Annotated in this window: 38 protein-coding genes, 1 tRNA gene and 1 other RNA gene; 32 read left to right on the forward strand and 8 right to left on the reverse strand. The window is 73.7% G+C overall.

Translation table 11 applies throughout. The features are described from left to right. Positions 1 to 33: 33 nt before the first annotated feature. Entirely contained in the window at positions 34 to 1,140 is a 1,107-nt protein-coding gene (gene prfB, locus ABZ261_RS27585; protein WP_356863739.1) for a peptide chain release factor 2, read from the forward strand. 309 nt (positions 1,141 to 1,449) lie between these two features. Beyond that, positions 1,450 to 2,397 carry a hypothetical protein gene (locus ABZ261_RS27590; protein WP_356863741.1) on the forward strand — a complete coding sequence of 316 codons (948 nt, stop codon included), beginning with the start codon at positions 1,450 to 1,452 and terminating at the stop codon, positions 2,395 to 2,397. 102 nt (positions 2,398 to 2,499) lie between these two features. On the opposite strand, the gene ABZ261_RS27595 is transcribed toward ABZ261_RS27590, so the two are convergent. After that, complete coding sequence (locus ABZ261_RS27595; protein ID WP_356863743.1) at positions 2,500 to 2,700, reverse strand: hypothetical protein; 201 nt, start codon at positions 2,698 to 2,700, stop codon at positions 2,500 to 2,502. Between the two features lie 246 nt (positions 2,701 to 2,946). Between ABZ261_RS27595 and ftsE the strand changes: the two genes are divergently transcribed. From ftsE to ssrA, 5 genes are all read left to right on the forward strand, one after another. Then, positions 2,947 to 3,636 carry a cell division ATP-binding protein FtsE gene (ftsE, locus tag ABZ261_RS27600; RefSeq protein ID WP_055707746.1) on the forward strand — a complete coding sequence of 230 codons (690 nt, stop codon included), beginning with the start codon at positions 2,947 to 2,949 and terminating at the stop codon, positions 3,634 to 3,636. Positions 3,637 to 3,672: 36 nt separating this feature from the next. Next, entirely contained in the window at positions 3,673 to 4,590 is a 918-nt protein-coding gene (gene ftsX, locus ABZ261_RS27605) for a permease-like cell division protein FtsX (RefSeq protein ID WP_356863745.1), read from the forward strand. A 68-nt stretch (positions 4,591 to 4,658) separates the two neighbouring features. Beyond that, on the forward strand, positions 4,659 to 5,840 hold the full coding sequence (locus ABZ261_RS27610) for a S41 family peptidase (RefSeq protein ID WP_356863747.1): 1,182 nt from the start codon (positions 4,659 to 4,661) through the stop codon (positions 5,838 to 5,840). Between the two features lie 46 nt (positions 5,841 to 5,886). After that, positions 5,887 to 6,366 carry an SsrA-binding protein SmpB gene (smpB, locus tag ABZ261_RS27615; RefSeq protein WP_356863749.1) on the forward strand — a complete coding sequence of 160 codons (480 nt, stop codon included), beginning with the start codon at positions 5,887 to 5,889 and terminating at the stop codon, positions 6,364 to 6,366. An 87-nt stretch (positions 6,367 to 6,453) separates the two neighbouring features. Next, positions 6,454 to 6,822, forward strand: a transfer-messenger RNA (tmRNA) gene (ssrA, locus tag ABZ261_RS27620). Positions 6,823 to 6,967: 145 nt separating this feature from the next. Here the strand turns inward: ssrA and ABZ261_RS27625 are convergent. Then, a complete protein-coding gene (locus ABZ261_RS27625; protein WP_356863751.1) occupies positions 6,968 to 7,303 on the reverse strand; it encodes a hypothetical protein in 336 nt (111 codons plus the stop codon). A 224-nt stretch (positions 7,304 to 7,527) separates the two neighbouring features. Here ABZ261_RS27625 and ABZ261_RS27630 point away from each other — a divergent pair, with 224 nt between their 5' ends. The 8 genes from ABZ261_RS27630 to ABZ261_RS27665 all read left to right on the forward strand — a co-directional run bounded on the left by ABZ261_RS27630 (position 7,528) and on the right by ABZ261_RS27665 (position 17,530). After that, the gene (locus ABZ261_RS27630) at positions 7,528 to 8,901 is read left to right on the forward strand and encodes a nitrate/nitrite transporter (protein WP_356863752.1); all 1,374 of its coding nucleotides are present in this window, start codon (positions 7,528 to 7,530) and stop codon (positions 8,899 to 8,901) included. An 85-nt stretch (positions 8,902 to 8,986) separates the two neighbouring features. After that, the gene (locus tag ABZ261_RS27635; protein ID WP_356863754.1) at positions 8,987 to 10,138 is read left to right on the forward strand and encodes a uroporphyrinogen-III synthase; all 1,152 of its coding nucleotides are present in this window, start codon (positions 8,987 to 8,989) and stop codon (positions 10,136 to 10,138) included. 210 nt (positions 10,139 to 10,348) lie between these two features. Continuing rightward, the gene (locus ABZ261_RS27640) at positions 10,349 to 10,945 is read left to right on the forward strand and encodes an ABATE domain-containing protein (RefSeq protein WP_356863756.1); all 597 of its coding nucleotides are present in this window, start codon (positions 10,349 to 10,351) and stop codon (positions 10,943 to 10,945) included. A 248-nt stretch (positions 10,946 to 11,193) separates the two neighbouring features. Next, positions 11,194 to 11,778: a sigma-70 family RNA polymerase sigma factor gene (locus tag ABZ261_RS27645; protein WP_078492847.1), complete on the forward strand. Its 585-nt coding sequence runs from the start codon at positions 11,194 to 11,196 to the stop codon at positions 11,776 to 11,778. Between the two features lie 62 nt (positions 11,779 to 11,840). After that, entirely contained in the window at positions 11,841 to 12,608 is a 768-nt protein-coding gene (locus ABZ261_RS27650; protein WP_356863758.1) for a zf-HC2 domain-containing protein, read from the forward strand. 220 nt (positions 12,609 to 12,828) lie between these two features. Beyond that, the gene (locus ABZ261_RS27655; RefSeq protein ID WP_356863760.1) at positions 12,829 to 15,177 is read left to right on the forward strand and encodes a UvrD-helicase domain-containing protein; all 2,349 of its coding nucleotides are present in this window, start codon (positions 12,829 to 12,831) and stop codon (positions 15,175 to 15,177) included. A gap of 331 nt (positions 15,178 to 15,508) precedes the next feature. Continuing rightward, positions 15,509 to 16,924: an NAD-dependent malic enzyme gene (locus tag ABZ261_RS27660; protein WP_356863762.1), complete on the forward strand. Its 1,416-nt coding sequence runs from the start codon at positions 15,509 to 15,511 to the stop codon at positions 16,922 to 16,924. A 324-nt stretch (positions 16,925 to 17,248) separates the two neighbouring features. After that, positions 17,249 to 17,530 (forward strand): HU family DNA-binding protein, encoded by a 282-nt coding sequence (locus ABZ261_RS27665; protein ID WP_356863764.1) that lies wholly within the window; start codon positions 17,249 to 17,251, stop codon positions 17,528 to 17,530. 203 nt (positions 17,531 to 17,733) lie between these two features. Here the strand turns inward: ABZ261_RS27665 and murA are convergent, their stop codons facing one another. Continuing rightward, the gene (gene murA, locus ABZ261_RS27670; RefSeq protein WP_356863766.1) at positions 17,734 to 19,074 is read right to left on the reverse strand and encodes a UDP-N-acetylglucosamine 1-carboxyvinyltransferase; all 1,341 of its coding nucleotides are present in this window, start codon (positions 19,072 to 19,074) and stop codon (positions 17,734 to 17,736) included. Positions 19,075 to 19,342: 268 nt separating this feature from the next. Between murA and ABZ261_RS27675 the strand changes: the two genes are divergently transcribed. The 7 genes from ABZ261_RS27675 to ABZ261_RS27705 all read left to right on the forward strand — a co-directional run bounded on the left by ABZ261_RS27675 (position 19,343) and on the right by ABZ261_RS27705 (position 29,695). Next, the gene (locus ABZ261_RS27675; RefSeq protein ID WP_356863768.1) at positions 19,343 to 19,915 is read left to right on the forward strand and encodes a YqgE/AlgH family protein; all 573 of its coding nucleotides are present in this window, start codon (positions 19,343 to 19,345) and stop codon (positions 19,913 to 19,915) included. Positions 19,916 to 19,943: 28 nt separating this feature from the next. Continuing rightward, the gene (locus ABZ261_RS27680; protein WP_031159440.1) at positions 19,944 to 20,225 is read left to right on the forward strand and encodes a DUF3039 domain-containing protein; all 282 of its coding nucleotides are present in this window, start codon (positions 19,944 to 19,946) and stop codon (positions 20,223 to 20,225) included. A 198-nt stretch (positions 20,226 to 20,423) separates the two neighbouring features. Further along, positions 20,424 to 22,061 carry a beta-N-acetylhexosaminidase gene (locus ABZ261_RS27685; protein ID WP_356863804.1) on the forward strand — a complete coding sequence of 546 codons (1,638 nt, stop codon included), beginning with the start codon at positions 20,424 to 20,426 and terminating at the stop codon, positions 22,059 to 22,061. Between the two features lie 224 nt (positions 22,062 to 22,285). After that, positions 22,286 to 23,179, forward strand: a complete 894-nt coding sequence (locus tag ABZ261_RS27690; protein ID WP_356863770.1) for an FAD binding domain-containing protein — start codon at positions 22,286 to 22,288, stop codon at positions 23,177 to 23,179. Further along, positions 23,176 to 25,791: a 2Fe-2S iron-sulfur cluster-binding protein gene (locus ABZ261_RS27695; protein WP_356863771.1), complete on the forward strand. Its 2,616-nt coding sequence runs from the start codon at positions 23,176 to 23,178 to the stop codon at positions 25,789 to 25,791. Before ABZ261_RS27690 ends, ABZ261_RS27695 begins: the two co-directional genes overlap by 4 nt. Beyond that, the gene (locus ABZ261_RS27700) at positions 25,788 to 28,097 is read left to right on the forward strand and encodes a molybdopterin cofactor-binding domain-containing protein (RefSeq protein WP_356863773.1); all 2,310 of its coding nucleotides are present in this window, start codon (positions 25,788 to 25,790) and stop codon (positions 28,095 to 28,097) included. Before ABZ261_RS27695 ends, ABZ261_RS27700 begins: the two co-directional genes overlap by 4 nt. A gap of 440 nt (positions 28,098 to 28,537) precedes the next feature. Beyond that, positions 28,538 to 29,695 (forward strand): SUKH-4 family immunity protein, encoded by a 1,158-nt coding sequence (locus tag ABZ261_RS27705; protein WP_356863775.1) that lies wholly within the window; start codon positions 28,538 to 28,540, stop codon positions 29,693 to 29,695. 287 nt (positions 29,696 to 29,982) lie between these two features. Here ABZ261_RS27705 and ABZ261_RS27710 read toward each other — a convergent pair. Further along, positions 29,983 to 30,057 (reverse strand) — tRNA-Cys (locus tag ABZ261_RS27710). A 206-nt stretch (positions 30,058 to 30,263) separates the two neighbouring features. Here ABZ261_RS27710 and ABZ261_RS27715 point away from each other — a divergent pair. The 4 genes from ABZ261_RS27715 to ABZ261_RS27730 all read left to right on the forward strand — a co-directional run bounded on the left by ABZ261_RS27715 (position 30,264) and on the right by ABZ261_RS27730 (position 35,928). Continuing rightward, positions 30,264 to 31,724, forward strand: coding sequence for an MFS transporter (locus ABZ261_RS27715; RefSeq protein WP_356863777.1), 1,461 nt, complete (start codon positions 30,264 to 30,266; stop codon positions 31,722 to 31,724). A gap of 314 nt (positions 31,725 to 32,038) precedes the next feature. After that, complete coding sequence (locus ABZ261_RS27720; RefSeq protein ID WP_356863779.1) at positions 32,039 to 33,829, forward strand: DEAD/DEAH box helicase; 1,791 nt, start codon at positions 32,039 to 32,041, stop codon at positions 33,827 to 33,829. A 406-nt stretch (positions 33,830 to 34,235) separates the two neighbouring features. Beyond that, on the forward strand, positions 34,236 to 34,877 hold the full coding sequence (locus tag ABZ261_RS27725; RefSeq protein WP_356863781.1) for a helix-turn-helix domain-containing protein: 642 nt from the start codon (positions 34,236 to 34,238) through the stop codon (positions 34,875 to 34,877). A gap of 259 nt (positions 34,878 to 35,136) precedes the next feature. Next, positions 35,137 to 35,928 carry a S16 family serine protease gene (locus ABZ261_RS27730; RefSeq protein ID WP_356863783.1) on the forward strand — a complete coding sequence of 264 codons (792 nt, stop codon included), beginning with the start codon at positions 35,137 to 35,139 and terminating at the stop codon, positions 35,926 to 35,928. A gap of 57 nt (positions 35,929 to 35,985) precedes the next feature. Here the strand turns inward: ABZ261_RS27730 and ABZ261_RS27735 are convergent, their stop codons facing one another. Beyond that, positions 35,986 to 36,480, reverse strand: a complete 495-nt coding sequence (locus ABZ261_RS27735) for an Lrp/AsnC family transcriptional regulator (RefSeq protein ID WP_356863785.1) — start codon at positions 36,478 to 36,480, stop codon at positions 35,986 to 35,988. Positions 36,481 to 36,602: 122 nt separating this feature from the next. Here ABZ261_RS27735 and hppD point away from each other — a divergent pair, with 122 nt between their 5' ends. Beyond that, the gene (hppD, locus tag ABZ261_RS27740; RefSeq protein WP_356863787.1) at positions 36,603 to 37,751 is read left to right on the forward strand and encodes a 4-hydroxyphenylpyruvate dioxygenase; all 1,149 of its coding nucleotides are present in this window, start codon (positions 36,603 to 36,605) and stop codon (positions 37,749 to 37,751) included. A 112-nt stretch (positions 37,752 to 37,863) separates the two neighbouring features. Here hppD and ABZ261_RS27745 read toward each other — a convergent pair whose 3' ends face one another. Then, the gene (locus ABZ261_RS27745) at positions 37,864 to 39,321 is read right to left on the reverse strand and encodes a tetratricopeptide repeat protein (protein ID WP_356863789.1); all 1,458 of its coding nucleotides are present in this window, start codon (positions 39,319 to 39,321) and stop codon (positions 37,864 to 37,866) included. Between the two features lie 92 nt (positions 39,322 to 39,413). Between ABZ261_RS27745 and ABZ261_RS27750 the strand changes: the two genes are divergently transcribed. The 3 genes from ABZ261_RS27750 (at position 39,414) to ABZ261_RS27760 (ending at position 43,494) form a co-directional block, all read left to right on the forward strand. Further along, the gene (locus tag ABZ261_RS27750; RefSeq protein WP_356863791.1) at positions 39,414 to 40,820 is read left to right on the forward strand and encodes an FAD-linked oxidase C-terminal domain-containing protein; all 1,407 of its coding nucleotides are present in this window, start codon (positions 39,414 to 39,416) and stop codon (positions 40,818 to 40,820) included. A gap of 358 nt (positions 40,821 to 41,178) precedes the next feature. After that, on the forward strand, positions 41,179 to 42,753 hold the full coding sequence (locus ABZ261_RS27755; RefSeq protein ID WP_356863793.1) for an RDD family protein: 1,575 nt from the start codon (positions 41,179 to 41,181) through the stop codon (positions 42,751 to 42,753). Between the two features lie 72 nt (positions 42,754 to 42,825). Continuing rightward, positions 42,826 to 43,494: an RDD family protein gene (locus ABZ261_RS27760; RefSeq protein WP_356863794.1), complete on the forward strand. Its 669-nt coding sequence runs from the start codon at positions 42,826 to 42,828 to the stop codon at positions 43,492 to 43,494. Positions 43,495 to 43,575: 81 nt separating this feature from the next. Here the strand turns inward: ABZ261_RS27760 and ABZ261_RS27765 are convergent, their stop codons facing one another. After that, entirely contained in the window at positions 43,576 to 43,809 is a 234-nt protein-coding gene (locus tag ABZ261_RS27765; protein ID WP_356863796.1) for a hypothetical protein, read from the reverse strand. Positions 43,810 to 44,184: 375 nt separating this feature from the next. Here ABZ261_RS27765 and ABZ261_RS27770 point away from each other — a divergent pair, with 375 nt between their 5' ends. Both ABZ261_RS27770 and ABZ261_RS27775 read left to right on the forward strand, forming a co-directional pair. Continuing rightward, positions 44,185 to 46,542, forward strand: coding sequence for an immune inhibitor A domain-containing protein (locus ABZ261_RS27770; RefSeq protein WP_356863798.1), 2,358 nt, complete (start codon positions 44,185 to 44,187; stop codon positions 46,540 to 46,542). A 121-nt stretch (positions 46,543 to 46,663) separates the two neighbouring features. Further along, positions 46,664 to 46,987 (forward strand): hypothetical protein, encoded by a 324-nt coding sequence (locus ABZ261_RS27775; protein WP_356863800.1) that lies wholly within the window; start codon positions 46,664 to 46,666, stop codon positions 46,985 to 46,987. 59 nt (positions 46,988 to 47,046) lie between these two features. On the opposite strand, the gene ABZ261_RS27780 is transcribed toward ABZ261_RS27775, so the two are convergent. After that, on the reverse strand, positions 47,047 to 47,366 hold a 320-nt coding region (locus ABZ261_RS27780; protein WP_356863802.1), incomplete at its 5' end, for an isochorismatase family protein.

Raw genomic sequence — 47,366 nt, forward strand, 5'->3', positions numbered from 1 at the left:
CCAGCCGCCCGGCGGAGCCGTTACGCTTTAGGCGTGGCAGTCGTCGATGTATCCGAAGAGCTGAAGTCCCTCTCCTCGACCATGGAGTCGATCGAGGCCGTCCTGGACCTCGACAAGATGAGGGCAGATATCGCCGTGCTCGAGGAGCAGGCGGCGGCCCCGTCCCTGTGGGACAACCCGGACGAGGCGCAGAAGATCACCAGCAAGCTGTCCCACCTCCAGGCCGAGGTCAGGAAGGCCGAGGCGCTGCGCGGCCGGATCGACGACCTCGCGGTCCTCTTCGAGATGGCCGAGGAGGAGAACGACCCGGACACCCGCGCCGAGGCCGAGTTCGAGCTGGCCGCGGTGAAGAAGGCGCTGGACGAGATGGAGGTCCGCACCCTCCTGTCCGGCGAGTACGACTCCCGCGAGGCGCTGGTCAACATCCGCGCCGAGGCCGGTGGCGTCGACGCCGCCGACTTCGCCGAGAAGCTCCAGCGCATGTACCTGCGCTGGGCCGAGCAGCGCGGTTACAAGACCGAACTCATCGAGACGTCGTACGCCGAAGAGGCCGGCATCAAGTCGACCACCTTCGCCGTGCAGGCGCCCTACGCCTACGGCACGCTCTCCGTCGAGCAGGGCACGCACCGCCTCGTGCGCATCTCCCCCTTCGACAACCAGGGGCGCCGCCAGACCTCGTTCGCGGGCGTCGAGGTGCTGCCCGTGGTCGAGCAGTCCGACCACGTCGAGATCGACGAGTCCGACCTGCGGATCGACGTCTACCGCTCCTCCGGCCCCGGCGGCCAGGGCGTCAACACGACCGACTCCGCGGTCCGCATCACGCACCTCCCCACCGGCATCGTGGTCTCCTGCCAGAACGAGCGGTCGCAGATCCAGAACAAGGCCACCGCGATGAACGTCCTCCAGGCCAAGCTGCTGGAGCGGCGGCGGCAGGAGGAGCAGGCCAAGATGGACGCCCTCAAGGGCGACGGCGGCAACTCCTGGGGCAACCAGATGCGTTCGTACGTGCTGCACCCGTACCAGATGGTCAAGGACCTGCGCACCGAGTACGAGGTGGGCAACCCCGAGGCCGTGTTCAACGGCGAGATCGACGGGTTCCTGGAGGCCGGTATTCGCTGGCGCAAGCAGCAGGAGAAGTAACTCCGGAAGTGACTTTGTCGACATGCCAACTGCCGCCCGTGAGGCGGCAGTTGTCTTTTGTCTAGGTTTTACGTCACACTCACAGCTTCCATCTCCCCGCAAAGGTCGCCCTGTCGGACATTGCCCCCGCAACGCCCTTGACGTTGCTTTGAAAACTCGGAAGGGTGAGGCGGCGGCATGCGTACTCGCGGGGCGCATGTGAACCGGGGGGATGAGATGACGCGGACTTCGTCACCGGCTGCCTCCGTCGATCACGGCCTGCCCCACACGCCGCCTCAATGACGATCAGCTACTGGGGGTAGCAACCACATGACGAAGAAGACGCGGGTCCGGGTCGCGCGGATAGCCGCCGGCGCCGTGATCGCGGCCGGTGCTTCGCTGACGGCCGCCGGCGCTGCTTCCGCCCTCGACCTGAAGGTCCAGGCGGGCCCGATCGGTATCGGTGTGAGCACGGACAGCGGCAACGCCCCGGGCTCGACCGAGGGGACGACCCAGGGCACCACGGGCACCACGACGGAGGGCGCCGATCAGGGTGCCACTGTCGGCGTGACCGAGGGCAACACCCAGGGCACGACCCAGGGCACCACTCAGGGCACGACCCAGGGCACCACTCAGGGCACGACTCAGGGGACGACCCAGGGCACCACTCAGGGGACGACCCAGGGCACCACTCAGGGGACGACCCAGGGCACCACCCAGGGCACCACTCAGGGCACCACTCAGGGCACGACCCAGGGCACGACTCAGGGGACGACCCAGGGCACCACCCAGGGGACGACCCAGGGCACCACCAACGGCGGCGGCAACGGCAACGGCGGCGGCAACGGCAACGGTGGTGGCAACGGCAACGGTGGTGGCAACGGCACCACGGGCGGCAACGGCGGCGGCAACGGCACCACCGGTGGCGGCGGCAACGGCAACGGCGGCGGTGACAGCACCACCGGCGGCAACGGCGGCGATGACAGCACCACCGGCGGATCCACCACCGGCGGTTCCGTCGACGGCGGCGGCACCACCGGCGGCAACAACACCACCCCCGAGGGCGGCAACGACAACCTGCCCCAGGCCGAGGGCGCCTCGGCGCTGACGGACACCGGCTCCGACACCACGGTGCAGGGCGGTGACAAGCAGCTCGCCGAGACCGGCGCGGGCCAGACCGCGTTCCTGCTCGTCGGCGCCGCGACGATGATCGCCGGCGGTATCGGCTTCCGTGTCCTGCCGCGCCTGGTGAGCGGCCGGGGCGGCGCCACCGCCTGACCGTAGCGTCACGGTCACGCAGCGCACGCGCGGCAGACGAGAAAGGGCCCGGAGCTCGGCGCTCCGGGCCCTTATGCTGCTCGGGCGGGCTTCCTCACCCGGTCACGCGGTCTGGTGCGCCAGCAGCGCCACCGCGGCGATCAGCACCGCCAGCAGCGCGATCAGCGCCATCGGGCTCAGCCCGTTCAGGCCCCCGAAGAAGCCCTCCTGCTGCAGTCGCTCGCGGTTGGCACGGCACACCGGGCACCGGCCCTCGCTCACGGGCGCCGCGCAGTTCGCGCACACCAACCGGTCGTACGTCATGCGCTCGCCCTCCTTGCACCGGCCATCACACGTACAACGCACACGGGAACGCGAACGTTCCCCTTCCGTTCCCCTCCACTGTGCCAGGTTCCCGCGGGGCGTGCGCGCGCCCTCCCGGAAGGCGCCGCCGGCAGGGAGCGGTACAAAAACGCACAAGTCTTGCCCAACCTCAACCCGCGACTGCACTTGCACACCCGGTTCGCGTATGGTCACGCTCATCTACCCCCGGCGACCCGTGGTGCATCCGTGATCCGATTCGACAACGTCTCCAAGGTCTACCCCAAGCAGACCCGCCCCGCGCTCAGGGATGTCTCCCTGGAGGTGGAGAAGGGCGAGTTCGTCTTCCTCGTGGGGTCTTCCGGCTCCGGAAAGTCCACCTTCCTGCGGCTCATCCTGCGCGAGGAGCGGTGCAGCCACGGCCAGGTGCACGTGCTGGGCAAGGACCTCGCGCGCCTGTCCAACTGGAAGGTGCCGCAGATGCGCCGCCAGCTGGGCACGGTGTTCCAGGACTTCCGGCTGCTGCCGAACAAGACGGTCGCGGAGAACGTGGCCTTCGCGCAGGAGGTCATCGGCAAGTCCCGCGGCGAGATCCGCAAGTCCGTGCCGCAGGTGCTCGACCTCGTCGGGCTCGGCGGCAAGGAGGACCGGATGCCCGGCGAGCTGTCCGGCGGCGAGCAGCAGCGCGTCGCCATCGCGCGCGCGTTCGTCAACCGGCCCAAGCTGCTCATCGCCGACGAGCCCACCGGCAACCTCGACCCGCAGACCTCCGTCGGCATCATGAAGCTGCTCGACCGCATCAACCGCACGGGCACCACCGTCATCATGGCGACGCACGACCAGAACATCGTGGACCAGATGCGCAAGCGCGTCATCGAGCTGGAGAAGGGCCGCCTCGTCCGCGACCAGGCCCGCGGCGTCTACGGCTACCAGCACTGACCGCACCCAGTTCCCGAAAGGCCTGAAGAACCCGCCATGCGCGCCCAGTTCGTCCTGTCGGAGATCGGTGTCGGTCTCCGCCGCAATCTGACGATGACCTTCGCCGTCATCGTCTCCGTCGCCCTGTCCCTGGCCCTGTTCGGCGGCTCGCTGCTGATGAACGACCAGGTCAGCACCATGAAGGGCTACTGGTACGACAAGGTCAACGTCTCGATCTTCCTCTGCAACAAGCACGACGCGGAGAACGACGTGCACTGCGCCAAGGGCGCGGTCACCGAGGACCAGAAGAAGCAGATCCGCGCGGACCTGCAGAAGCTCGCGGTCGTCGAGAAGGTCACCCACGAGTCGCAGGACGAGGCCTACAAGCACTACAAGGAGCAGTTCGGCAACTCCCCGCTGGCCGGTTCGCTGACGCCGGACCAGATGCAGGAGTCGTACCGGATCAAGCTCAAGGACCCGCAGAAGTACCAGGTGATCGCGACCGCGTTCAGCGGGCGGGACGGCGTGCAGTCCGTGCAGGACCAGAAGGGCATCCTGGACAACCTCTTCCAGTTGCTCAACCTGATGAACCGGGCCGCGCTCGGCGTGATGGCGCTGATGCTGCTCGTCGCGCTGCTGCTGATCGTCAACACGGTGCGGGTGTCGGCGTTCAGCCGCCGGCGCGAGACCGGCATCATGCGCCTGGTCGGCGCCTCGGGCTTCTACATCCAGGCGCCGTTCATCGCCGAGGCCGCCGTCGCGGGTCTCATCGGCGGCAGCCTCGCCTGTGTCTTCCTCGTGGTCGGCCGGTACTTCACCATCGACCACGGCATGGCCCTGTCCGACAAGCTGACGCTCATCAACTTCGTCGGCTGGGACGCGGTGTTGACCAAGCTGCCGCTCATCCTCGCCACCAGCGTCCTGATGCCGTCGCTTGCGGCGTTCTTCGCGTTGCGCAAGTACCTGAAGGTGTGACGCATGCCAAGGGGGCCGTACGGACTTCCGGCCGTACGGCCCCTTCGCGTTGTCCTAGACTCACCGCCATGTCCGGCCGTGACCTGTTCTGTCAGCCCCCCCGCCGCATGCGGCGGGGGGCAGCCCTGACCCTGGTCTTCGCCGGCGTGCTGATGACCGGCGCCGCCACCGGCTCCTTCCCGGAGCCCGAGGGGCCGCCGCGCCGGGCCGCCGCCGGCCCGGTGGGCCCCGCCGCCCGGCACTCGGCCGTGGAGCGGGCCGCCGCCGAGGCGCTGGCCGCCGGCAAGTCCCCGACGGAGGCCGCCGAACGGGCCGTCAGCCGCAGCGGGGACCGGTGGGCCGCGATCTACTCCGAGGGCGAGTACGAGGAGTTCCGGGAGGCCCTCGCCGGGCGCTACACCGGCGTCGGACTGTGGGCGCGGCGGGACCCGGACGGCCGGATCGCGGTGACGAGGGTGCAGCCCGGCTCGCCCGCCGCCGACGCCGGGATCCGCGCCGGGGACCGGCTGCGCAGCGTCGACGGCAGCGCCGTCGACGGGCGTCCGGTGACCGAGGTGGTCTCCCTGCTGCGCGGGGACGCCGAGGGCGCCACGGCCGGTACGACGGTCACCCTCGGCCTGCGGCGCGGCGGGCGCGAGTGGACCGAGACCCTGCACCGGGCCCGGCTGTCCACCGACTCCGTCACCGTGCGGCGGCTGCGCGGCGGGGTCACCGTCCTCAGGATCGCCGCGTTCACCGAGGGTTCCGCCCGCACGGTCCGCAAGGCCCTGCGGACCGCCCCCCGCGACGGCAGGACGGTCCTCGACCTGCGGGGCAACTCCGGCGGCCTGGTCGGCGAGGCGGTCGACACCGCCTCCGCGTTCCTGGACGGCGGGCTGGTCGCCACCTACGACGTCGACGGCGCCCAGCGCGTCCTGCACGCCGACCCGGGCGGCGACACCACCCGGCCGCTGGTCGTCCTCGTCGACGGCGGCACCATGAGCGCGGCCGAGCTCCTCGCCGGCGCCCTGCAGGACCGGGGCCGCGCGGTCGTGATCGGCTCCCGCACCTTCGGCAAGGGATCCGTCCAGATGCCGACCGAGCTGCCCGACGGCTCGGTGGCCGAGCTGACCGTCGGCCACTACCGCACCCCCTCCGGGCACGCGGTCGACGGCCGCGGCATCACCCCCGACCTGGAAGCGGGGCCCGAGGCCCTGCAGCGGGCCGAGACGGTCCTCACCGGTGTGGGCGCCCCCTCCCGGCAGCGGTAAACGGCTGTACGGGCACCCCCTGCCTGGTGCGAAAATGGTCGGCACTATGGCTAAGGAAAAAGGGCGCAAGCTGATCGCGCAGAACAAGAAGGCGCGGCACGACTACCACATCCTCGACACCTACGAGGCCGGCCTGGTCCTCATGGGCACCGAGGTGAAGTCACTGCGTCAGGGGCGTGCCTCGCTGGTCGACGGCTTCGTGCAGCTCGACGGCCACGAGGCGTGGCTGCACAACGTGCACGTGCCCGAGTACAGCCAGGGCACCTGGACCAACCACAGCGCGCGGCGCAAGCGGAAGCTGCTGCTGCACCGCGCGGAGATCGACAAGCTGGAGTCCAAGTCCCAGGAGACGGGACACACCATCGTGCCCCTCGCCCTGTACTTCAAGGACGGCCGGGCCAAGATCGAGATCGCGCTGGCGAAGGGCAAGAAGGAGTACGACAAGCGCCAGACCCTGCGCGAGAAGCAGGACCGGCGCGAGGCGGACCGCGCGATGGCCGCGGCGCGCCGGCGGCAGCGGGGCTGAGCCGCAATACGCTGGCACGGGCCCGCGTGGCTCCCGTATGATGGCACCTGCACCTCACAGCGGGTGCGCACCTTGAGAACACAACATGGGGATGATCGGTTTCGACAGCGGCTGTCGAAGCAGGGGAAGCGTGTCGAGGAAGCGGCCATGATCTCGTAAACCACAGGCCGAAAAAAATAATCGCCAACACCAAGCGCGATTCCTTCGCCCTCGCTGCCTAAGTAGCGACTCGCGAAGTGTCAGCCCGGGGCTGTTCCCGACCCGGATCCTGGCATCAGCTAGGGAACTAAACCTCGATCCCGGTCACGGGGTGAAGAGGGAAATCACACAGTGACTGAGCCCGTCGGAGACTTGTCCGCGTGATCTCCGGGGCCGAGAAAAGCGAAGCGGACTGCACACGGAGAAGCCCTGATTCCGCACCGTTGGACGCGGGTTCGATTCCCGCCATCTCCACCACGCCCCGCCGAGGGCGCCCCATGTGGGCGAAGGCCCCGTCGCTTCGTGCGACGGGGCCTTCGTCGTCCCGGCGGCCCGCCGCCCCGCCCCCGCCCCCGCCCACCGTCGCGCCCGGCCGCAGCCCGGCCGGGCGGCCCGGGGGCGGTCACTCCGGGTGGGCCGCCGCCTCCTTCTGCAACTGGACCGCCGCGAGCAGGCTCAGCGTCGGCTCCGCCCGGCGCAGCTCCCGCACCGCGGCGACCGAGGTGATGTCCCCGGTGAAGCCGGCGTCGGCCAGCCGGGAGCGCACCCAGCGGGCACGGAGCGCGCTACTCGTGGCGGCGGCGGTGGAGGCGACGAGCGCGGCGGCGCGTTCCAGCCCCGGGCGCTCCTCGGCCGACGCCTCGGCCAGCGCCCGGCGCAGAGCCGCCGCGACCACGTCCGAGTCCCGGATGACCAGCACGGCGTCGTGCCTGCTGTTGCGTTGCCAGAAAGTCCACATGCGGATCATGGTCGGGGCCGCGCGCCGCGCACCGCAGCCCGTTTGAGGGTTTCCAGAGCCTCGGCCGTCCGTCCGCGCCGCCGCCTCACCGGCCGCGCCGCTCCCGAGTGAGAGCAACGTTCCCTTCCGGTCACCCGCAGTCACAGGGCGGAAACCCGGCCTCCCTACCTTCGGGCGCAGTCAGTGGCAGCCGGACCGAGCAGCCGGAGCACCGTGGAGGCGCGATGACACCCCCAGCCCCAACCCGTCGCAGTGGCCGCTGGATCGAGCGCTGGGACCCGGAGGACGAGGCGTTCTGGCGGGCGACCGGGGAGCGGATCGCCCGCCGGAACCTGTGGTTCTCCGTGCTCTGCGAACACATCGGGTTCTCCGTCTGGACCATGTGGTCGGTGCTGGTGCTGTTCATGGGCCCGGAGTACGGCCTCACCCCCGCCGACAAGTTCCTGCTGACCTCGGTGGTCACGCTGGTCGGCGCGGTCGTCCGGGTGCCGTACACCTTCGCCGTCGCCGTGTTCGGCGGACGGAACTGGACGGTCGTCTCGGCCGGTCTGCTGCTCGTCCCGGCCGTCGCCGCGTTCCTGGTGATGGAGCCGGGCACCTCCTTCTCCACCTTCCTCCTGGTGGGGCTGCTGGCCGGCGTCGGCGGCGGCAACTTCGCCTCCTCCATGACCAACATCAACGCCTTCTTCCCGCTGCGCCGCAAGGGCTGGGCGCTCGGTCTCAACGCCGGCGGCGGCAACATCGGCGTGCCCGTCATCCAGCTCGCCGCGCTCGCCGTGATCGGCGCGGGCGGCGGCCCCCGCCTGCTGCTCGGCGTCTACATCCCGCTGATCGTCGTGGCCGCCGCCTGCGCCGCGCTGTTCATGGACAACCTGGCCACCGTCAGGAACGACACCGGCGCGGCCAGGGACGCCGCCAGGCAGGCCCACACCTGGATCATGGCGCTCCTCTACATCGGCACCTTCGGCTCCTTCATCGGCTACAGCTTCGCCTTCGGCCAGGTGCTGACGAACCAGTTCGGCCGGACCCCGCTGCAGGCGGCGTACCTCACCTTCATCGGCCCCCTGCTCGGCTCCCTGGTCCGCCCCGTCGGCGGCCGGCTCGCCGACCGCTACGGCGGCGCCCGCATCACCCTGTGGAACTACGTCGCCATGGCCGCCGCCACCGCCGTCCTGGCCGCGGCCAGCATGCGGAAGTCGCTGCCGCTGTTCGTGTGCGTCTTCGTCGTCCTGTTCGTGCTCAGCGGTCTCGGCAACGGGTCGGCGTTCAAGATGATCCCCGGCATCTTCCAGGCCCGGGCCCTGGCCCAGGGGCTGACGGGCGAGGCGGCCGTCGCCCAGGGACGGCGGCTGTCCGGTGCGTCCATGGGCCTGATCGGGGCGGTCGGCGCGCTCGGCGGCGTCGGCATCAACCTCGCCTTCCGCCAGTCCTTCCTCTCCTACGGCTCCGGCACCGGCGCGTTCGTCGCCTTCCTCGCCTACTACGGTGTCTGCTTCGCGGTCACCTGGGCCGTGTACCTCCGCCGGCCCGCCGGGCGGGTTCCGGCCGCGGCCGCCGCCTCGGAGGCGGAGGCCCGGCTCGGTTACGCGGAGGTGTGACGTAACACCGGTGACATCGAGCCGAACCGAGCCTGTCACGCACCGTTGGCAGGCTCGACCGGCGTGCCGGTCAGCTAGGAGAGCCATGTACGACGAAGAGCAGCCATCCGAGCACGGGCCCCTCGCCGGGTTCACCGTGGGCGTCACCGCCGCGCGCCGGGCCGAGGAACTGGGGGTCCTGCTCCAGCGGCGCGGCGCCACCGTCCTGCACGCCCCCGCCCTGCGGATCGTGCCGCTCGCCGACGACGGCGAACTCCTCGCCGCCACCCGGCAGATCGTCGAGCAGGTGCCGGACACGGTCGTGGCCACCACCGCCATCGGCTTCCGCGGCTGGGTGGAGGCCGCCGACGGCTGGGGCCTGGGCGAGCAGCTCCTCGGCCGGCTGCGCGGCGCCCGGCTGCTGGCGCGCGGCCCGAAGGTCAAGGGCGCCATCCGGGCGGCCGGCCTCACCGAGGAGTGGTCCCCCTCCTCGGAATCCCTCGCGGAGGTCCTCGACCGCCTGCTGGCGGAGGGCGTCGAGGGCCGGCGCGTCGCCGTGCAGCTCCACGGCGAACCCCTGCCCGGGTTCGTGGAGTCGCTGCGCGCCGCCGGGGCGGAGGTGGTCCCGGTCCCGGTGTACCGCTGGGAGCCCCCCGAGGACATCGGCCCCCTCGACCGGCTCCTGGACGCCGCCGTCACCCGCGGCGTGGACGCGCTCACCTTCACCAGCGCCCCCGCCGCGGCGTCCCTCCTCTCCCGCGCGGAGGACCGCGGCCTGCTGGACGAGCTGCTGTCGGCGCTGGCCCACGACGTCCTCCCGGCCTGCGTGGGCCCGGTCACCGCCCTGCCCCTCCAGGCCCGCGGCGTGGACACGGTCCAGCCCGAACGCTTCCGCCTCGGCCCGCTGGTGCAGCTGCTGTGCCGGGAACTCCCGGCCCGTGCCCGCGTGTTGCCGGTCGCCGGGCACCGGGTGGAGATCCGCGGCCACGCCGTCCTCGTCGACGGCGAGCTCAAGCCGGTGCCGCCCGCCGGCATGTCCCTCCTGCGGGCCCTGTCCCGCCGCCCCGGCTGGGTGGTGGCCCGCGCCGACCTGCTGCGGGCCCTGCCCGGCGCGGGCCGCGACGAACACGCCGTCGAGACGGCGATGGCCCGCCTGCGTACGGCCCTCGGCGCGCCCAAGCTGATCCAGACGGTGGTGAAGCGCGGCTACCGGCTGGCGCTGGACCCGGCGGCGGACGCGAAGTACGCGGACGCGTAGTCGTCCGGGGCGCCGCACCGCACCGCGGTGCGTCCTCCTCCGGCGACGGCGACGACGGCGACGCCGGCGGCTGCGGCTGCGGGCCTGCGCGCGTGGCGGACGCGTGGGTACGGGGGGTTCCGGCGCACCTCCCGGGCGGGCACTGTGGGGGAGGGACGAACGGCCCCCCCGCACGCTTCCGCACGGTTCCTGCCCAGGCGGTGACTGGCAATGGCACGTGGCGCACCCCCGTACGAGCCGCGGTTCGTCGCCGGGCGGGCGTGCCTGGACCTGCTCGCCACCGCGCATCCGGCCGAACGGCTGGACGGGCCGGGGGCGTTGTGCGCGTGGATCGCGGCAGCGGGGATCGTGCCCGCCGGCACCCGCCTCGCCCACGCCGACGCCTCCTGGCCGCCCCGGTTCCGGGAACTGCGGCGGGACGTCGGGGTGCTGGTGCGCGGCACGCCCACCGGTTCCCCGGCGTACGAGCGGGCGTACGAGCGGGCGCTCGGGCGGGTCAACGACGCCGCCCGGGCCGCGCCCCCGGCCCCGCACGCCGTGCGCACGGCGGACGGCGGCCTGGCACGGGAGCTGGCCGCGCCGCCCACCTGCGCCGCGCTGCTCGCCCTGCTCGCCCGGGACGCCGTGGAACTGCTCACCGACCCGGTGGCGCGAGCCGCCGTGCGGGAGTGCGAGGGGGAGGACTGCCCCCTCGTGTACCTCGACACCTCCCGCGGGCGGCGCCGGCGCTGGTGCTCCAGCGAGGTGTGCGGGAACCGGGAGCGGGTGGCCCGGCACCGGCGGCGGACCGCGCTCCCGAGGGCCTGAAGGGTGCTCAGAGGCCCTGTCCGCGACGTGATTTCCGTAACACGGAGTTTGGTTGGCCCCTACACGGGTAACGCGCGGCGCTCCCGGCGATGTGTCGGGAATGTAAAGATCACGCGGGGGGAATGCGCACCCATGTCCCTCTCGTCACGTCACTCCCGAGAAATCTGTCACTCCGGTTTGAACGCCGGGCCGCCCCTGTCCGTACGGGTGGGCGAGCGACCGACTGGGGGAACCCCCGGACACCGGAGGTGGGCGTGCGCAAGGATGCGGCCGTGGCCAATGAACGTGGAACGAGGGCCCGACATCGCATGTCTTCACAGCCCTCGGAGCCGGATGAGGAGCTGATGCGTGCGCTGTATCGAGAGCACGCAGGACCCCTGCTCGCGTATGTCCTGAGGCTGGTGGCCGGTGACCGGCAACGCGCCGAGGACGTCGTGCAGGAGACGCTCATCCGTGCCTGGAAGAACGCCGGTCAGCTCAATCGGGCGACCGGTTCGGTACGCCCCTGGCTGGTGACGGTCGCACGCCGCATCGTCATCGACGGCCACCGCAGCCGGCAGGCCCGGCCGCAGGAGGTCGATCCGTCGCCGCTGGAGGTCATCCCCGCGGAGGACGAGATCGACAAGGCGCTGTGGCTGATGACGCTGTCGGACGCGCTCGACGACCTGACCCCGGCCCACCGGGAGGTGCTCGTCGAGACGTACTTCAAGGGGCGTACGGTCAACGAGGCCGCCCAGACGCTGGGCATACCGAGCGGCACGGTCCGTTCCCGGGTGTTCTACGCCCTGCGGTCGATGAAGCTGGCGCTGGAGGAGCGGGGGGTGACGGCGTGATGAGCAACGGATACGGGGGAATTCAAGGATTCGGACCGGATGGTCCGGGTATGTCTGGGCCCATGAACCCCAGTCAGGGATCCACGGTGCCGAGCGAGCACGAGACCGTCGGCGCCTACGCCCTCGGCATCCTCGACGACGCCGAGGCGACCGCCTTCGAGGCCCATCTCGCCGGCTGCGAGTGGTGCGCCCAGCAACTGGACGACCTGGCCGGGATGGAGCCGATGCTGGCCGCGCTCGCGGACCTGCCGGGCTCCGGCAGCACCCCGGCGATCGGCGAGTCGCTGTCCGCCAGGCCCGGTCCGCGGCTGGTGGAGAAGCTGGTCGACGAGGTCGCCGAGCGGCGTGCCCTGAAGCGCCGGCGCAGCTTCTACATGATCGCGGCGGCGGCCGCGCTGATCATCGCCGGGCCGCTGGCCGCGGTGGCGGTGAACGGCGGCTCGGACGGCGGCAGGCAGGTCACGGCGACGCCGGCGCAGACGACGTTCGAGACGATGACCGACAAGAAGTCGGCCACCGATCCGTCGTCCGACGTCAGCGCCACCGTCGGCATGGCGCAGAAGGACTGGGGCACCCAGGCCGTCCTGGAGCTGAAGAACGTCAAGGGGCCGCTGAAGTGCTCCCTGGTGCTCGTCGCGAAGAACGGCCAGCGCGTGACCATGTCCTCGTGGTCCGTGCCCGACTGGGGGTACGGCATCCCGGGCGCGAAGACCGAGCGGGCGAAGAAGCCGCTGTACATCGGGGGCGCCGCGGCCTTCCAGCGCAACGAGATCGACCACTTCGAGATCGTGACGTTCGAGGGGAAGAAGCTGGTCCAGGTCGACGCGTGACCCCTGCGGCGGCCCTCGGCCGCGACCGGGCGCCGTGGGCGCGGCGGGCCCTCCCCGGGCGCCGCGTCCCCGGGCCCCGCGCGCACCCTCCGGCGGGCGCGGGGGCTTCGTGACCGGCCGCGCGGGTCCCCCCGCCGCCGGGCGAGCCGGCGCCCCCGTGGCTTTGCAGGTCCCCTTCGCGTACGGTTGACGGCTGCCCAGCACGTCAGAAGGGGGCCCGGTGGCCGTTCAGGTTCAGCAGTCCGCGGTCGGTCCGGTGCGCGACGCGCACGACTCCGTCCGCGACCGGGAGATCAGCGTCGAGCAGGAGCACCTGGACCGGGTGTACCGGCGGCTGGAGGAGAAGATCCACGAGGCCGAGTTCCTGATGCGGGACGCGGCCGAGCGCGGCCAGGTCGGCACCCCGGGCGCGCTCGCCGAGCGGGACGCCCAGGTCTTCCGGGCCGGCATCCACCTCAACCGGCTGAACAACGAGTTCGAGGACTTCCTCTTCGGGCGGATCGACCTGCTGCCCGGCAAGGACGGCAAGAAGGGGCCCGACGGGGCCTACACGGCGGTGGAGCCCGCGGACGGCGCGGTGCGGCCCGACAACACCGCCGACATCGCCGAGACGCTGCACATCGGCCGGATCGGCGTCCTGGACGCGGACTACGCGCCGCTGGTCATCGACTGGCGCGCGCCCGCCGCCGCGCCGTTCTACCGGGCCACCCCCGTGGAGCCGGGACGGGTGGTGCGGCGCCGGGTCATCCGGTCCAGGGGACGCCGGGTGCTGGGCGTCGAGGACGACCTGATGCGTCCGGAGCTGACCGCCCGCCTCGACGGCCGTGAGCTGCCCGTCGTCGGCGACGGCGCCCTCATGGCCGCCCTCGGCCAGGCCCGCGGCCACACCATGCGGGACATCGTCTCCTCCATCCAGGCCGAACAGGACCTCGTCATCCGCGCGCCCGCCGCCTCCGTCACCTACGTGGAGGGCGGACCCGGCACCGGCAAGACCGCCGTCGCCCTGCACCGGGCGGCGTACCTGCTCTACCAGGACCGGCGCCGGTACGCGGGCGGCATCCTGATCGTCTCCCCGACCCCGCTGCTCGTCGCCTACACCGAGGGTGTGCTGCCCTCCCTGGGCGAGGAGGGCCAGGTCGCGATCCGGGCGATCGGCTCGCTGGTCGACGGCGTGGAGGCCACGCTGTACGACTCCCCGGCCGTGGCCCGCGCCAAGGGCTCGTACCGGATGCTGAAGGTGCTGCGGAAGGCCGCCCGGGGCGCCCTGGAGCTGGGGCCCGCCGCCCCGGCCGGCGAGGACGCCGGCCGGGAGAGCACCCAGGGGCCGCCGTCCCGCCTCCGCGTCGTCGCCTTCGGGCGCCGGCTCGAACTGGAGGCCGACGAGCTGGAACGCGTCCGCCGGGCCGCCCTCGGCGGCACCGCGCCCGTCAACCTGCTGCGCCCGCGCGCCCGCAGGCTGCTCCTGGACGCCCTGTGGGCCCGGTCCGGCGCCGGCGCCCGGCACACCGACCCCCAGCTGGCCGCGGAACTGCGGGCCTCCTTCGACGAGGACGTCAGCGGCGAGGACGGCTTCCTCGCGTTCCTCGACGCCTGGTGGCCCGAACTGACCCCGAAGGCCGTGCTCGCCGCCATGGCCGACGAGAAGCGCCTCGGCCGCTGGGCCCGGCGCATCCTCACCCCCGGCGAGGTCCGCAAGGTCGCCCGCTCGCTCAGACGCGACGGCTTCTCCGTGCACGACATCGCCCTGCTCGACGAGCTCCAGGCGATCCTCGGCGCCCCCGCCCGGCCGCGCAGGAAGCGCGAGCTGGACCCGCTGGACCAGCTCACCGGCCTGGAGGAACTGATGCCGGTGCGCGAGGAGTCCCAGCGGGAGCGCGCCGAGCGCCTCGCGCAGGAGCGCACCGAGTACGCGCACGTCATCGTGGACGAGGCGCAGGACCTCACGCCGATGCAGTGGCGCATGGTCGGCCGCCGCGGCCGGCACGCCACCTGGACGGTCGTCGGCGATCCGGCGCAGTCCTCGTGGTCCGACCCGGACGAGGCGGCCGAGGCCCGCGACGAGGCCCTCGGCACCCGGCCCCGGCGCCGCTTCCGGCTCACCGTGAACTACCGCAACCCGGCCGAGATCGCCGAACTGGCCGCGAAGGTGCTGGCGCTCGCCATGCCCGGCTCCGAGGCGCCCAGCGCCGTGCGGTCCACCGGCGTCGAACCGCGTTTCACGGTCGTGGGGGAGTCGATGGCGCGGACCGTGCGGGCCGAGGCCGAGCGGCTGCTGGACCTGGTGGACGGCACGGTCGGCGTCGTGGTCGCCATGAACCGGCGCGAGGAGGCCCGGCGCTGGCTGGCCGGTCTCGGCGACCGGGTGGTGGCGCTGGGCAGCCTGGAGGCCAAGGGCCTGGAGTACGACGCGACGGTCGTCGTCTCGCCCGCGGAGATCGCCGACGAGTCCCCGGCCGGCCTGCGGGTGCTGTACGTGGCGCTGACCCGGGCCACCCAGCAGCTCACGGTGGTGTCCGGGGAGCGCGACGAGCCGGACGGGGCGGGCGTGCCGGACCTGCTCAGGGACTGACCCGCGCACGGACTGACCCGCGCACGATCGGCCGAAACCCGGCGCAGCGGGAATGGTCCCCGGCAGGCGTTTGTTAGCCTTGACGTGGCACCGGCCCGATCCAAGCCCCCGGGCCCAACCTTCGTCGCTACGAGCGACCACTTGCCGCGAGGCGAGCATGGCGGGTCGGTGTCATGAACGTGCGGGAGGCCCACGTCACGGGGTGACGTGGGCCTCCTTCTTTGCCCGAACAGCACGTCCGTCGCCCACGGCGACTACCACGTACTGAGTGGTAGGTGCGACGATCGGACGGCACGATCCCGCGACACGGTGAAAGCAGAGGAAGTCGGCCATGGCAACGGCGCCCAGCGTCTCCTACTCGATGACGATCCGGCTGGAGGTGCCCGCGAGCGGAACCGCCGTCTCGCAGCTCACCACCGCCGTGGAGTCCTCCGGAGGCTCGGTGACCGGCCTCGACGTCACCGCGTCCGGTCACGAGAAGCTCCGCATCGACGTCACCATCGCGGCCACCTCAACGGCCCACGCCGAGGAGATCGTCGAGAAGCTGCGCGGCATCGAGGGCGTCACGCTGGGCAAGGTCTCGGACCGTACGTTCCTCATGCACCTCGGCGGCAAGATCGAGATGGCGTCGAAGCACCCCATCCGCAACCGTGACGACCTGTCCATGGTCTACACGCCGGGTGTCGCCCGCGTCTGCATGGCCATCGCCGAGAACCCCGAGGACGCCCGCCGCCTCACCATCAAGCGCAACTCCGTTGCGGTCGTGACGGACGGCTCCGCCGTGCTCGGCCTCGGCAACATCGGCCCGAAGGCCGCGCTGCCCGTCATGGAGGGCAAGGCGGCCCTCTTCAAGCGCTTCGCCGGCATCGACGCCTGGCCGATCTGCCTGGACACCCAGGACACCGACGCGATCGTGGAGATCGTCAAGGCGATCGCCCCCGGCTTCGCCGGCATCAACCTCGAGGACATCTCCGCGCCGCGCTGCTTCGAGATCGAGGCCCGCCTGCGCGAGGCCCTCGACATCCCCGTCTTCCACGACGACCAGCACGGCACCGCGATCGTCGTCCTGGCCGCCCTGACCAACGCCCTGCGCGTCACGGGCAAGGCCATCGAGAACATCCGGGTCGTCATGTCCGGCGCCGGCGCGGCCGGCACGGCCATCCTGAAGCTGCTGATCGCCGCGGGCCTGAAGAACGCCGTCGTCGCCGACATCCACGGCGTGGTGCACGCCGGCCGCGAGGACCTCGTGGACGCCCCGGCCGGCTCGGCGCTGCGCTGGATCGCCGACAACACCAACCCCGAGAACCTCACCGGCACCCTGAAGGAGGCCGTGCGCGGCGCCGACGTCTTCATCGGCGTCTCCGCCCCGAACGTCCTCGACGGCGCCGACGTGGCCGCCATGGCCGACGACGCCATCGTGTTCGCGCTCGCGAACCCCGACCCCGAGGTGGACCCCGCGGTCGCCCGCCAGACGGCGGCCGTCGTCGCCACCGGCCGCTCCGACTTCCCCAACCAGATCAACAACGTGCTGGTCTTCCCGGGTGTCTTCCGCGGCCTGCTGGACGCCCAGTCCCGCACCGTCAACACCGAGATGATGCTCGCCGCCGCGAAGGCCCTCGCCGACGTGGTGACCGAGGACGAGCTGAACCCGAACTACATCGTCCCCAGCGTCTTCAACGACAAGGTCGCGGGCGCGGTCGCCGGGGCGGTCCGCGAGGCCGCCAGGGCGGCCGGCGCGACGGCCTGAGGCGCGGCGCGCCGCACGGTGCGAGGGGGCTGTGAGCATCGCCACGGCGGCCCCCGCACCGGCGCGTCGTGAAACCACCGGATGCCGGGGGCGCTCTAGGGTGACGGCCGAGCAGGCGCTTCTCGTGTGACTCCCCAGGGTGTTCTCACGACTCCTACGGGTGCTGGATTGGCTTTCCCGCCGCAGGTAGGGGCAGGATGCTCCCCCAGGGACCACGTCCAGGGGGCACCCCCAGGGGCGCGAGCGCATCGGCATCGCAGTGCCTCGGGCGGCTTTCCGCCGCGTGGCACACCCCAACGGCAAGAAAGACACGGGAGTAACAACATGAACCGCAGTGAGCTGGTGGCCGCGCTGGCCGACCGCGCCGAGGTGACCCGCAAGGACGCCGACGCCGTGCTGGCCGCGTTCGCCGAGACCGTCGGCGAGATCGTCGCCAAGGGCGACGAGAAGGTCACCATCCCCGGCTTCCTCACCTTCGAGCGCACCCACCGTGCCGCTCGCACCGCGCGCAACCCGCAGACCGGCGAGCCCATCAGCATCCCCGCCGGCTACAGCGTGAAGGTCACCGCGGGCTCCAAGCTCAAGGAAGCCGCCAAGGGCAAGTAAGCGGCAGGCGCTCGGCTTCGAGCGCCGTCCCCTGCGAGCGCCGCGGGTGGCTGCCGGCCCGCTGTGGCCGGCCGCGCAGTTCCCCGCGCCGCTCGCGGGACGAGTCCCAGCCGGAGACGCCGAAAAGGGCGGCCCCCCTCCAGTCGAGGGGGGCCGCCCTTTCGCCGTGTGCGGCCCGCCGTGCGGGGGCCCGCCGCGCGTGTCTAGCCGAGCGCCTTGCCCGGCAGTTCGACCTTGGCGCCGAGCTCCACGAGCTTCTCCATGAAGTTCTCGTAGCCGCGGTTGATGAGGTCGATGCCGTGGACGCGCGAGGTGCCCTCGGCCGCCAGGGCCGCGATGAGGTACGAGAAGCCGCCGCGCAGGTCGGGGATGACCAGGTCGGCGCCCTGCAGCCGGGTCGGGCCCGACACCACCGCGGAGTGCAGGAAGTTGCGCTGGCCGAACCGGCAGTCGGAGCCGCCGAGGCACTCGCGGTAGAGCTGGATGTGCGCGCCCATCTGGTTCAGCGCGGAGGTGAAGCCGAGGCGGGACTCGTACACCGTCTCGTGGATGATGGACAGGCCGGTGGCCTGCGTGAGGGCCACCACCAGCGGCTGCTGCCAGTCCGTCTGGAAGCCGGGGTGCACGTCCGTCTCCAGGGCGATGGACTTCAACTGGCCGCCGGGGTGCCAGAAACGGATGCCCTCGTCGCCGATCTCGAAGGCGCCGCCCACCTTCCGGTAGGTGTTCAGGAACGTCATCATCGAGCGCTGCTGGGCGCCGCGGACGAGGATGTTGCCGTTGGTCGCCAGCGCCGCCGACGCCCACGACGCGGCCTCCAGGCGGTCGGGGAGGGCCGCGTGGGTGTAGCCGCCGAGCTTGTCCACACCGGTGATGCGGATCGTCCGGTCGGTGTCCATCGCGATGATCGCGCCCATCTTCTGCAGCACGCAGATGAGGTCCTCGATCTCCGGCTCGACGGCCGCGTTGGACAACTCCGTGACGCCCTCGGCGAGCACGGCCGTCAGCAGCACCTGCTCGGTCGCGCCGACGGACGGGTACGGCAGCCGGATCTTCGTGCCCCGCAGGCCCTTCGGGGCCTCCAGGTACTGTCCGTCCGCCCGCTTCTCGATGGTCGCGCCGAACTGCCGCAGCACGTCGAAGTGGAAGTCGATGGGCCGGCCGCCGATGTCGCAGCCGCCCAGGCCCGGGATGAACGCGTGGCCGAGACGGTGCAGCAGCGGGCCGCAGAAGAGGATCGGGATGCGGCTGGAACCCGCGTGGGCGTCGATGTCGGCCACGTTGGCGCTCTCGACGCGGGTGGGGTCGAGGACCAGTTCGCCGGGCTCCTCGCCCGGACGGACCGTCACCCCGTGCAGTTGGAGCAGGCCGCGTACGACCCGCACGTCACGGATGTCCGGAACATTGCGCAGTCGGCTCGGCTCGCCGCCCAGCAGGGCGGCGACCATGGCCTTCGGCACGAGGTTCTTCGCACCGCGGACACGGATCTCGCCCTCCAGCGGGGTTCCGCCGTGGACAAGCAGGACATCGTCGTTGACGGTCATGAATCTCGCGTTCCGATGAAGTTGGTCAGGGGCCGGCCGATCACTGTGCGCAGGGGCCGGGAAGACAGGGTAATCGCCGATCACCCCCCGCCCGTAAGCCCGAGGACCGCCCAGTCGGGTCATAGCTGTGTCACAACACGAACCGTTCCCCACCGGGCACGCGCGGTCACCGGCCCGGAGCGTGCGCCGGGGGCGCGTCCGTACGCCCTGAGCTGCGTCCCGGCGATCGGCTCCCCACACCGGGGCAAAGTGCGGGATCATGTCTGGCATGACCGAGGTGTCCTCGCTCACAGGGCGGCTGCTCGTGGCCACCCCCGCCCTGGCGGACCCGAACTTCGACCGTGCGGTGGTGCTCCTCCTCGACCACGACGAGGAGGGCTCCCTCGGCGTCGTCCTCAACCGTCCCACCCCGGTGGACGTGGGCGACATCCTGGAGGGCTGGGCCGACCTCGCCGGCGAGCCCGGCGTCGTCTTCCAGGGCGGCCCCGTCTCGCTGGACTCGGCGCTCGGCGTCGCGGTCATCCCCGGCGGTGCGAACGGCGACGGCGCCCCCCTCGGCTGGCGGCGGGTGCACGGCGCGATCGGGCTGGTCGACCTGGAGGCGCCGCCGGAGCTCCTCGCCTCCGCCGTCGGCTCGCTGAGGATCTTCGCCGGGTACGCCGGATGGGGCCCGGGCCAGCTGGAGGACGAGCTGGCGGAGGGCGCCTGGTACGTCGTCGAGTCCGAGCCCGGCGACGTGTCGTCCCCGGCCCCGGAGAGACTCTGGCGCGAGGTGCTGCGCCGGCAGCGCAACGAGCTGGCGATGGTGGCCACGTATCCGGACGACCCGTCGCTCAACTGATGCGTGTGAGCTTCAGTACCCTGGGCGTATGAGCACTCTTGAGCCCGAGCGCGGGACTGGGACGGGGACCCTCGTAGAGCCGACACCGCAGGTGTCCCACGGCGACGGCGACCACGAGCGCTTCGCCCACTACGTCCAGAAGGACAAGATCATGGCGAGCGCCCTCGACGGCACCCCCGTCGTGGCGCTGTGCGGCAAGGTCTGGGTGCCGGGCCGTGACCCGAAGAAGTACCCCGTGTGCCCGATGTGCAAGGAGATCTACGAGTCCATGGGCAGCGGCGGCGACGACAAGGGCGGCGACAAGAAGTAGGCCCCGCCCCCCCCATGAGCGGTGAGGTCCCCGGGAGGTGCGCCAGGCGCCTCCCGGGGATTTGCGCGTTCTCCGGCCGCCATATGGTCCAGACCTCTTGTCGTGGTGTCGGGCGGTCCCTAGCCTGCGAGGCGTTCTGCACGTCGAGACCGCCGCCGCGGGCCGCGCGGCGCACTGCTGGGTGAGGGGCTGAACGTGGTGGAACTGATTCCGGCGCCGCGCGCCGTCGAGGGACCGGCGGGCGCCGCCGTGCCGCTCGGCCGCGGCACCACCCTGTGGGCCGGCCCGGGCACGGACCGCACCGAACGCTGGCTGCGCGCGACGCTCGGCGCGGCCCTGGGGCTGCCGCTGCGCCCCGGACCGCGGGACGCCCGCGACGGGGTGCGGCTGCTGGTCGACGACGCCCTGGAGCCGGAGGGGTACCGGCTGGACGCGGCCGCCGGACGGGGCGTGGAGATCCGCGGCGGCGGACCCGCCGGCGTGTTCTGGGGCGCGCAGACCCTGCGCCAACTGCTCGGCCCGGACGCCTTCCGCCGCGCCCCCGTACGGCCCGACGCCGCGCCCGAGGTCCCCGGGCAGGTCGTCGAGGACGCCCCCCGGTTCGCCTGGCGCGGCCTCCTCCTCGACGTGGCACGGCACTTCATGCCCAAGGACGGCGTGCTGCGCTACCTGGACCTGATGGCCGCGCACAAACTCAACGTGCTCCACCTGCACCTGACGGACGACCAGGGCTGGCGCATCGAGATCGAGCGGTATCCCGGGCTGACCGAGGTCGCCTCCTGGCGGGCACGGACGAAAATCGGACACCGGGCCTCCCCGCTGTGGGACGACAGGCCGCACGGGGGCCACTACACCCGGGACGACATCCGGGAGATCGTCGCCTACGCCGCCGAACGGCACATCAGCGTCGTCCCGGAGATCGACGTGCCGGGCCACTCGCAGGCCGCCATCGCCGCGTACCCCGAACTCGGCAACACCGACGTCGTGGACACCGCCGCCCTCTCCGTCTGGGACACCTGGGGCGTCTCCGCCAACGTGCTGGCCCCCACCGACACCACCCTGCGCTTCTACGAAGGGGTCCTGGAGGAGGTTCTGGAGCTGTTCCCCGCGGACGCCGCCGCGTTCTCGCGGTTCGTGCACATCGGCGGCGACGAGTGCCCCAAGGAGCAGTGGGCCGCTTCCCCGGCCGCCCAGAGCCGCATCGCCGAACTGGGCCTCGCCGGCGAGGACGGGCTCCAGGCGTGGTTCATCGGCCACTTCGACGCCTGGCTCGCCGCGCGCGGACGCCGGCTCATCGGCTGGGACGAGATCCTGGAGGGCGGACTCGCCCCGGGCGCGGCGGTCTCCTCCTGGCGCGGCTACGCGGGCGGGGCCGCCGCCGCGCGGGCCGGCCACGACGTGGTCATGTGCCCGGAGCAGTACGTGTACCTGGACCACCGGCAGGCCCCCGGCGAGGACGAGCCGGTGCCGATCGGCTTCGTCCGCACGCTGGAGGACGTCTACCGGTTCGAGCCGGTGCCGGCCGGACTCACCGAGCAGGAGGCCCGGCACGTGCTCGGCACTCAGGCCAACATCTGGACCGAAGTGCTGGAGGACGCCGCCCGCGTCGACTACCAGGCCTTCCCCCGGCTCGCGGCCTTCGCCGAGGTGGCCTGGAGCCGGCTGCCCGCCCCCGCGGAACGGGACTTCGCGGACTTCGAGCGCCGGATGACCGCCCACTACCGGCGACTTGACGCCCTCGGCGTCGGCTACCGGCCGCCCACCGGGCCCCGGCCCTGGCAGCGGCGCCCCGGCGTGCTCGGCCGCCCGATCGAGGGGCCGCCCCCGATCAGGTAACGGAGCAATACCGGCGGCGCCACCGAAGAGTGGCAATCCGCGCGCACCGGTGAAGCCGTGCCGAACCGGGTCATCTCCCCGATGGAGTGGGCGAATGCCTCCTGGCCGACCCGTGCGTCCGGGCGCTGCGAAGATGTGCCAGAGTTGCCTCGTCCGCCCTGTCAGCACGTACCGTACGGCAGCACAGGCGGGACCAGGTGGGGCAGCGGGAAGGGGCAGCCGGTTTGACCACGCACGCACCGCAGGCGGCGCAGGCCGTCACGCTGCCCACGACGCTGGACGAGGCCGTGGCGGCCCTCACCGCCATGCCCGCCGCCGTGCCCGTGGCCGGCGGCACCGACCTGATGGCCGCCGTCAACTCCGGCCAGCTCAGGCCCGCCGCCCTGGTGGGCCTCGGCCGCATCAGCGAGATCCGCGGCTGGCAGTACCAGGACGGCCACGCGCTGCTCGGCGCGGGCCTCACGCACGCGCGCATGGGCCGCCCCGACTTCGCGGCCCTGATCCCCGCGCTCGCCGCCGCCGCGCGCGCCGCGGGCCCGCCGCACATCCGCAACGCGGGCACCCTGGGCGGCAACATCGCCACGGCCGCCCCCACCGGGGACGCCCTGCCGGTGCTGGCCGCCCTGGAAGCGACGCTGATCATCGCGGGCCCGGGCGGAGCCCGCCGGGAGATCCCGGTGTCGCACCTGCTGGCCGGCGTGGAGATGCTGCGCGGCGGGGAACTCATCGGCTACGTGCGCGTGCCGCTGCTGCACGCCCCGCAGGTCTTCCTGAAGGCGACCGGCCGCACCGGCCCGGGCCGCGCGACGGCGTCCGTCGCCCTGGTCCTGGACCCCGCACGGCGCGGGGTGCGCTGCGCCGTCGGCGCCATAGCGCCGATGCCGCTGCGCCCCCTGGACGCCGAGCAGTGGGTCGCCCGGCTCATCGACTGGGACAACGACCGCGCCCTCGTCCCGGAGGCCCTGCACGCCTTCGGCGAGTACGTCGCCGCGGCCTGCATCCCCGACCCGGTCCCCGAACCCGACGGCTCGGTGACCCCGCTTCCGCCCGCCGTACTGCACCTGCGGCGCACCGTCGCCGCGCTGGCCCGACGAGCACTGGGGAGGGCGCTGTCGTGACCGACGACCAGCACGGAGAGGGCACGGCCCAGGGCGGCGGCCGCTGGGACCCGCTGCCCCAGGGCGACTACGACGACGGAGCGACCGCGTTCGTCCAGCTGCCCGAGGGCGGCATCGACGCCCTGCTGGCCGGCGACAGCCCGCTGGCCGCGCCCGGCCACGGCTACGTGCCGCCGCGGATCACCGCCACGCACACCGACGGCGCCGCGGACGCCTGGTCCGCGCCCGACGGCGGCGGCCGGTGGCCCGACCCGAACACCGCGCCGGCGCCCGGCCAGTCCGCGGACGACCGGTACGCGTACCAGCCCGGCACCCAGCACTGGACGTTCCAGGAGCCCCCGGCCCCGGCCGCGCCGGGACACGACGTCACCGGGCAGTGGTCCATCCCGGTCGCCGGGGGCGAGATCCCGGAGGAGTCAGGGGAGTTCACCACGTCCTCCCTGGTCGAGCAGTGGGGCGGCACCCCGCCGGCCACCCTGCCCGGCGGTGCGCCCGCCCCCTGGGCGACCGACGGCGCCGGCGGCCCGTGGGGCGGGCCCCCGGCCCAGCCGGGCGCCCCCGCGCCCGAGGGGTACGTCCCGCAGGACGGATACGGGCAGGCCCCCGCCGGGCCCGCGGAGCACGACCGGACCGCATCCGGGTGGCCGGAGCCGGGCCACGGGGGCGAGTTCACACACGCCGGTCACCCGGGCGAGTTCACCGGGACCGGTCACGCGGGCGGGTTCCCGCAGGCCGGTCACCCGGGCGAGTTCACCGAGGCCGGTCACGCGGGCGGGTTCCCGCAGACCGGTCGTGCGGGCGAGTACGCCGACGCCGGTCACGCGGGCGAGTTCACCGGGGGCGGTCACACCGGGGGCGGCCACGGGGCCGCGCATCTGGACGCCGGGCACGCGGACGGTGTGCACGCGGACGGCGGGTATGCGGACGGCGGGCACGCGGACGCCGGGCACGCCGGGACCGGGCACGGCGACGCGGGGCACGCGGACGCCGGACAGGCCGCGCAGGCCGGCACCGGTCACGCAGGCGGTGCGGACGCGGAGGCCGCAGAGGCCGGACACGCAGAGGCCGGACACGCAGAGGCCGGACACGCAGAGGCCGGACACGCAGAGGCCGGACACGCAGAGGCCGGACACGCAGAGGCCGGACACGCCGAGGCCGGGCACACGGGGGCCGGGCAGGGCGACGCGGGGCACGCGGACGCCGGACAGGCCGCGCAGGCCGGCACCGGTCACGCCGAAGACGGGGACGCCGACGCCGGGCAGGCCGGGCACGCGGACGCGGACGCCGGGCACGCGGGAGCCGTTCACGCCGAGGGGGCCGGGTACGCCGACACCGGGTACTCCGGCGGCGGTGATGCGGACGCCGGGCGGGCCGGGACCGAGGACGCCGGGAGCGAGCCCGGAGCCGTCCACGCCGACGCCGGGCACGCCCGGAGCGAGGACCGTGCCGGTGCGGAGCCGGCCGGGGACGCACACGACCCCGGAGGGGCCGCCGAGCGGGCCGCTGACGGCCCGGCAGGCCAGGAGCAGGCCGGGGAGCCGGGCGCCGCGCCGCAGGCCGCGACGGAGGCCGCCACGGCCCCTGCGGAGGCGTCCGCCGGGCCGGGCGAGGCGGACGAGGCGTCGGCGGTGCCCGAAAGCCCCGCCGACGCGCCCACGGCCGACACGCCGACGGCCGACGCGCCCGCGTCCGGCACATCGGCGGCCGACGCGCCCGCGGCGGAGCACCCCTCCGCGCCCGACGGCGACGGCGCTCCCGAGGACTCCGCCGGGGAGACGGCCCCCGAGGGTGCGCCCGACGGGGCCGGGGACCCGGAGGCGGCCGTGCCCTCCGCGCCGTACGACGACCACCCCCTGGCCTCCTACGTCCTGCGCGTCAACGGCGCCGACCGTCCGGTCACCGACGCCTGGATCGGCGAGTCGCTGCTGTACGTGCTGCGCGAGCGGCTGGGCCTCGCCGGCGCCAAGGACGGCTGCTCGCAGGGCGAGTGCGGCGCCTGCAACGTGCAGGTCGACGGCCGCCTGGTGGCCTCCTGCCTGGTTCCGGCGGCCACCACGGCCGGCAGCGAGGTGCGCACCGTCGAGGGCCTGGCCGCCGACGGGCGGCCCTCCGACGTCCAGCGGGCGCTCGCCCGGTGCGGCGCCGTGCAGTGCGGCTTCTGCGTGCCCGGCATGGCGATGACCGTGCACGACCTGCTGGAGGGCAACCCGGCCCCGACCGAACTGGAGACCCGGCAGGCCCTGTGCGGCAACCTGTGCCGCTGCTCCGGCTACCGGGGCGTCCTGGACGCCGTCAAGGAGGTCGTCGCCGAGCGCGAGGCCTCCCGTGCCGGCCCGGAGACGGACGCGGACGAGGCCCGCATCCCGCACCAGGCGGGCCCCGGCGCCGGCGGCGTCCACCCGTCGGCGTTCGAGGCCCCGGGGGCGTTCGACACCCCCCGGACGCAGCAGGCGTTCCAGGCGGCCCCCGACGGTCACGACGGTTACGGGGACACCCCGAGCGGCCCCTACGGCGACGCCCCGGGCTCCTACCCGGACGCGCGGGACCCGTACGGCACACCGCCGGGAGCGCAGGACGGACAGCACTACGGCCAGGACGGAGGCCAGGCGTGAGCAACGAAGCCGGCACCGCGACCACCGCGGCGGAACCCGCCCCCGCGGCCGAGCCGTTGCCGCACGGGCTCGGCGCCTCGCTGCCGCACGCCGACGCCCGCGCCAAGACCGAGGGCACCTTCCCGTACGCGGCCGACCTGTGGGCGGAGGGCCTGCTGTGGGCGGCCGTGCTGCGCTCCCCGCACGCGCACGCGCGGATCGTGTCCATCGACACCACCCACGCGCGCGAGATGCCCGGAGTCCGCGCGGTCATCACCCACGAGGACGTGCCCGGCACCCCCCGCCACGGACGCGGGACGCCCGACCGGCCGGTGTTCGCCTCCGAGGTCGTACGGCATCACGGCGAGCCCATCGCCGCCGTCGCCGCCGACCACCCGGACACCGCGCGGATGGCCGCCGCGGCCGTGATCGTCGAGTACGAGCTGCTCGACCCCGTCACCGACCCCGAACAAGCCTTCGAGGCCGAGCCGTTGCACCCCGACGGCAACCTGATCCGGCACATCCCGCTGCACCACGGCGACCCCCAGGCGGTCGGCGAGGTGGTGGTCGAGGGCCTGTACCGCATCGGCCGCCAGGACCCGGCCCCCATCGGCGCCGAGGCCGGCCTCGCCGTGCCGCGGCCCGACGGCGGAGTGGAGCTGTACCTGGCCTCCACCGACCCGCACACCGACCGCAACACCGCAGCCGCCTGCTACGGCCTACCCCCCGAACGGGTGAAGATCGTCGTCACCGGGGTGCCCGGCGCCACGGCGGACCGCGAGGACCAGGGCTTCCAGCTCCCGCTCGGCCTGCTCGCGCTCAGGACCGGCTGCCCGGTGAAACTCACCGCCACGCGCGAGGAGTCCTTCCTCGGCCACGCCCACCGCCACCCCACCCTGCTGCGCTACCGCCACCACGCCGACGCGGAGGGCAAGCTGGTCAAGGTCGAGGCGCAGATCCTGCTGGACGCGGGCGCGTACGCCGACACCTCCTCCGACGCCCTCGCCGCCGCCGTCTCCTTCGCGTGCGGCCCGTACGTCGTCCCGAACGCCTTCATCGAGGGCTGGGCCGTCCGCACCAACAACCCGCCCTCCGGGCACGTGCGCGGCGAGGGCGCCATGCAGGTGTGCGCCGCCTACGAGGCCCAGATGGACAAGCTGGCCAAGAAGCTGGGCCTGGACCCGGCCGAGCTGCGGCTGCGCAACGTGCTCGCGACCGGCGACGTCCTCCCGATCGGCCAGACGGTGACCTGCCCGGCGCCGGTCGCCGAACTCCTGCAGGCGGTACGCGACCACCCGCTGCCCGCGCTGCCCAAGGACACCCCCGAGGAGGAGTGGCTGCTGCCCGGCGGCCCCGAGGGCGCGGGCGAGCCGGGCGCGGTGCGCCGGGGCGTCGGCTACGGCCTGGGCATGGTGCACATGCTCGGCGCGGAGGGCGCCGACGAGGTGTCCACGGCGACCGTCAAGGTCCACGACGGCATCGCGACCGTGCTGTGCGCGGCCGTGGAGACCGGCCAGGGCTTCACCACCCTCGCCCGGCAGATCGTCCAGGAGACCCTCGGCGTCGAGGAGGTCCACGTGGCCCCCGTGGACACCGACCAGCCCCCGGCCGGCGCGGGCTGCCGCGGCCGGCACACCTGGGTGTCGGGCGGCGCGGTGGAGCGGGCCGCGAAGATGGTCCGCACGCAGCTCCTGCAGCCCCTGGCCCACAAGTTCGGCATGTCCACCGAGCTGCTGCAGATCACCGACGGGAAGATCACGTCGTACGACGGCGTGCTGTCCACGACCGTCTCCGAGGCGCTGGAGGGCAAGGAGCTGTGGGCCACGGCCCAGTGCCGCCCGCACCCCACCGAGCCGCTGAACGCCGCCGGCCAGGGCGACGCCTTCGTCGGCCTCGCCTTCTGCGCGATCCGCGCGGTCGTGGACGTGGACATCGAGCTGGGCTCGGTGCGGGTGGTGGAGCTGGCGGTGGCCCAGGACGTGGGCCGGGTGCTGAACCCGGCCCAGCTGACGGCCCGGATCGAGGCGGGCGTGACGCAGGGCGTGGGGATCGCCCTCACCGAGAACCTCCGCACCCCGCGCGGCCTGGTCCGCCACCCCGACCTGACCGGCTACGCCCTCCCGACCGCCCTCGACGCCCCCGACATCCGGATCGTCAAACTGGTCGAGGAGCGTGACGTGGTGGCCCCCTTCGGCGCCAAGTCGGTCAGCGCGGTCCCGGTGGTGACGGCCCCGGCGGCGATCGCCTCCGCCGTCCGCGCCGCCACCGGCCGCCCGGTCAACCGCCTCCCGATCCGCCCGCAGGCGGCGGTGGTGACGGACCGGTGACCACGCCGGGCGCGACGCCGGGCCGGTGACCACGTGGGGCGCGGCGCCGGGCCGTTGACCGAGCCGGCCGTCGCGCCGGGCCGGCGACCGAGCCGGCGGCTGCGCCGGGCCGGTGAGCACGCCGGTCGCGGCGCCGGCCGGGATCCGCTGCGGCCGGGGCACGGCGTGGTCCCGCGCGCCGGGGCGACGGCCGGCGCCGGGCAGGGTCCGCAGCGGCCGCCGCCCGCCGCTGCCGTCCGGGCCTGTCCCGCCCCCCCCGGCCGACCGTGCCGGAAATATCGCGGACGCGGGCAACGCGCCCCGCCCGATCGACGTCCTTCCCGGTGCGGGCCGTTGTCAGTGGGGCGGCGTAGTGTGCCGGTCAGTGGGGGCACCTGCCCGAGGGGTGCGGACGACGGTGTGGGCACGCCGTCCCGCACGGGGAAGATCGCGGGGGAGCGATGAGCACGACCGACGCCGGAGCACCGGCGATCACGCTGACCGAGGCGGAAGTGGACCACTACGTCACGCACGCGCCGACGCGCGGCCTGCTCACCGGCCCCGGACTGCCCGCGGACACCGGTCTCCTCACCTTCTCGCCGCTGCGCGCGCACGGCCTGCGCACGCTTGCCGACGCCGCGGACGGGCCCCTCCACCTCGCGGAGGAGCTGCGCGGCCGTCTGGTGATCGGCGAACTGCTCACCCCGGCCGGCATGGACCGCGAGTCGATCCTGCTCGACGGCGGCACGGGCGAGCTGACGACGGCCCACCTCCTCGACCCGTCCGCCCCGCGCCCCTTCGCGCCCTCCCTGCACACGCTGCTGCGCTTCGCCGCAGTCACCGAGGAACTGGCGGGCCTGCGCGGCCGGTTCGCCTCCCTCGCCGGGCAGTACGGCCCCGGGACGGTGACCGAGGCCTCCCGCCGCCTCCTCGCCCTGTTCGAGGAGGGCACCGACGGCCGGGTCCCGCCGTACTGGAAGGCGGCCGCGTTGATCCGCCCGCTCTCCCTCGTCGCCGGTCCCGGCACCGCCTCGGGCCTCACCCTTGACCTCCCCGCGCGCGTCCTGGACCAGGAGTTCGGGCACGGCCGGGTGGCGCGTTTCGAGGAGGTCGACTTCCCGGGGACGCTCACCCACGAGCCGACCCGCCGCTTCCTGCGGGAGACGGGGCTGCCGGAGGAGGCGGTCTGCTTCCACGCCGACACGGACGTCTCCCTGCCGACGCTCCGGGAGTACGTCCTGGAGGAGCACCCCGACTACCCTGCCGAGGAACTCCCGGCCCACTGCGACCACTTGATCCGCCTCGGCCACCTGCTCCAGGACAACAGCCTGGTGGTGGACGGCAGAACGGGCGCGGTCCTCACCTTCAGCGAGCCGGAGGCGACGCTCTACCCGCTCAACACCGACGTCTCCACCCTGGCCTTCACCCTGTGGCTCATCCACCACGAGCGCACCATCGACGCCCACCTGGGCCGCGAACTGGCGACCCACGCCTACGACCAGCTGGTCGCCGCCATGGTCCACACCCTGAACACCCTCGACCCCACCGGCGCCCTGCCGAACACGACCTGGCACTACTGGACCGAACTCCTGCGGGACGAGTCGGGCGGGGTGCTCTGACGTCCCGACCGCCGGGCAGCGGGAGACCGGCGCGGATCCGGTCCGGGGCCGCGGGCAGCAGTGCGTCGGCCGCGGTCCTGCCGTCGGGTGACAGGGTCGGGTTTCGTCCGGACGACGAGGGCGACGTCGTCGTCCGCGTCATGGCCGATGGAGGAGCCGGAGCCGGGGAGTTCGCCCACGCCCGCCCGGCACGTGCCCCGGAGGCATCGCCGCGACCGGCCCCCGCGACAGGCAGGCGAGGGCGGCGCCCCCCCACCGGGGGCACCGCCCTCGCCCGTCCCGCACCCTGGAGGCCGTGGCGGGGATCGAACCCGCGTAACTCGCTTTGCAGGCGAGTCCCTGAACCACTCGGGCACACGGCCGTGTCGTCCGGACCGGCGGCCGCGCGGCCGGGTCCGTGTGGAGAACGTACGGGCCCGCGGGGGCGGGGCTCAAGGGCGACGGGGGTGCCGCAACGGGACTGCCACACGGCGTTCACGGGAGGGCCCGGGGCCTACGACCAAGGGCGGAGCCGAGGTCCGGCTCCTGACAGGGGCGTGACCGGGTCGCGGGCCTTACCCTGGCGGGCATGAGCGCCCTCGAATCCCGCGATCCCGCCGTCCTCGGTCCGCCCTCCGACGAGGACGGCGGCGTGCTGGGCCGGGCGCACCGGGCGCTCAGCGTCGGGATCGTGTCCGTCGTGGTCCTGATCGCCTTCGAGGCGACCGCGGTCGGCACCGCCATGCCGGTCGCCGCGCGGGACCTGGACGGCGTCGCGCTGTACGCGTTCGCCTTCTCCGGGTACTTCACCACCAGTCTCTTCGGCATGGTGCTCGCCGGGCAGTGGTCCGACCGGCGGGGACCGCTCGGCGCGCTGACGACCGGCATCGGCGCCTTCGCCGCGGGCCTGGTCGTCGCCGGCACCGCGCAGGCCATGTGGGTGTTCATCCTCGGGCGGGCGGTGCAGGGCCTGGGCGGCGGGCTGGTCATCGTCGCGCTGTACGTCGTCGTCGGCCGGGCCTACCCGGAGCGGCTGCGGCCCGCGATCATGGCCGCCTTCGCGGCCGGCTGGGTCGTCCCGTCCGTCGTCGGCCCCCTCGCCTCCGGCGCCGTCACCGAGCACCTCGGCTGGCGCTGGGTCTTCCTCGGCATCCCCGCCCTCGTCGTGTTCCCGCTCGCGCTGGCCCTGCCGCAGATACGGCGGCGGGCGGCCGGGCCGGTGGACGAGGAGACCGCCGCCGCCTCCTTCGACCGGCGCCGCATCCGGCTCGCCCTCGGCATCTCCCTGGGCGCCGGGCTCCTGCAGTACGCCGCCCAGGACCTGCGCCCCCTCTCCCTGGTCCCGGGGCTGGCCGGCGCCGCGCTGCTCGTGCCCGCCGTGCTCGGGCTGCTTCCCCGCGGCACCTGGCGGGCGGCCCGCGGCCTGCCGGCCGTCGTGCTGCTGCGCGGGCTGGCCGCCGGCTCGTTCGTCACCGCCGAGTCCTTCGTGCCGCTGATGCTGGTCACCCAGCGCGGGCTGTCGCCGACGCTGGCCGGGTTCTCGCTGGCGGCGGGCGGCGGGACCTGGGCGCTCGGGTCGTACGTGCAGTCCCGGGCGCGCGTGGAGCCGTACCGGGAGCGGCTGATGACCCTGGGGACGGCGCTGGTCGCCGCCGCGATCGTCACCGCGCCGAGCGTGCTCGTGCACTCCGTTCCCGTGTGGACCGTGGCCGTCGCCTGGGCCGTGGGCTGCTTCGGGATGGGGCTGGTGATCTCCTCCTCCAGCGTGCTGCTGCTGAAGCTGTCCGCCCCGGAGGAGGCCGGCGCCAACTCGGCCGCCCTGCAGATCTCCGACGCCCTGTCCAACGTCGTCCTCCTCGCGGCGACCGGCGCGGCCTTCGCGGCCCTCGGCGGCGGCAGCACGGAGGCCGCGGCGGCAGGCGCCTCTCGCCCCGCCGCCTTCGCCGCCGTCTTCCTGCCGATGGCGGCCGTGGCGCTGGCGGGGGCCTGGGTGACGACGCGGCTGAGCGAGCGGCAGCCGGACGGCACGCCGGCGGGCGGCGCGGCCTAGGCCAGGGCGTTCCGTCCGGACCAGGTCGGATCGGGCCGCGGTGTCCGGTGCGGTGCGCCGCAGGGCGGAGGAATCCGGGGCCGCCGGGCCGGCCGCCGGGACACCGGTTGCCGGTGCGGCCGGCGCGGCCGCTGTGACGTGGATCCCACCCGGGGGCGACCCGGCCTCGTCCGGCCGTGGGCGGCGGGGCGACGCCGGTAGGGTGGCCCGGTTGTCATACGTAGCCGCCCGACCTTGCATCCACGGAGACCGTGACCACCGCCAGCCCGTCACCCGCCACCGCCCTCAACGGAAGGCCCTCCGGGCCCACAGCCATGTCCGTTTCCTCCGCGCACTCCCACCACCTCTCGCCCGCCTTCCCGGGCCGGGCCCCCTGGGGCACCGCCAGCAAGCTGCGTGCCTGGCAGCAGGCGGCGATGGACAAGTACATCCAGGAGCAGCCGCGTGACTTCCTCGCCGTCGCGACCCCCGGCGCGGGCAAGACGACCTTCGCGCTGACGCTCGCCTCCTGGCTGCTGCACCACCACGTCGTGCAGCAGGTGACCGTGGTCGCGCCGACCGAGCACCTGAAGAAGCAGTGGGCGGAGGCGGCGGCCCGGGTCGGGATCAAGCTCGACCCCGAGTACAGCGCCGGTCCGCTCGGCAAGGAGTACGACGGGGTCGCCGTCACGTACGCCGGCGTCGGGGTGCGCCCCATGCTGCACCGCAACCGGGTGGAGCAGCGCAAGACGCTCGTCATCCTGGACGAGATCCACCACGCCGGCGACTCGAAGTCCTGGGGCGAGGCGTGCCTGGAGGCGTTCGAGCCCGCGACCCGGCGGCTGGCGCTCACCGGTACGCCGTTCCGGTCGGACACCAACCCCATCCCCTTCGTGACCTACGAGGAGGGCCCGGACGGCATCCGGCGGTCCGCCGCGGACTACACCTACGGGTACGGGTCCGCGCTCGCCGACGGCGTCGTCCGGCCGGTCATCTTCCTCTCCTACAGCGGCAACATGCGCTGGCGCACCAAGGCCGGGGACGAGGTCGCGGCGCGGCTCGGCGAGCCGATGACCAAGGACGCGGTCAGCCAGGCCTGGCGTACCGCCCTCGACCCGCGCGGCGACTGGATGCCGAGCGTGCTGCGCGCCGCCGACCAGCGGCTCACCGAGGTCCGCAAGGCCATCCCAGACGCGGGCGCGCTCGTCATCGCCTCCGACCAGGACTCCGCGCGCGCCTACGCCAAGCTGATCCGGGAGATCACCGGCACCAGGGCGACGCTGGTCCTCTCCGACGACGCCGGCGCCTCCAAGAAGATCGACGAGTTCAGCGCCGGCGACGACCGGTGGATGGTCGCCGTGCGCATGGTGTCCGAGGGCGTCGACGTGCCGCGCCTCGCGGTCGGCGTGTACGCCACGACGATCTCCACCCCGCTGTTCTTCGCCCAGGCCGTCGGGCGTTTCGTGCGGTCCCGGCGGCGCGGCGAGACCGCGTCCGTGTTCCTGCCGACCGTTCCCGACCTGCTGACCTTCGCCAACGAGATGGAGAAGGAGCGGGACCACGCCCTCGACAAGCCGAAGAAGGAGGGCGAGGAGGACCCGTACGCCGAGTCCGAGAAGGAGATGGAGGAGGCGAACAAGCAGCAGGACGAGGACACCGGCGAGCAGGACATGCTGCCCTTCGAGGCGCTGGAGTCCGACGCCGTCTTCGACCGGGTGCTGTACGACGGCGCCGAGTTCGGCATGCAGGCCCACCCGGGCAGCGAGGAGGAGCAGGACTACCTCGGGATCCCGGGGCTGCTGGAGCCCGAGCAGGTGCAGCTGCTGCTGCAGAAGCGGCAGGCCCGGCAGATCGCGCACAGCCGGAAGAAGCCGGACTCCGAGGCCGACCTGCTGGAGCTGCCGGCCGAGCGGCGGCCGGTGGTCACGCACAAGGAGCTGATGGAGCTGCGCAAGCAGCTCAACACGCTGGTGGGCGCGTACGTGCACCAGAGCGGCAAGCCGCACGGAGTGATCCACACCGAGCTGCGGCGGGTGTGCGGGGGGCCGCCGAGCGCGGAGGCCACGGCGGGGCAGCTGCAGCAGCGGATCGACAAGGTGCGGGAGTGGGCCACGCGGATGCGGTGACGCTCCGCTTCATCGCGCCGGGTGTTCCCGGGGTCCGGGCCCGCCCGGCCAAGCCGGGCGCCCGGGGGTCCGGGCCCGGCCGGGTGCGCGGGGGACGGCCGGGCCCGGTGGGCCCCGGACCCCGCCGCTTCCGGGCCGTGTGCGTTCCCGGACGGATGCCGGCAGGCCGGTCGCGGCCCTGCCCGGATTCTGGACGGAGACTTCCGCTCAGCGAACCGGCTTCGCTACTGTCCCGCTACGCACACGCCCCGTGGCAGCGCCGCCGCGGAGCGCAGCCGTGAAGCGACGAGGCCCGGAGCCGCCGGGCCTTCTGCCGATCGGCGGCTCTGAGGCGCGTCGCCGACGGGACTCGGCGCCGCACCCGCCGCCCGGGGCCGCCGACCTCACCACCGAAGGAGGGGGCGTCGTGACCGCGGAGACCTCTCAGACGCTCGACCGGGGACTGCGCGTCCTCAAACTGCTGGCCGACACGGACCACGGGCTGACCGTCACCGAGCTGTCCACGAAACTCGGGGTGAACCGGACCGTGGTGTACCGGTTGCTCGCCACGCTGGAGCAGCACGCGCTCGTACGGCGCGACCTGGGCGGGCGAGCCCGGGTGGGACTCGGGGTGCTGCGGCTCGGCCGGCAGGTGCATCCGCTGGTACGGGAGGCCGCGCTGCCCGCGCTGCGGTCGCTCGCCGAGGACATCGGGGCGACGGCCCACCTGACGCTGGTGGACGGGTCCGAGGCACTGGCCGTGGCGGTGGTGGAGCCGACCTGGACGGACTACCACGTGGCCTACCGCGCCGGGTTCCGGCACCCCCTGGACCGGGGTGCGGCCGGCCGGGCCATCCTCGCCGCCCGGCGGTCGCCGTCCGCCGACCCCGGCTACACCCTCACGCACGGCGAGCTGGAGGCCGGGGCGAGCGGGGCCGCGGCGCCGCTGCTCGGGGTCACCGGGGTCGAGGGCAGCGTGGGCGTGGTGATGCTGGCCGACGCCGTGCCGGAACGGGTGGGCCCACGGGTGGTGGAAGCGGCCCGAGAGGTCGCCGAAGCCCTCCGCTGACCACCCCGGGGTGACAGCCCGGGCGAGGAGCCCGCGGCGAGGGTCGCCCGAGTCGATGTGACGGCGGGCGTGAGGCCCCTGCTCCGGGCCGCCGCCCGGTGCCTCGCCTTGAGCGCGTGCCGGCCAGGCCGGGCTGTGCCCTCCCACGCGCCCGCGCCCGTCGGCCGTTCCCGTATCGCCGTTCCGCGGGCGGGGCGGGAGCGCAGGCCGCACGTGACGGCCGGACGGCCGCGGGTGGGGCGCGCGTTAGATTGACTTCGTGCTCTCACGTCTCACACGCCCCCAGGCCCTCGCCGTCTGCGCGCTGCCCGTGGCGGCCCTGATCGCCGCGTCCGCGCTCGCTCCGCTGCCGTTCTCGGTGGCGCAGCCCGGCATGACGGCGGACGTGCTCGGCGAGAACAGGGGCGCCCCGGTGATCACCGTCTCCGGCGCGGCGGCCCGGAGGACCAGCGGGCAGCTGAGGATGACCACGATCGAGGCGACCGGCCCGGACACCCCGGTCTCCCTCGCCGACGTTCTCGGCAACTGGTTCCGCACCGACCGGGCCGTCATGCCGCGCGACTCGGTCTACCCCAGCGGCGACACCGTCAAGGAGATCGAGAAGCACAACGCGGCGCAGATGCGGCAGTCCCAGGACGCAGCGACGCAGGCGGCGCTGCGCTACCTCGGGCTCGGCGCGGGCAAGGTCAAGGTCACGCTGAAGCTCGCCGACGTGGGCGGGCCCAGCGCGGGCCTGCTGTTCACCCTCGGCATCATCGACAAGCTGCACGGCGACGGCAGCGGCGGAGATCTCACCGGGGGCCGCACGATCGCCGGTACGGGAACGATCGACGCCGCCGGCAAGGTCGGCGCGGTCGGCGGGGTCGCCCTGAAGACGCAGGCCGCCCGCCGGGACGGCGCCACCGTCTTCCTGGTGCCGAAGGCCGAGTGCGCGGACGCGAAGGCCGAGCTGCCGAAGGGTCTGCGGCTGGTCCCGGTGACCACGCTGAAGGGCGCGGTCGACTCCCTGGTGGCACTGCGCACGGGCAAGGGCCCGGTCCCGAGCTGCTAGCCCCGCCGCACGGGCCCACTCCCCGGAGCCACGGGCACACCCCCGGTCCGCCGGTGCTCACCCCCGGTCGGCCGGCGGCCTTCCGCTGTCCGCTGCGGCCTGCTCCACCAGCGGGATGATCCGCAGCGGGACGGGGTTCTCCATGACGATCGCCGTGGAGGCCCGCACGATGCCGTCGAAACCGACGACCCGGTCGATCACCCGCTGGAGGTCGGCGTTGGAGCGCGCCACGAGCCGGCACAGCATGTCCCCGCTGCCCGTGGTGGTCAGCAGCTCCAGCACCTCCGGCACCGTCGCCAGGTGGGCCCGCACGTCGGTCCCCTGGCCCTGCCGGATCTGCAGGGTGGCGAACGCGGTGACCGGATAGCCGAGGGCCGCGGGGTCCACCTGCGGACCGAATCCGCGGATGACCCCGTTCGACTGCAGACGGTCCAGCCGTGCCTGCACGGTCCCGCGCGCCACCCCCAGTCGGCGGGACATCTCCAGCACCCCGATGCGCGGTTCCTCGGCCAGCAGCACGATGATGCGCCCGTCCAGATGATCGATCGCCACGGGACCCCCTGAGATGGTCATCCTGTACAGAAGGACCGGTGAAACGGCCGTACGGCTGTACAGACTGCGCAGTGAATACGCGAACTATTGCGCACCTTGCAGAGCGGCGCGACCCTTCCGCCATGACGCAGACCACACACCACACTCCCGACACGACCGCCCGGCAGGACGACCCCTTCCCGGTCAAGGGAATGGACGCGGTCGTCTTCGCCGTGGGCAACGCCAAGCAGGCGGCGCACTACTACTCCACCGCCTTCGGCATGCGGCTGGTCGCCTACTCCGGACCGGAGAACGGCAGCCGCGAGACCGCGAGCTACGTGCTGGAGAACGGCTCCGCCCGCTTCGTCCTCACCTCGGTGATCAAGCCGAGCAGCGACTGGGGCCACTTCCTCGCCCGGCACGTCGCCGAGCACGGCGACGGCGTCATCGACCTGGCCCTGGAGGTCCCGGACGCCCGCAGCGCCTACGCGTACGCCATCGAGCACGGCGCCCGCTCGGTCGCCGAGCCGTACGAGGTGAAGGACGAGCACGGCACGGTCGTCCTCGCCGCGATCGCCACCTACGGCGAGACCCGCCACACCCTGGTCGAGCGCACCGGCTACGACGGCCCCTACCTGCCCGGCTACGTCGCCGCGAAGCCGCTCGTCGCCCCGCCCGCCCGGCGCACCTTCCAGGCCGTCGACCACTGCGTCGGCAACGTGGAGCTCGGCCGGATGAACGAGTGGGTCGCGTTCTACAACAAGGTCATGGGCTTCACGAACATGAAGGAGTTCGTGGGCGACGACATCGCCACCGAGTACAGCGCGCTGATGTCGAAGGTCGTCGCGGACGGCACCCTGAAGGTGAAGTTCCCGATCAACGAGCCCGCGATCGCCAAGAAGAAGTCGCAGATCGACGAGTACCTGGAGTTCTACGGCGGCGCCGGCGTCCAGCACATCGCGCTGAGCACGAACGACATCGTGCAGACGGTCCGCACCATGCGCGCGGCCGGCGTCGAGTTCCTCGACACCCCCGACTCCTACTACGACACCCTCGGCGAGTGGGTCGGCGACACCCGCGTGCCGGTCGAGACCTTGCGCGAGCTGAAGATCCTGGCCGACCGCGACGAGGACGGCTACCTGCTGCAGATCTTCACCAAGCCGGTCCAGGACCGGCCGACCGTGTTCTTCGAACTCATCGAACGGCACGGCTCCATGGGCTTCGGCAAGGGCAACTTCAAGGCGCTGTTCGAAGCGATCGAACGCGAGCAGGCCAAGCGGGGCAACCTGTAACCGGGCGTCGCCCCCGGCACGGCACGGGCGAGGCGGCGGAGCGCGGACCGCGGACCGCGGACCGGTGCGGCGGAACCGCACCGGTCCCGCCGCACCGGCCGGTCGCGGGCGCCTAGGAGTCGTCCGAGGGCGGCGGTTCGTCCGGCACGTCTCCCAGCGCGGCCAGCGTCCGCCGGGCGGCGGGAGCCCCGAGCGGCGAGAAGTACGGGTTGATCCGCAACGCCTCCTGCAGATGCCGCCGGGCGGGCCCGTACCGCCCCAGCTCGGCTTCGATCACCCCCCGGTGGTAGGCGTACGGCGCACTGCGCACCCCGCCGCCCTTCTCCTTGTCCGTCGCGGCGGACGCGTACGCCAGCGCCTCCTCGTCCTCGCCGGCCCGGTGCAGGGCCCAGCCCAGCGCGTCGGCCACCTCGGTCCCCGGCTGCCGCCGCCACTCCTCCCGCAGCCGCCGCACGGCGTCCCGCGGGTCCCCGTGGTCCGCCTCGAACCGCCCGATCAGCAGCTCCATGTCGACGCCGGCCGCCGCCGCCCGCCCCACCGCCGCCTCCAGCCGCGCGTACTGCTCCGCGGCCTGCCCGTGCCGCCCCAGCGACTCGTACAGCTCGCCCAGCTCCAGCAGGTCCGCCGGGTCCGGCCGGCGGGCGAGCGCCGACCGGTACGCGGCCAGCGCCTGGGCCGTGCGCCCCAGCGCCGCCAGCGTCCGCGCCCGCCCGACCGGCGCCGTCCGCTCGTCCGGGTCCAGGCGCGCCGCGGCCTCGAAGTGCCGCAGCGCGTCCGGCAGGTCCCCGCGCTCGAAGGCCAGCTGCCCGACCCCGGCCAGCCAGGCGGCCTGCTCGGCCGGGGTGCGGGCGGCGGCCGCCGCGTCGGTCAGCTGGGCCACCGCGTCCTCGCGCCAGCCCCGGTCCCGGTACACGGCGGCGGCCCGCGCCATCACCGCCGGCCGGGCCACCGCACCGGCGCGCAACTCCAGCAGCTTGTCCAGGGTCGAGCGGGCCTTCTCGTGGTCGCCGAGCCCGGTGTAGGCGTCGATCAGCGGCGGATACGCCGACCAGCGCTCCGGCGCCGCCTTCAGCGCCTGCTCGCCGTACCGTTTCGCCGCCGGGAAGTCCCGGCGGGCCAGCGCCAGCGCGGCCAGCCCGTCCAGCGCCTCGGTGTTCCGCGTGCCGCGCACCTCCAGCGAGGCCCGCAGCGCCCGGTCGGCCCGCGGATAGTCGGCCGCGTCGCCCGTGCGGCGGCCCCGCTCCACGTACGCCGACCCCAGCGCCGCCCAGGCGCGGGCGTTGTGCGGCTGCGCCCGCACCCGCCGCTCCTGCCGCCCGATGTACGCCGTCAGCGCGGGCAGCGCCGCCGGCGCCCCCGCGGTCACCGCCGCCGGGGCCTGTGCCTCAGGGCCGGCGGCGGGCGGGCGCACCACCTGCTGCCGGCGCTCCTGCGGCAGCGCCATGAGCACCGCGCCCGCGACCGCGCCCCCGGCCAGTGCGGCGGCCAGCGCCCGCCGCAGCAGCCGCCGGGAGCGGCGCGGCGGCCCGGCCGCACGGGACGTGTCCGGCACGCACAGTCGGTTGTCCATGCGGCTCACTGTGCGTCAATACGACGAACACATCCGGGTGGCCCAAGGGCGGCGCGTGCGGGGTTCACACCGATGGCCGCGAGTGCCAACCTGTGATCATGAGCCGTATCGAAGCGCCGCGCGACGCGGAGACGAGCAATCTCACCGACCGGCTCCTGGCCGGCCTGCCGGCCGAGGCCCTGCTGACCGATCCCGACGTCACCGCCTCCTACGCCCACGACATGGCGAGCTTCTGCCCGGCGGGCGCCCCCGCCGTCGTCGTCCTGCCGCGCACCGTGGAACAGGTGCAGCACGTCCTGCGCACCGCCACCGAACTGCGCGTCCCCGTCGTCCCGCAGGGCGCCCGCACCGGCCTGTCCGGCGGCGCCAACGCCACCGACGGCTGCATCGTGCTGTCCCTCGTCAGGATGGACCGGATCCTGGAGATCAGCCCCGTCGACCGGATCGCCGTGGTGGAGCCGGGCGTGGTGAACGCGGACCTCGCCCGCGCGGTCGGGGAGCACGGCCTGTACTACCCGCCGGACCCCTCCAGCTGGGAGCAGTGCACCATCGGCGGCAACATCGGCACGGCCTCCGGCGGCCTGTGCTGCGTCAAGTACGGCGTGACCGCCGAGTACGTCCTCGGCCTGGACGTGGTCCTCGCCGACGGCCGCCTGATGTCCACCGGCCGCCGTACGGCCAAGGGCGTCGCCGGCTACGACCTCACCCGCCTCTTCGTCGGCTCGGAGGGCTCCCTCGGCGTCGTCGTCCGCGCAATCCTCGCCCTGCGGCCCCAGCCGCCCCGGCAGCTCGTCCTGGCCGCCGAGTTCCCCTCCGCGGCCGCCGCCTGCGACGCCGTCTGCCGCATCATGGCGGGCGGCCACGTCCCGTCCCTCCTCGAACTGATGGACCGTACGACCGTCAAGGCCGTCAACGACCTCGCCCGCATGGGTCTGCCGGAGACCACCGAGGCGCTGCTGCTCGCCGCGTTCGACACCCCGGACCCCGCCGCCGACCTGGCCGCCGTCGGCGCCCTGTGCGAGGCGGCCGGCGCCACCCAGGTCGTCCCGGCCGAGGACGCGGCCGAGTCCGAGATGCTGCTCCGGGCCCGGCGGCTCGCGCTGACCGCGCTGGAGGCGGCCAAGGGCACCACGATGATCGACGACGTGTGCGTGCCCCGGTCGCGGCTCGGCGCGATGCTGGAGGGCGTCGAGCGGATCGCCGCGAAGCACGGCCTCACCATCGGCGTCTGCGCGCACGCCGGCGACGGCAACACGCACCCCACGGTGTGCTTCGACGCCCGCGACCCCGACGAGTCCCGGCGGGCCCGCGCGTCCTTCGACGAGATCATGGCGCTCGGTCTGGAACTGGGCGGCACCATCACCGGCGAGCACGGCGTCGGCGTCCTGAAGAAGGAGTGGCTGGCCCGGGAGCTCGGCCCGGTGGGGGTGGAGATGCAGCGGGCGGTGAAGCAGGTCTTCGACCCGCTGGGCATCCTCAACCCCGGCAAGCTGTTCTGAGCCGCCGCTCACCGGGCGAGCAGTGCGTCGAGCGCGCCGCCGATGCCGAGCCGTTCGCCCTCCGTGCCCGGCGGCCTGCACCGGCCGGACCCGCACGTCGGGGTGCTCCATGCCGGTCTGGAAGGCGATGCGGACGGCGATGCCGACGGCGGTGCGGACGGTGTAGGGCTCGCCGGTGCGGCAACGGAGCCGGGCCGGGACCGGAATGCTCCGTTCCGGTGACGCGCGGACGCGGGGCGGCCGGGCGCCGCATTGCCCGGAAAGGAGTGGGTCCGGCCGGACCGGCGGTGGGCCATGCCCGGGTCTGATAGATGTGGAGGCTCCCATCCCACCCCCGAGCAGATACGGGACGACGGACATGAGCGCCCCAACCCCGGCCCCAGGTGACGACCGGCCCCGCGAGGGCTACTACCCGGACCCGTCCATCCCCGGCTACGTCCGGTACTGGAACGGCGCCTCCTGGGTGCCCGGCACCAGCCGCCCGGCGCCCAGGGACGGCGAAACGCTCGCTCCGCCGCCCGGCGCCCGCCCCGCGGCCCCGTCCGTGGAGGAGACGGGCCCCCACTTCTTCGACGAGGACCCGGTCGACCCGGGCCCGCCGGACCCGGGTCCGTCCGGCCGGGCGGACCCGGCCGACCAGTGGGTCCGGGCGGGCGGGCAGGGGCAGGGCGGCCACGGCGGATGGGCGCCGGCGGGACAGGGCGGGCAGACCGCGCAGGGAGCGCAGTGGGGACGGGCGGCCCCGGCGGGCGAGCCGGGCGGACCCGGTGCGGCCGGCCAGGGCGTGCAGGCGGGGGTCTGGCCCCCGGGCGCCGCCGACCCCCGGGTGCCGGCCGGAGGCCCGGCGCACCCCGACGGGAACGCCACCAGCCGCACCGACGGCACCGCGACGATCCCCCCGGTGGACGACGCCCCGGACCCCGGCACCTTCGTCTTCCGGCGCCCGGTCCCCGGCCCGGCGGCCCGCGCCGACGACGGCACCAGGACCCTCCGTCCGGCGCCGGACGGGGCGTCGGGCGCCGGGGGCGCCGCGTCCGGCGGTCCCGTCCCGGCGGGCTTCGGCACACAGGGACCGGTCGGCGTGCCCGCCCCGCCGGCGCCCGTCCCGCCGGCGCCCGTCCCGCCGGCGCCAGCTCCGTCCGCGCCCGTCCCGGCCGCCGACCCCGGGTTCGGCGCCGGGAAGGCGGCAGCGGCCCGCGCCACCGCCGCACCGGCGCCCCCGACCGTGCCGCAGGCGCCGCAGCCCTTCCCGGCGGCCGCCGCCCCCGCCCTGCCGCAGCAGCCGGTCGGCCCCCAGGCCACCACCCCACTGAGCCCCGGTTCCGGCGGCGGCCAGGCCTCCTGGGCGCAGCAGGTGCACCGGCTGGCCGGGGGCGGGGACGAGCAGCCGGTGGCGCCCTGGAAACCGCCGGTGGAGGACCCGTTCCAGGCGGCCGCGCGCCGCCAGGCCGCCGCCCGGCCCGCCGGACTCGGCAGGCGGTTCGCGGCCCGGCTGATCGATCTGCTGGCCGTGGGGGCCGTGACGGCCGCGGCCGCCGTGCCGCTCGGCGTCCAGGCCGTGGACCACGTCCAGGGGAAGATCGAGGCCGCCCGGCTGTCCGGCCGTACCGTCACCGTCTGGCTGATCGACGGCACGACCGGCACCTCCCTCGGCATCGTCCTCGCCGTCCTGCTCCTCGCGGGCGTCCTGTACGAGGTGCTGCCCACCGTCAAGTGGGGCCGCACCCTCGGCAAGAAGCTGTGCGGTATCGAGGTGCGGGACATCGAGGCGCACGAGCCCCCGACGTTCGGCCCGGCGCTGCGCCGCTGGCTGGTCCTCAGCGTGCCGGGGCTGCTCGCCGTCGGGATCGTGGGCGTGCTGTGGTGCCTGTTCGACCGGCCCTGGCGCCAGTGCTGGCACGACAAGGCGGCCCACACGTTCGTCGCGGGCTGACGCCGGCGGGCGCGTCCCCCGTACGGCCGCCCGCAGGATGCGGAGCCGGGGAGTCCGGGTTCCACTCGGGCCATGAGCAGCGAACCGCCCCCCGGCTCCGGAGAGCAGCCACCCGAGGACGACCCGTTCAGGAAGCGGCCCCCGTCGGACCGGGGACCGGGCTCGCCGTACGACGCCCCGTACGGCGGCGCCCAGCAGCCCCCGCCCCCGTACGGCGGCGGCCAGCCCCCGCCCCCCGGCGGCCCGTACGGCGGTTCCCCCTACGGCGGCGGCCCCGGCGACCCCCTGGCCGGGATGCCCCCGCTCGCCGACAGCGGCCGGCGGACCCTCGCGCGGATCATCGACATGGTCCTCGTCGGCATCGTCGTCTGGCTGCTCACCTGGGCGTTCGGGGTGCGCGAGTACACCGTCGACGGCGACCGCATCGAGGTCGGCAGGTCCGTCGCCCAGTCCTTCATCGCGGCCCTGCTCTACGTCGCCTACGACACCGTCCTCACCAGCCGGTCGGGGCAGACCCTCGGCAAGAAGTGGCTCGGCCTGCGGGTGGCCGGCCTGGACGGCGGCGGCACTCCTTCCGCGCAGACCTCGCTGGTCCGCGCGCTCGTGCTGTGGGTGCCGTTCGCGTTCTGCTGCGCCTGCGTCTGGACGGCGATCGCGGGCGGCTGGAGTTTCTTCGACAAGCCCTACAAGCAGGGCCTGCACGACAAGGCGGCCAAGACGGTGGTGGTCAGCGCCCGTTGACCGCGGTGTGCGGGGCGCTCCCGCGTGAGCGGCGGGTCCGTGCGCGCCACGGCCCGCCGCTTCCGCCGTCGTGCGCCTCGGTCACAGCCTCGTGGGGACGCGCTCCTCGCCGTTCGCGGTCCTGGCGGGCGCCGCCGCGCGTGTCCCCGGGACGGGGACCGTCAGGGCGACCAGCAATCCCAGCGCCAGTGCCGCCACGGCGACGACGGCGATCCCGGGGCCGGAACTCGTCCGGGACAGCAGCAGCATGACGAGCGTCGAGACGATCACGGTGCAGGAACCGTAGGCGAGCTGTGCGGCGGTCGGACGAGGCATGGCCATCGTGTCCTCGGCAGTCTTCGGGAGTCGGAGGGAGTCGGGAGGTGCCTTCGGGCTCTTCCGGCGTGCATGCCCGAGCGGGACATCCGGTAAGCGCCGCCTCACCCACCGTACCGGTGCACGGGGGGCGCACGGAGTCACCGATCCCGCCAACAGCGCTTGTTTCTGCACCTGTTGACCGGGCGACACCTGTCCGCAAACCCGGCGTCGTCTCCACATAGAGCACTTGTCCTGTTCAAGTCAAGATCTGTTTTTTCAGCTGATCCTCTAGTCAAATGTGGTCACTTGTTACACGCGTTGATCGTGCGCGCACGGACTCCTCCATCACCCGGAACCCTCTGTCCGTGTGCGCGGCGCGGGGGAGGAACCCAAGTGACCAGCAGATCCTGGACGTTCAGAGCGACCGCCATCGGCGTGACGCTCGCGGCGGCCTCCGCCGGCCTCGCGGCGTCCGCCGTCGCCGAGGCAGGCACCCAGCCCCGGTCCGCAGTCGCCGACCGGCACGACCCGGCCCCGGTGAAGCAGAAGAAGCACGACCTCGACGGCCCGCTGAGCAGGACTCAGGACGCCCAGCGCGAGGAGGCCCTGAAGCAGCTCATATCGGGCAAGGTGAAGGCCCAGGAGCGCAACGGCTCGAAGGTCGTCAAGCTCAAGAGCAAGAAGGGCGACAGCAAGTACGTCGAGCTGAGCCGGGAGAAGACCGACAAGATCTTCACCATCCTGGTGGAGTTCGGGGACCGGACGGACCCCAGGTACGGGGGCACCGCCGGCCCGCTGCACAACAAGATCGCCAAGCCGGACCGCAAGACCGACAACTCCACGGCCTGGCAGAAGGACTACAGCAAGAAGCACTACCAGGACCTGTACTTCGGCACCGGCAAGAAGACCGAGTCGCTGAAGAAGTACTACGAGAAGCAGTCCTCGGGCCGCTACTCGGTCAGCGGTGAGGTCACCGACTGGGTGAAGGTCCCCTACAACGAGGCGCGTTACGGCAACAACGCCTGCGGCCAGACCAACTGCCCCAGCGTGTGGAACGTGGTCAGCGACGGCCTGAGCGCCTGGGTCGCCCAGCAGAAGAAGGCCGGCCGCACCGACGCCGACATCAAGAACACCCTCGCCAAGTACGACCAGTGGGACCGCTACGACTTCGACGGCGACGGCGACTTCAACGAGCCGGACGGCTACGTCGACCACTTCCAGATCGTGCACGCCGGCGAGGACGAGTCCGCGGGCGGCGGCGCCCAGGGCAAGGACGCGATCTGGGCCCACCGCTGGTACGCCTTCGGCACCGACGCCGGCGCCACCGGCCCCGGCGGCAACAAGCTGGGCGGCACGCAGGTCGGCGACACCGGCATCTGGGTCGGCGACTACACCATCCAGCCGGAGAACGGCGGCCTCGGCGTCTTCGCCCACGAGTACGGCCACGACCTCGGCCTGCCGGACGAGTACGACACCGCCGGCGGCGACAACTCCACCGGGTTCTGGACCCTGATGTCCTCCGGCTCCTGGCTGGGCACCGGCAAGGACTCCATCGGCGACCTGCCCGGCGACATGAACGCCTGGGACAAGCTGCAACTGGGCTGGCTGAACTACGACACGGCCAAGGCCGGCAAGCAGTCCACGCACAAGCTGGGCCTCGCCGAGTACAACACCTGGGACAAGCAGGCCCTCGTGGTGAACCTGCCGGAGAAGGCCGTCACCACCACCATCACCCAGCCCGCCGAGGGCTCGACCCAGTGGTGGAGCGGCAGCGGCAACGACCTGAAGAACACGCTGACCCGCACGGTCGACCTGACCGGCAAGTCCGCGGCGAGCCTCACCCTGGACGGCTGGTGGGCCACCGAGGAGGGCTACGACTACGTCTACACCGAGGTGTCGACCGACGGCGGCGCCAACTGGACCGCCCTGGACGGCACGGCGGACGGCCAGGCCCTCCCGCGTGACGCGAGCGGCAAGCCGGCGCTGAGCGGCTTCTCGCAGACGCACAAGAAGCTGTCGTTCCCGCTCGACGCCTACGCGGGCAAGAAGATCGACCTGCGCTTCCGTTACGCCACCGACGGCGGTGTCGCGGAGAACGGCTTCACGGCCGACGAGATCACCGTGACCGCCGACGGCGCCCCGGTGTTCTCGGACAACGCCGAGACCGCGGACGCCGGCTGGACCGCGGCCGGCTTCTCCCGCATCGGCGCGTCCTTCACCAAGGACTACGCGCAGTACTACATCGCCGAGAACCGCCAGTACGTCTCGTACGACAAGACCCTCAAGGTCGGCCCGTACAACTTCGGCTTCGCGTCGCGCCCGGACTGGGTGGAGCACTACCCGTACCAGAACGGCCTGCTGATCTGGAAGTGGGACACCTCCCAGGCGGACAACAACACCAACGACACCGACGGCCACCCGGGCACCGGTCTGATCCTGCCGGTCGACGCGCACTACAAGGCGCTGAAGTGGGCCGACGGCACGCTGCTGCGCAACCGCATCCAGGCCTTCGACTCGACCTTCGGCCTGGACGCGACGGACGCGTTCACGCTGCACAAGGCGGACAAGGCGCTCAAGATCAAGTCGCAGAAGGGGGTGGGGGTCTTCAACGACCACACCAGCACCTACTACGACCCGGCCAACCCGACCGGCGGTGTGAAGGTCACTGACACCAACACCAAGATCACGATCGTCAAGCAGGCCAAGGACGGCTCGACCGTCGAGCTGAAGGTCGGCCCCGCGGTGAAGTAGCGGACGTCTTCGCCGGTCACAGCGGTATCGGCGGCGACCCCCTGGCGGGTCGCCGCCGTTCGTGTTTAGGTGCGTCCTGTGGCTCGCTTATTGACACCGACCGGAACGGGGATGTGACCGCATGGCCGCTGGAGGCTTCTGCAAGCTGCCGGACGGCACGGTGGTGGTGGCGCTGCACCTGCCCTACGGCTCCGCCGGGGTGCGGGTGCTGGTGCACGCCCGCAACCGGGCCCGGGCCCTGACCAGGCTCCGCAACCTGGGCCTGCGGGCGGTCCACCTCCGGGGGAACGCCGCGCCCCCCACGCCGGACGAGATCACGGCGGTGCTGCACCACCCCGACGGCCTGATATGGCGCACGGCCCCGGCCGGCGACGGCGTCCCGGCCGGCGAGCTGTGGCACCCGATCCGCGCGCTGCTGCGCGGACCGGCGATGGCACAGGGCTGAGGCGCCGCGGGGCGCCGCGCCGCCGGGGGCCGCCGCCCGCTCCTGGCACCGCCGCGGTGTCAGCCGCTCACCACGGGCTTGCCGAGCAGTTCCACGCCCGCCTCCCGCAGCTCCTCCAGGGCCCGCTCGGTCGTCTCCGGGGAGACCCCCGCCGTCAGGTCGAGCAGGACCTGGGTGCGGAAGCCCTCCCGGACGGCGTCCAGCGCGGTGGCGCGCACGCAGTGGTCCGTGGCGATGCCCACCACGTCCACCTCGGCGATCTCCCGCGCCCGGAGCCAGTCGGCCAGCGGCACGCCGTTCTCGTCGGCGCCCTCGAAACCGCTGTAGGCCGCCGAGTACGCCCCCTTGTCGAACACCGCGTCGACCGCGCCGGAGGCCA

Source organism: Streptomyces sp. NPDC006193 (genome assembly GCF_040613915.1).
Taxonomy (GTDB): Bacteria; Actinomycetota; Actinomycetes; order Streptomycetales; family Streptomycetaceae; genus Streptomyces.

Bases quoted from the DNA above. Each gene is read 5' to 3' on its own strand.
- ABZ261_RS27590 (WP_356863741.1), top strand. From the start codon at position 1,450: ATGACGAAGAAGACGCGGGTCCGGGTCGCGCGGATAGCCGCCGGCGCC.
- ABZ261_RS27595 (WP_356863743.1), bottom strand. From the start codon at position 2,700: ATGACGTACGACCGGTTGGTGTGCGCGAACTGCGCGGCGCCCGTGAGC.
- ftsX (WP_356863745.1), top strand. From the start codon at position 3,673: ATGCGCGCCCAGTTCGTCCTGTCGGAGATCGGTGTCGGTCTCCGCCGC.
- ABZ261_RS27610 (WP_356863747.1), top strand. From the start codon at position 4,659: ATGTCCGGCCGTGACCTGTTCTGTCAGCCCCCCCGCCGCATGCGGCGG.
- smpB (WP_356863749.1), top strand. From the start codon at position 5,887: ATGGCTAAGGAAAAAGGGCGCAAGCTGATCGCGCAGAACAAGAAGGCG.
- ABZ261_RS27625 (WP_356863751.1), bottom strand. From the start codon at position 7,303: ATGTGGACTTTCTGGCAACGCAACAGCAGGCACGACGCCGTGCTGGTC.
- ABZ261_RS27630 (WP_356863752.1), top strand. From the start codon at position 7,528: ATGACACCCCCAGCCCCAACCCGTCGCAGTGGCCGCTGGATCGAGCGC.
- ABZ261_RS27635 (WP_356863754.1), top strand. From the start codon at position 8,987: ATGTACGACGAAGAGCAGCCATCCGAGCACGGGCCCCTCGCCGGGTTC.
- ABZ261_RS27640 (WP_356863756.1), top strand. From the start codon at position 10,349: ATGGCACGTGGCGCACCCCCGTACGAGCCGCGGTTCGTCGCCGGGCGG.
- ABZ261_RS27650 (WP_356863758.1), top strand. From the start codon at position 11,841: ATGAACCCCAGTCAGGGATCCACGGTGCCGAGCGAGCACGAGACCGTC.
- ABZ261_RS27660 (WP_356863762.1), top strand. From the start codon at position 15,509: ATGGCAACGGCGCCCAGCGTCTCCTACTCGATGACGATCCGGCTGGAG.
- ABZ261_RS27665 (WP_356863764.1), top strand. From the start codon at position 17,249: ATGAACCGCAGTGAGCTGGTGGCCGCGCTGGCCGACCGCGCCGAGGTG.
- murA (WP_356863766.1), bottom strand. From the start codon at position 19,074: ATGACCGTCAACGACGATGTCCTGCTTGTCCACGGCGGAACCCCGCTG.
- ABZ261_RS27675 (WP_356863768.1), top strand. From the start codon at position 19,343: ATGACCGAGGTGTCCTCGCTCACAGGGCGGCTGCTCGTGGCCACCCCC.
- ABZ261_RS27680 (WP_031159440.1), top strand. From the start codon at position 19,944: ATGAGCACTCTTGAGCCCGAGCGCGGGACTGGGACGGGGACCCTCGTA.
- ABZ261_RS27705 (WP_356863775.1), top strand. From the start codon at position 28,538: ATGAGCACGACCGACGCCGGAGCACCGGCGATCACGCTGACCGAGGCG.
- ABZ261_RS27715 (WP_356863777.1), top strand. From the start codon at position 30,264: ATGAGCGCCCTCGAATCCCGCGATCCCGCCGTCCTCGGTCCGCCCTCC.
- ABZ261_RS27720 (WP_356863779.1), top strand. From the start codon at position 32,039: ATGTCCGTTTCCTCCGCGCACTCCCACCACCTCTCGCCCGCCTTCCCG.
- hppD (WP_356863787.1), top strand. From the start codon at position 36,603: ATGACGCAGACCACACACCACACTCCCGACACGACCGCCCGGCAGGAC.
- ABZ261_RS27745 (WP_356863789.1), bottom strand. From the start codon at position 39,321: ATGGACAACCGACTGTGCGTGCCGGACACGTCCCGTGCGGCCGGGCCG.
- ABZ261_RS27755 (WP_356863793.1), top strand. From the start codon at position 41,179: ATGAGCGCCCCAACCCCGGCCCCAGGTGACGACCGGCCCCGCGAGGGC.
- ABZ261_RS27760 (WP_356863794.1), top strand. From the start codon at position 42,826: ATGAGCAGCGAACCGCCCCCCGGCTCCGGAGAGCAGCCACCCGAGGAC.
- ABZ261_RS27765 (WP_356863796.1), bottom strand. From the start codon at position 43,809: ATGCCTCGTCCGACCGCCGCACAGCTCGCCTACGGTTCCTGCACCGTG.
- ABZ261_RS27775 (WP_356863800.1), top strand. From the start codon at position 46,664: ATGGCCGCTGGAGGCTTCTGCAAGCTGCCGGACGGCACGGTGGTGGTG.